At 62.8% G+C, this 48,343-nt stretch carries 42 protein-coding genes, 3 tRNA genes and 6 pseudogenes; 39 read left to right on the forward strand and 12 right to left on the reverse strand.

Going from position 1 to position 48,343, the window contains the following annotated elements:
- Window positions 1–178: 178 nt before the first annotated feature.
- Both K225_RS0115845 and K225_RS0115850 read right to left on the reverse strand, forming a co-directional pair.
- The gene (locus tag K225_RS0115845) at window positions 179–1,405 is read right to left on the reverse strand and encodes an IS256 family transposase (protein ID WP_026437319.1); all 1,227 of its coding nucleotides are present in this window, start codon (window positions 1,403–1,405) and stop codon (window positions 179–181) included.
- Between the two features lie 234 nt (window positions 1,406–1,639).
- Complete coding sequence (locus K225_RS0115850) at window positions 1,640–2,371, reverse strand: GntR family transcriptional regulator (RefSeq protein WP_026437320.1); 732 nt, start codon at window positions 2,369–2,371, stop codon at window positions 1,640–1,642.
- 125 nt (window positions 2,372–2,496) lie between these two features.
- Here K225_RS0115850 and pcaB point away from each other — a divergent pair, with 125 nt between their 5' ends.
- Genes pcaB through K225_RS0115865 form a run of 3 tightly spaced genes read left to right on the forward strand, consistent with a single transcriptional unit; the run spans window position 2,497 to window position 6,395 of the window.
- The gene (gene pcaB, locus K225_RS0115855; protein ID WP_026437321.1) at window positions 2,497–3,867 is read left to right on the forward strand and encodes a 3-carboxy-cis,cis-muconate cycloisomerase; all 1,371 of its coding nucleotides are present in this window, start codon (window positions 2,497–2,499) and stop codon (window positions 3,865–3,867) included.
- A gap of 38 nt (window positions 3,868–3,905) precedes the next feature.
- On the forward strand, window positions 3,906–4,883 hold the full coding sequence (locus tag K225_RS0115860) for a tripartite tricarboxylate transporter substrate binding protein (protein ID WP_026437322.1): 978 nt from the start codon (window positions 3,906–3,908) through the stop codon (window positions 4,881–4,883).
- A gap of 6 nt (window positions 4,884–4,889) precedes the next feature.
- A complete protein-coding gene (locus K225_RS0115865; protein ID WP_026437323.1) occupies window positions 4,890–6,395 on the forward strand; it encodes a fumarate hydratase in 1,506 nt (501 codons plus the stop codon).
- A 108-nt stretch (window positions 6,396–6,503) separates the two neighbouring features.
- On the opposite strand, the pseudogene K225_RS22820 reads toward K225_RS0115865, so the two are convergent.
- Window positions 6,504–6,716: pseudogene (locus K225_RS22820) on the reverse strand (transposase); the annotation flags it as partial.
- Here K225_RS22820 and K225_RS0115870 point away from each other — a divergent pair.
- Window positions 6,649–7,041 (forward strand): hypothetical protein, encoded by a 393-nt coding sequence (locus tag K225_RS0115870; RefSeq protein WP_155885292.1) that lies wholly within the window; start codon window positions 6,649–6,651, stop codon window positions 7,039–7,041. The pseudogene K225_RS22820 and the gene K225_RS0115870 sit on opposite strands and share 68 nt — an antisense overlap.
- A gap of 105 nt (window positions 7,042–7,146) precedes the next feature.
- Here the strand turns inward: K225_RS0115870 and K225_RS0115875 are convergent, their stop codons facing one another.
- On the reverse strand, window positions 7,147–8,070 hold the full coding sequence (locus tag K225_RS0115875) for a LysR family transcriptional regulator (protein WP_026437325.1): 924 nt from the start codon (window positions 8,068–8,070) through the stop codon (window positions 7,147–7,149).
- A gap of 124 nt (window positions 8,071–8,194) precedes the next feature.
- Between K225_RS0115875 and K225_RS0115880 the strand changes: the two genes are divergently transcribed.
- Genes K225_RS0115880 through leuD form a run of 4 tightly spaced genes read left to right on the forward strand, consistent with a single transcriptional unit; the run spans window position 8,195 to window position 12,227 of the window.
- Window positions 8,195–9,181: a tripartite tricarboxylate transporter substrate binding protein gene (locus K225_RS0115880; protein ID WP_034713035.1), complete on the forward strand. Its 987-nt coding sequence runs from the start codon at window positions 8,195–8,197 to the stop codon at window positions 9,179–9,181.
- Between the two features lie 36 nt (window positions 9,182–9,217).
- A complete protein-coding gene (locus K225_RS0115885; protein ID WP_026437327.1) occupies window positions 9,218–10,123 on the forward strand; it encodes an alpha/beta fold hydrolase in 906 nt (301 codons plus the stop codon).
- Window positions 10,120–11,553 (forward strand): 3-isopropylmalate dehydratase large subunit, encoded by a 1,434-nt coding sequence (gene leuC, locus K225_RS0115890; protein WP_026437328.1) that lies wholly within the window; start codon window positions 10,120–10,122, stop codon window positions 11,551–11,553. Before K225_RS0115885 ends, leuC begins: the two co-directional genes overlap by 4 nt.
- Window positions 11,550–12,227 (forward strand): 3-isopropylmalate dehydratase small subunit, encoded by a 678-nt coding sequence (gene leuD, locus K225_RS0115895; protein ID WP_026437329.1) that lies wholly within the window; start codon window positions 11,550–11,552, stop codon window positions 12,225–12,227. The genes leuC and leuD overlap by 4 nt, the downstream gene beginning before the upstream one ends.
- Before the next feature lie 4 nt (window positions 12,228–12,231).
- Here leuD and K225_RS22825 read toward each other — a convergent pair.
- The 3 genes and pseudogenes from K225_RS22825 to K225_RS0115910 form a co-directional block, all read right to left on the reverse strand.
- Window positions 12,232–12,369: pseudogene (locus K225_RS22825) on the reverse strand (IS630 family transposase); the annotation flags it as partial.
- Window positions 12,370–12,531: 162 nt separating this feature from the next.
- Window positions 12,532–13,242, reverse strand: coding sequence for a PepSY-associated TM helix domain-containing protein (locus K225_RS0115905; protein WP_081679715.1), 711 nt, complete (start codon window positions 13,240–13,242; stop codon window positions 12,532–12,534).
- Between the two features lie 4 nt (window positions 13,243–13,246).
- A complete protein-coding gene (locus tag K225_RS0115910) occupies window positions 13,247–15,364 on the reverse strand; it encodes a TonB-dependent siderophore receptor (protein ID WP_026437331.1) in 2,118 nt (705 codons plus the stop codon).
- Between the two features lie 648 nt (window positions 15,365–16,012).
- Here K225_RS0115910 and K225_RS0115915 point away from each other — a divergent pair.
- On the forward strand, window positions 16,013–16,852 hold the full coding sequence (locus K225_RS0115915) for a class I SAM-dependent methyltransferase (RefSeq protein WP_238323251.1): 840 nt from the start codon (window positions 16,013–16,015) through the stop codon (window positions 16,850–16,852).
- 111 nt (window positions 16,853–16,963) lie between these two features.
- Here K225_RS0115915 and K225_RS22830 read toward each other — a convergent pair whose 3' ends face one another.
- Complete coding sequence (locus tag K225_RS22830; RefSeq protein ID WP_369794870.1) at window positions 16,964–17,212, reverse strand: ATP-binding protein; 249 nt, start codon at window positions 17,210–17,212, stop codon at window positions 16,964–16,966.
- A 73-nt stretch (window positions 17,213–17,285) separates the two neighbouring features.
- Window positions 17,286–17,498: pseudogene (locus K225_RS22835) on the reverse strand (hypothetical protein); the annotation flags it as partial.
- A gap of 531 nt (window positions 17,499–18,029) precedes the next feature.
- On the opposite strand from K225_RS22835, the gene K225_RS0115930 reads away from it, so the two are divergent.
- The 10 genes and pseudogenes from K225_RS0115930 to K225_RS21010 form a co-directional block, all read left to right on the forward strand.
- The gene (locus K225_RS0115930; protein WP_369794871.1) at window positions 18,030–19,172 is read left to right on the forward strand and encodes a branched-chain amino acid ABC transporter substrate-binding protein; all 1,143 of its coding nucleotides are present in this window, start codon (window positions 18,030–18,032) and stop codon (window positions 19,170–19,172) included.
- Window positions 19,173–19,223: 51 nt separating this feature from the next.
- Window positions 19,224–20,153, forward strand: a complete 930-nt coding sequence (locus tag K225_RS0115935; protein ID WP_026437334.1) for a branched-chain amino acid ABC transporter permease — start codon at window positions 19,224–19,226, stop codon at window positions 20,151–20,153.
- A gap of 31 nt (window positions 20,154–20,184) precedes the next feature.
- Window positions 20,185–21,315, forward strand: coding sequence for a branched-chain amino acid ABC transporter permease (locus K225_RS0115940; RefSeq protein WP_034713043.1), 1,131 nt, complete (start codon window positions 20,185–20,187; stop codon window positions 21,313–21,315).
- Entirely contained in the window at window positions 21,312–22,100 is a 789-nt protein-coding gene (locus K225_RS0115945) for an ABC transporter ATP-binding protein (RefSeq protein ID WP_026437336.1), read from the forward strand. Before K225_RS0115940 ends, K225_RS0115945 begins: the two co-directional genes overlap by 4 nt.
- Window positions 22,097–22,804, forward strand: coding sequence for an ABC transporter ATP-binding protein (locus K225_RS0115950; RefSeq protein WP_026437337.1), 708 nt, complete (start codon window positions 22,097–22,099; stop codon window positions 22,802–22,804). The genes K225_RS0115945 and K225_RS0115950 overlap by 4 nt, the downstream gene beginning before the upstream one ends.
- Before the next feature lie 15 nt (window positions 22,805–22,819).
- Window positions 22,820–24,100, forward strand: a complete 1,281-nt coding sequence (locus tag K225_RS0115955) for an amidase (RefSeq protein ID WP_026437338.1) — start codon at window positions 22,820–22,822, stop codon at window positions 24,098–24,100.
- An 18-nt stretch (window positions 24,101–24,118) separates the two neighbouring features.
- Window positions 24,119–25,405, forward strand: coding sequence for a M20 family metallo-hydrolase (locus K225_RS0115960; protein WP_026437339.1), 1,287 nt, complete (start codon window positions 24,119–24,121; stop codon window positions 25,403–25,405).
- 84 nt (window positions 25,406–25,489) lie between these two features.
- The gene (locus tag K225_RS0115965) at window positions 25,490–26,023 is read left to right on the forward strand and encodes a helix-turn-helix domain-containing protein (RefSeq protein ID WP_051249018.1); all 534 of its coding nucleotides are present in this window, start codon (window positions 25,490–25,492) and stop codon (window positions 26,021–26,023) included.
- Between the two features lie 267 nt (window positions 26,024–26,290).
- Window positions 26,291–26,509 (forward strand): annotated as a pseudogene (locus K225_RS0115970) (IS110 family transposase); the annotation flags it as partial.
- Window positions 26,510–26,535: 26 nt separating this feature from the next.
- Window positions 26,536–26,991, forward strand: a pseudogene (locus K225_RS21010) (transposase); the annotation flags it as partial.
- 124 nt (window positions 26,992–27,115) lie between these two features.
- Here K225_RS21010 and K225_RS0115980 read toward each other — a convergent pair.
- Entirely contained in the window at window positions 27,116–27,910 is a 795-nt protein-coding gene (locus K225_RS0115980) for an IclR family transcriptional regulator (RefSeq protein WP_026437342.1), read from the reverse strand.
- A gap of 143 nt (window positions 27,911–28,053) precedes the next feature.
- Window positions 28,054–30,165, reverse strand: coding sequence for an acetate--CoA ligase family protein (locus K225_RS0115985; protein WP_026437343.1), 2,112 nt, complete (start codon window positions 30,163–30,165; stop codon window positions 28,054–28,056).
- 146 nt (window positions 30,166–30,311) lie between these two features.
- Here K225_RS0115985 and K225_RS0115990 point away from each other — a divergent pair, with 146 nt between their 5' ends.
- From K225_RS0115990 to K225_RS0116065, 16 genes are all read left to right on the forward strand, one after another.
- On the forward strand, window positions 30,312–31,460 hold the full coding sequence (locus K225_RS0115990; protein ID WP_034713047.1) for an acyl-CoA dehydrogenase family protein: 1,149 nt from the start codon (window positions 30,312–30,314) through the stop codon (window positions 31,458–31,460).
- 10 nt (window positions 31,461–31,470) lie between these two features.
- Window positions 31,471–32,622, forward strand: a complete 1,152-nt coding sequence (locus tag K225_RS0115995) for a thiolase family protein (RefSeq protein ID WP_026437345.1) — start codon at window positions 31,471–31,473, stop codon at window positions 32,620–32,622.
- Window position 32,623: 1 nt separating this feature from the next.
- Window positions 32,624–33,043: a Zn-ribbon domain-containing OB-fold protein gene (locus tag K225_RS0116000; protein ID WP_026437346.1), complete on the forward strand. Its 420-nt coding sequence runs from the start codon at window positions 32,624–32,626 to the stop codon at window positions 33,041–33,043.
- Window positions 33,040–33,447: a hypothetical protein gene (locus K225_RS0116005; RefSeq protein WP_026437347.1), complete on the forward strand. Its 408-nt coding sequence runs from the start codon at window positions 33,040–33,042 to the stop codon at window positions 33,445–33,447. The genes K225_RS0116000 and K225_RS0116005 overlap by 4 nt, the downstream gene beginning before the upstream one ends.
- A gap of 14 nt (window positions 33,448–33,461) precedes the next feature.
- Window positions 33,462–33,842, forward strand: a complete 381-nt coding sequence (locus K225_RS21015; RefSeq protein ID WP_034713050.1) for a MaoC family dehydratase — start codon at window positions 33,462–33,464, stop codon at window positions 33,840–33,842.
- A gap of 54 nt (window positions 33,843–33,896) precedes the next feature.
- On the forward strand, window positions 33,897–34,910 hold the full coding sequence (locus K225_RS0116015) for a thiamine pyrophosphate-dependent dehydrogenase E1 component subunit alpha (RefSeq protein ID WP_026437348.1): 1,014 nt from the start codon (window positions 33,897–33,899) through the stop codon (window positions 34,908–34,910).
- Complete coding sequence (locus tag K225_RS0116020) at window positions 34,894–35,874, forward strand: alpha-ketoacid dehydrogenase subunit beta (protein ID WP_026437349.1); 981 nt, start codon at window positions 34,894–34,896, stop codon at window positions 35,872–35,874. Before K225_RS0116015 ends, K225_RS0116020 begins: the two co-directional genes overlap by 17 nt.
- Before the next feature lie 37 nt (window positions 35,875–35,911).
- A complete protein-coding gene (locus K225_RS0116025; protein ID WP_026437350.1) occupies window positions 35,912–36,703 on the forward strand; it encodes an enoyl-CoA hydratase/isomerase family protein in 792 nt (263 codons plus the stop codon).
- A gap of 3 nt (window positions 36,704–36,706) precedes the next feature.
- Window positions 36,707–37,945, forward strand: coding sequence for a dihydrolipoamide acetyltransferase family protein (locus tag K225_RS0116030; RefSeq protein ID WP_026437351.1), 1,239 nt, complete (start codon window positions 36,707–36,709; stop codon window positions 37,943–37,945).
- Window positions 37,946–37,955: 10 nt separating this feature from the next.
- A complete protein-coding gene (gene lpdA / locus K225_RS0116035; protein ID WP_026437352.1) occupies window positions 37,956–39,359 on the forward strand; it encodes a dihydrolipoyl dehydrogenase in 1,404 nt (467 codons plus the stop codon).
- A gap of 75 nt (window positions 39,360–39,434) precedes the next feature.
- Complete coding sequence (locus K225_RS0116040; protein ID WP_026437353.1) at window positions 39,435–40,409, forward strand: tripartite tricarboxylate transporter substrate binding protein; 975 nt, start codon at window positions 39,435–39,437, stop codon at window positions 40,407–40,409.
- 51 nt (window positions 40,410–40,460) lie between these two features.
- Window positions 40,461–41,633, forward strand: a complete 1,173-nt coding sequence (locus K225_RS0116045; protein ID WP_026437354.1) for an acyl-CoA dehydrogenase family protein — start codon at window positions 40,461–40,463, stop codon at window positions 41,631–41,633.
- A 79-nt stretch (window positions 41,634–41,712) separates the two neighbouring features.
- A complete protein-coding gene (locus K225_RS0116050) occupies window positions 41,713–43,230 on the forward strand; it encodes an AMP-binding protein (protein ID WP_026437355.1) in 1,518 nt (505 codons plus the stop codon).
- Window positions 43,227–44,000, forward strand: a complete 774-nt coding sequence (locus K225_RS0116055) for an SDR family NAD(P)-dependent oxidoreductase (protein ID WP_026437356.1) — start codon at window positions 43,227–43,229, stop codon at window positions 43,998–44,000. The genes K225_RS0116050 and K225_RS0116055 overlap by 4 nt, the downstream gene beginning before the upstream one ends.
- Window positions 44,001–44,174: 174 nt before the next feature.
- A complete protein-coding gene (locus tag K225_RS0116060; protein ID WP_081679716.1) occupies window positions 44,175–45,158 on the forward strand; it encodes a tripartite tricarboxylate transporter substrate binding protein in 984 nt (327 codons plus the stop codon).
- 93 nt (window positions 45,159–45,251) lie between these two features.
- Window positions 45,252–46,445, forward strand: a complete 1,194-nt coding sequence (locus tag K225_RS0116065) for an acetyl-CoA C-acyltransferase (protein WP_026437358.1) — start codon at window positions 45,252–45,254, stop codon at window positions 46,443–46,445.
- Window positions 46,446–46,529: 84 nt separating this feature from the next.
- Here K225_RS0116065 and K225_RS21020 read toward each other — a convergent pair.
- Window positions 46,530–46,694: pseudogene (locus K225_RS21020) on the reverse strand (IS481 family transposase); the annotation flags it as partial.
- Window positions 46,695–47,291: 597 nt separating this feature from the next.
- On the opposite strand from K225_RS21020, the gene K225_RS0116075 reads away from it, so the two are divergent.
- The 4 genes from K225_RS0116075 to K225_RS0116090 form a co-directional block, all read left to right on the forward strand.
- Window positions 47,292–47,377: transfer RNA gene (locus tag K225_RS0116075), tRNA-Tyr, on the forward strand.
- 69 nt (window positions 47,378–47,446) lie between these two features.
- Window positions 47,447–47,520, forward strand: a tRNA-Gly gene (locus K225_RS0116080).
- 64 nt (window positions 47,521–47,584) lie between these two features.
- Window positions 47,585–47,659 (forward strand) — tRNA-Thr (locus K225_RS0116085).
- Window positions 47,660–47,732: 73 nt separating this feature from the next.
- A partial coding sequence (locus K225_RS0116090) for a GTP-binding protein (protein WP_026435015.1) occupies window positions 47,733–48,343 on the forward strand: 611 nt, incomplete at its 3' end.

Below are 48,343 nucleotides of genomic sequence, written 5' to 3' on the forward strand. Positions count from 1 at the left end.
GATGGGATGCAAGGCGCGGTGCGCAGTGGATAGCCCGGCTATCCACAAGCGCCGCAACGCCGCAGACCGCCCGCAAAGACCGCTGCCCCAAGGGTTGGAGCGAAATCGGGCGATTGGCTGGCATGGGCACCAGCCCATGCGGGGGCGTGTCCGAATTTTTGTGTAAACGGTTCGGACTTCAGTTGACGGAGATGCGGTCTGCGAACTGAATGGTAAATCGCGTCAGCGCAGCCTTCCAATCGCGGATGGGCATGGTCCACTTCTGGCTGATGTTGCGCAGGGCCAGATAGAGCAACTTGGTCAGCGCCTCGTCACTGGGGAACGAACCCCGATTCTTGGTCAGCTTCCTCAGGCTCATGTTCACCGACTCGATGGCGTTGGTCGTGTAGATGACCTTGCGGATTTCCGGCGGGTAGTCAAAGAACGGGATGAGCCGGCTCCAGTTGCGGCGCCAGGACTTGCCGATGGGTAGGCACTCGGCATCCCAGCGGTCCTCAAATTCACCGAGCATCAACTCGGCCTCCTCGGCGGTGGCGGCCGTGTAGATGCGGCGCAGGTCGGCAGCCACCTCCTTGCAACGCTTCCACGAGACGTAGTTCAGGCTGTGGCGCACCATGTGAACAATGCACAGCTGCACCACGGCCCTGGGGAACACCGCCTCAATCGCGTCGGGAAAACCTTTAAGCCCATCGACGCAGGCGATGAAGATGTCCTGCACACCGCGGTTGCGCAGCTCCGTGACCACCTGCAGCCAGAACTTGGCGCCTTCGGTCTGGGCCAGCCACAGGCCCAGCACCTCCTTGTCGCCCGTCATGGTGATGCCGATGGCCAGGTACACCGCCTTGACGCGCACCGCACCCTCGCGCACCTTCACATGGATGCAGTCCAGGTAGACGATGGGGTAAATCGGCTCCAGCGGTCCGGCCTGCCAGGCCTTGACCTCATCGGCCACTGCATCGGCCACCGAGGAAATCAGACTGGGTGAGACCTCGGCGCCGGACATCTCTTCGAGGTGTGCCTGTATCTCGCGCACCGTCATGTCACGGGCGTACAGCGAAATGATTTTGTCGTCGAACCCCGACCAACGGGTCTGGTGCTTGGGGATGAGTTGCGGCTCGAAGCTGCCGTGGCGATCGCGTGGCACCTCAATGGGCAATTTGCCGAAATCGCCCTTGAGGGTCTTCTTGCTCCTGCCGTTGCGGGTGTTGCCAGTGGGATTGGCCACCGCTTCGTTGCGTTCGTGGCCCAGGTGCTCGGTCAGTTCGGCGTCCCAGGCTCGCTCCACCAACAACTTGATCAACTGCTTGAGAAGACCGTTCTCGCCAATCAGGTCTTCAGGCTTCTTGTAATCGGCCAGAAGCTTCGCCAGCAGTTCTTGCAGTACGTCGTGTTTCTTGGTGCTCATTGTGCTTACGGACTGGCCGGCTTGCGCCGGCGGTGGATTGTCCGTCTACACAAAATTCTGCACACCCTCTCGGCCTTTAGTACGACTGCTTCACCCTCGTAACCCGGCCCCTGACAGCCGGCTGCGTGGTCCACCAGCGAACGAACGCCTGGTCACAAAGCCGAACTGGTAGCCCCAAGCCTGAGCCGACTTTGTCCCTTTAGACTGGGACGGCTGGTCTTGATCAAGCGGGGCTTACTCCCTGGAGCGGTTCATCTCCATCGAAAAGGTAAAGCGGCTGGCCGGATGAACGGATCTTGATATCTCCAGCAATTCACCACCAGTGTCGAAGTAGCGGCGCGTGATCTTTAGGGCAGGAGATCCAGCTTCTGCCTGCAACTCCCCCGCCAAGTGCGCCGGCATCAGGATGGCATCGACACCCTGCTTGATGCGCGCAATGACACGCCCGTAGCGGGCTTCGATCAACGAACTGATCAAGATTTCGGGCGATTTGCGCACCAACTTGGCGACATCCGAAAACGCCGCATCAACGTAAACGTCAGTCCAGCAAATAGGCCTGGCCTTGGGGGTGTCGTCCATGCGCAGGCTGGAGATATGCAGCCACCGTGTTCCCCCTTCGCAGCCTAGCTCTTTGGCCAAAGCCAAATCAGCGACCATCTGCTCGGTCGAGCGAATTACACGCACATGGCGCGCTCCGAACTGGGCCAATTCGTCGACCGTGGCAATGGACTGGGTAAAGCCGGCAGCAGGTCGCAATGCCTCCACCCGCGTCCCCACATTCTTGCGCCGCGAAATCAGCCCCAGCTCCTGTAACTCATCCAGGGCCTTGCGGACCGCGTAGCGGCTCAGACCATGTTCCTCGCACAAATCGAACTCGGTAGGTAAAAGTGTGCCGAGTGGGTACTTGCCGGCGGCAATGGCCTCGGCCAGTTGACGAGAAAGGTCGGTATGGGTGGTCTTGGTCATTCGGGGGGGCAGGGCGTGAACACCAGGGTAATCCCTGATTTTCATTTGTTCGAACATATCTACACTTGATTCATTCGAACATATTGATATGTTCGCATTTTGTCAACATATTCCGGATCCTTCTGATGTCACTCGCCCCTGCATCCAGCACTGTTCTCGACTCCATCCTGTTCCGCGACGCCTTCGGCACACCTGCCATGCGCGAAGTGTTCTCAGATGGTCGCCTCATTGCGCGCTACATCGAGGTAGAGGTGGCACTGGCCCGTGCAGAAGCACGGTGCGGTGTGATTCCCGCCGATGCTGCCGAAGTCATCGCCCGCGAATCGCGTCTGGATCGTATCGACTTCGAGCACATGCGCCACGAGACCGACATCGTGGGCTATCCCATCCTGCCGCTGGTGCATCAGTTGGTGGAAATGTGTGGCGAGGCAGGACGCTATGTGCACTGGGGTGCCACCACCCAGGACATCATGGATACCGCCAATGTCCTGCAAGTGCGTGATGCCCTGGACATCGTGGAAGCAGATATCCGCGCACTGCGTGGCATCCTTGCCGATCTGGCGAAAAAACACCGCGACACACCCATGGCGGGCCGCACCCATCTGCAGCAAGCGCTGCCCGTGACGTTCGGGTACAAGGTTGCGATCTGGCTGGCCATGTTTGACCGCCACCAGCAGCGTTTATCCCAGTTGCGCGAGCGCGTGCTTTGCGTAGAGTTTGCCGGCGCCGCCGGTACCTTGGCCTCGCTGGGCGACAAGGGTCTCGAAGTTCAGAAGGCGCTGGCCGAAGAACTGGGGCTGGCCGTGCCTGTCACCACCTGGCACGTGGCGCGTGATGGTTTCGCTGAGGCTGTGAACCTGCTGGCGTTGGTGACCGGCTCGCTGGGCAAGATTGCGCTGGACATCATGATCATGGCCTCGACCGAGTTCGCCGAGGTCTACGAGCCCTTCGTGAAGGGCCGGGGCGCCAGCAGCACCATGCCGCAAAAGCGCAACCCTATTTCCAGCGAGCTGATGCTGGCGGCTGCCAAGGGCGTGCGCCAACACGCAGGCCTGATGGTCGACGCGATGATCCAGGACTTCGAGCGCGCCACTGGCCCCTGGCATGCCGAGTGGATCGCCATTCCCGAGAGCTTCATCCTCACCGCCGGCGCGCTGCACCAGGCCAAGTTCGCTCTGGGCGGGCTGATCGTCGACACCGACCAAATGCGGCGCAACCTCGGAATCAGCCGCGGCCTGATCGTGGCCGAGGCCGTGATGATGGGTCTGGCCCCCGCCATTGGCCGCCAGCAGGCGCATGACGTCGTCTACGACGCTTGCCGCACCGTCAATGAAAAGGGCGGCTCGCTCGCCGAAGCACTGGCGGCCCTGCCAGCCGTCACCGCGCACTTCAACCGCGCCGCCCTCGACCGCCTCACCGACCCGGCCAACTACCTGGGCCTGTCCCCGCAGATGGTCGACCGCGCCCTGGCGGCCTCCGCGGCCTTGCCCCGTTGAATCCTCTTCCCCCCCCCGACCATTACCGGAGACACACCATGAAACTCACCAGGATTCTGAGCGTAACTGCCCTTGCATTGGCCACACAGCTGGCACAGGCCCAAGCCTGGCCCACCAAAAGCATGACCTGGATCGTTCCGTTTGCAGCTGGTGGCCCCACGGATGCCATGGCACGTGACATTGCCGATAAAGTGGGCAAACAAATCGGACAACCGGTCATCATCGAAAACGCCGCTGGTGCGGGAGGCACTATCGGCGCAGCCAAGGCGGCCAAGGCTTCGCCCGACGGCTACACCTTCCTGGTGGGCCATATGGGCTACATGGGAGCAGGTCCAGCCCTGTACAAGAAGCTGGCCTATGACCCGGTCAAGGATTTCGAGACCGTATTCCGCTTTCCCGACACCCCGCTGGTATTACTGGTCGGCAAGAACTCGCCCCACAAGACCGCAGGAGAATTGATTGCCGCTGCCAAGGCGAAGCCGGGTGTGGTGAACTTCGGCAACGCCGGCGTGGGCTCGACCTCGCATCTGATCGCTGCGCTGTTTGCGGCTAAAGCTGGCATCGACGTAACGCAGGTGGCCTACAAAGGTGCCGCGCCTGCCATCAACGATCTGATCGGCGGCCAGGTGGACGCCATGTTCGATCAGAGCAATACCGCGCTGCCCCAAGTGCAAGGTAATCGTTTGAACGCCATCGGACTCACCTCGCTCACGCCGATGCCGCAGCAGTACCCAGGCGTTGCGCCCCTCGCTGAAAAAACCCTTGCTGGCTTCGAAGCGGCCACTTGGTACGGCCTCTATGCTCCCAAGGGCACACCCAAGGACGTTGTGCAGAAGATGCACCAGGCATACATCAAGGCGCTGGCCGATAAGTCCTGGACCACCCGCATGGCAGGCCAAGGCATCCACCTGCTGCCAGAAGCGCAGTACGCTCCCGATGCCTTCGCCAAGCACACCGCCGCTGAAGTGGAGCGCTGGCGCAAAGTCGTTACCGACGCCAAGATTCAACTCGATTGACCTTTTATGACCCGCATTGCGCAGGAAGACCTTGAGGGCAGCCTGGCTGACGCCTTTCAATATGTCAGCCACCACCACCCGCCGGATTTCGTGCGTGCCTTGCGGCGCGCGTTCGATGCGGAGACCCATCCCCCCGCACGCGCCGCCATCGAGCAGTTGCTGGTGAACAGCCGGCTGGCGGCCTTGGGCCGCCGGCCTTTGTGTCAGGACACCGGTGTGGGCCAGGTGTTCCTGCGTATCGGCTGCGGCGTGCAGTTCTTCCGGCGTGACGGCCAGGCACCGCACAGCCTTCAGGCCGTAGCCGACGAGGGCGTACGCCGCGCCTATCGGGACCCGCACAACCCCCTGCGCGCCACCATGGTGGCGGATCCATTGGGCAAGCGCGCAAATACCCGCGACAACACGCCCGCCGTGGTGCATTGTGAGCTGGTCGAGGGCGATGCCCTGGAGGTGCTGGTGGTGGCCAAGGGGGGCGGCGGCGATGTCAAGGCGCGCTTTGCCACCCTCAATCCGAGCGACAGCGTGGCCGACTGGGTGATTTCTCAGCTGCCTGGAATGGGTGCCGGCTGGTGCCCGCCAGGAACCCTGGGTATAGGCATCGGTGGAACGCCAGAGCAAGCCATGCTGCTGGCAAAGCTCTCGCTGTTTGACCCTATCGACATGGATCTGCTGCAGGCTCAAGGTGCCACTTGTGCCGAAGAAGCCCTGCGCCTGCAATTGTTCGAGCGGGTCAACGCGTTGGGCATCGGAGCTCAGGGCCTGGGCGGCACTGCGGCGGTGCTTGATGTGAAGGTGCGCACCGCGCCTTGCCACGCCGCCACCATTCCGGTCGCTCTGATCCCCAATTGTGCGGCCACGCGCTATGCGCGCTTCACACTAGATGGGAGCGGCCCGGCGCGTATCGGCGAGTCCGACCCCGCAGTATGGGACGGCATTGCCGACCGTTTTGATGTTCCCGACGCGTTGCGCGTCCACCTCGACCAGCTAACCTCTGCCGAAGTGGCGCAATGGCGCATTGGCCAAACGCTGCTGCTCTCGGGCAAGGTGCTCACTGCGCGCGATGCAGCGCACAAGCGCCTGGTCGACCTGCTCGATCGGGGCGAGCCGTTGCCGGTGGATCTGCGAGGCCGCGTCGTCTACTACGTAGGGCCTGTCGACGCCATCGAAGGAGAGGCTGTCGGTCCAGCGGGGCCGACCACAGCCACACGCATGGACCGCTTTGTCGAACCGCTCATGGCGTGCGCGGGCCTGGTGGCGATGATTGGTAAGGCCGAACGTGGGCCGGAGGCTATTGAGTCGATTCGTCGTCACCAGGGCGCTTACCTTTGCGCCACGGGCGGCGCGGCCTACCTGATGTCCCGCGCCATCAAAGCGGCACGGGTGCTGGCCTTCGAGGACTTGGGCATGGAGGCGATCCACGAGTTCGAGTTGGCCGACTTCCCGGTGACGGTGGCGGTGGATAGCCGCGGCAGGACGATTCATGCGTTCGCCCAGCCTCCGGGCTCGAACTGATACCGCTTGCCAAAGCCCAGGACCCCGAGAACCAACGGCGTGGTGGAGAGGTTCTCCACGCCTGGAGATGCCCAACTGCTGCGTCGTCCCGCCGGTGCCCGCGTGACGAGGGACCAACCCTACCCATGGGGCGGACTGCCGAGCGGATTTGAATGCGCAGAAGTCCCCGACTGCCGCCACCAGCGCAGAGGCTGTCAGGTCTCCGATGCCAGGAATCTGCTGGATGGCCCGCATCTGTCGGTCCTTTAGGATCATGGCCACCAGCCGCTGGCCAATGTGGTCGATGTCCTCTGGCAAGCCATCGATGCGTCTGAGCCGCATCCTGGATGCAGCAGACCAGATCGGCAGGCAGGTGGCCCTTCTCCTGGGCCTCGGCGATTTCAGCCTGGATCGTCTTGAGCGATTGGTTGTGCCCTATGGGCATGGCAATGCAGAACTCGGCGAGGATGCCTCGCAGGGCATGGGTTGGCATGATGCGCATCTTCATCATCTAACGGCGCATGCCGTGCAGAGCCAGACAGGCTTGCTGGCGCTCCGATTTCACGGGGACCGGCAAGATGTGCGGCGGTTGCACCGCCACCCAGATTGCCTGTGCATCCATCGCATCGGTCTTGTCACGCAGCAAGAAGGCTTTGCCCTTGCATGAGCAGACGGGCGGTCATCTTTGCGTAATTGGAGAGGCTCGAGCGGAAAAGCACGGGCTCGTCCATGGACGACCGCAAGGATGTCAATCTGCCTGATCCGTGAACGGTCAGCGGTCTGGGAAAATTTCCGTCCGCATCGGAATCCCCTGAGCAAACCAGTCCCGCAAGAATTCCGCCAGCGCGCGTGTCTTGGCGGACAGGTCACTCTTGGTCGGGTAAACCAGCGTCACATCGGCGGCTGGCAATGCCCAGCCGGACAGCACACGCCGCAGCTGGCCCGAAGCCAGGTAGGGTGCAACATCCCATTCAGAGCGCATGAGCACGCCATGGCCGTCCAGGGCCCAGGTGGTGGCGGCACCGCCGTCATTGGTGCTGAGCATGCCGCGCACCTTCACCGTTTCTTGCCGTTCTCCCTGGAGCAGGTGCCAGGTGCCGTAGGTTTCATCGCTTTCGCGGATCACGATGCACTGGTGTGCCAGCAGGTCGGCAGGTTGGGCGGGTTCCCCCGCTCCTGCCAGGTAAGCAGGTGACGCGCACAGCACGCGCTGGTTAGCCAGAAGCCTGCGCGCTGTGAGGCGCGAGTCTGGCAGCTCCCCGAAGCGCACGGCTGCATCCAGCCCTTGCTCCACCAGATTCACCGGACGGTCGGTGAGGTGCAGTTGAACCTCCACTTCGGGGTAGGCCCGTGCAAAACCCGACAGGGCCGGAGCAATGTGCACGCGGCCAAAGCCCAGCGTGGCGGCCAGCTTGATGAGACCTCGCGGGGAACTGCGTGCGCCCGCTACTGTGCGCTCCAGTGCCTCCAGGTCGCTCAGGATGCGGGCGCCGTCCAGCAAATAGGTTTCGCCTTCTGGTGTCAAGCTGATGCGGCGGGTTGTTCGGTGCAGCAGCCGCACGCCCAGCCGATGTTCCAGTTGAGCCAATCGCCGACTCACGGCCGGAGGGGTAATGCCCATTTGCTGAGCGGCAGCAGCCAGGCTGCCCTCCTTCATCAGCAGCGCAAAAAAGCGCAGGTCTGTGAAACTGTTCATCGGTGGGGTTATTCGTTACTTTGATTTATGAATAAAGTAATTTTGAATGACTTTATGTTGTTTTCAATCACCCATAAGATGCGCCTCAGGCAGTGCCCAACAATCCTCTGCAGGAGACAACCCCATGAACCGAATCCACGTCTGGCCCTCACTGACCCGTCGCACGGCGGTCGCAGCGGCGTTTGCGCTGCTTTCTACCGCGGCCTTGGCGCAGGCCTACCCCACCAAGGCCATCAAGCTGGTGGTGCCCTATGCGCCCGGCGGCAGTGCCGACATTGCCGCACGGCTGGTAAGCGATGAATGGGCCAAGGCGCTGGGAGGTTCGATCTTTATTGAGAACAAGGGGGGCGCCGGTGGCAACATCGGGGTGGACATGGTGGCGAAGGCGGCCCCCGATGGCTACACCATCGGCTTACAAACCGTATCGCTGGCCATCAACCCCGCGCTCACGGCCAAGATGCCGTACGACACCCTCAAAGATCTGACCCCCATTGGTCTGGTGGCCAGCTCGCAGCATGTCCTGGTGGTCAACAATAGCCTGCCAGCAAAGAACATCCAGGAACTGGTGGCGCTGCTCAAGGCGCAACCGGGCAAGTATTCCTATGGCTCGGCCGGGGCGGGTAGCACCTTTCATATGTCTGCCGAGCTGTTCAAGGCGGTGGCGGGCGTGCCCATCGTGCACATTCCCTACCGGGGCGGCGGCCCGGCGATGATCGACACCATATCGGGCCAGGTGGCGCTGAGTTTTCCGGTGCTGTCGGCGGCACAGCCGCATGTACAGGCCGGCAAATTGCGCGCCCTGGGGGTGACGGGCCCCAAGCGCTCGGGCCTGATGCCCGATGTGCCCACCATTGCCGAGGCGGGCCTGCCCAATTATTCGTTTGAAACCTGGTTCATCGTGTTCGCCCCGGCGGGCACGCCCCAACCCGTCGTCGACAAGCTCAACACCGCACTGAACCAGGCGCTCGGCACCGTGGCGCTGAAAGAGCGCATGGCCAAGGACGGTTTTGACCCGATGCCCTCCACCCCGGAGCAAGCCCGCGCCAGACTGGAAAAGGAAATGCCTCTGTGGGCCAAGCTCATCAAGGAGCGCGGTATCACCAGCGAATGATGCGCCTCACTGGCCGACCGAACCACGTTAGCTCCGATGACCGACACCCCCTTGTTCCCCGGCTTTGCCCGGCAGCGCATCCCCACGCCCGACGGCCAGCAAATCCAGACGCTGGTGGGCGGCAATGGTCCCCCCTTGCTGCTGCTGCATGGGCACCCCCAGACTTCGGCCATCTGGCACAAGGTGGCGCCTGCGCTGGCACGGCAATTCACGCTGGTGCTGGCGGATCTGCGGGGCTATGGCGAATCGGCCAAGCCTGTGGGAGACGCGGATCACGCCAACTACAGCAAGCGCACCATGGCCGCCGACATGCTGGCTGTGATGCAGCACCTGGGCCACTCCCGCTTTGCGGTGCTGGCGCATGACCGGGGTGCGCGCGTGGCGCACCGGCTGGCGGCAGACCACCCCGGCGCCGTGCGCCGCATGGTGCTGCTGGACATTGCTCCCACCTTGGCCATGTACGAGCAGACCAGCGACGCCTTTGCCCGCGCCTACTGGCACTGGTTCTTCCTGATCCAGCCGGCCCCTCTGCCTGAGCGGTTGATAGAGGCCGACCCGGCAGCCTATATCCGCGATGTGATGGGTCGCCGCAGCGCGGGCCTGGCACCGTTCGATGTACGGGCACTGGCCGAGTACACCCGCTGCCTGGCGCTGCCGGGAACCGCCCACGGTATCTGCGAAGACTACCGCGCTGCTGCAGGCATTGACCTCGTGCATGACCGCGCCGACCGCGACGCGGGACACCGGCTTGGCATGCCGCTGCTGGCGCTGTGGGGCGAGCAGGGCGTGGTGCACCGGTGCTTCAAACCGCTGACCGAGTGGCAACGCGTGGCGGCCCACGTGCGTGGCCATGCCTTGCCCTGCGGGCACTACATCGCCGAAGAGGCGCCTGAAGCCCTGCTGGCAGCCGCCTTGCCTTTCTTGTTGGAAACCGACGCATGACCCACCCCTCCCTACCCGGCCAAACCCTCTACCAGAAGCTGGTGGCCTCGCACACCGTGGCGGCGCTGGACGAGCAGAACGTGCTGCTGTTCTGCGACCTGCACCTGATGAACGAATACACCAGCCCCCAGGCCTTTGCAGGCCTGCACGAGGCTGGGCGCGGCGTGCGCGTGCCGGGCCAGAACGTTGCCGTGGTGAGCCATATCATTCCCACCCACCCAGTGCGCCACCGCATCATCCAGGACCCACCGTCGGCCCTGCAGGCCAGCAACCTCAAGGCCAACTGTGATCGGCACCACATCCCGCTGTTTGACACCAACGACCCACTGCAGGGCATCGAGCATGTGGTCGCGCCCGAACATGGCATGGTGCGCCCGGGCATGGTCATCATCTGCGGCGACAGCCACACCACCACCTATGGCGCACTGGGGACCCTGGGCTTTGGCATTGGCACCTCCGAGGTCGAGCATGTACTGGCCACGCAGACCCTGGTCTATCGCATGGCCAAGGACATGCGCATCCGTGTGGATGGCCGTCTGCCGCCGGGCACCACGGCCAAGGACCTGATCCTCATGGTCATCAGCCGCATTGGCGCCCAGGGCGCGCGCGGCTATGCCGTGGAGTTTTGCGGCAGCGCCATCAGCGCCCTGTCCGTGGAGGCGCGGTTCACGCTGTGCAACATGGCCGTGGAGGCGGGTGCCCGCGGTGCATTGATTGCGCCAGATGACAAGGCCGTGGACTACGTGCTGGCCCGCGCCCCCGACATTGCCGGCGATCTGCGCGACCGCGCACTGGCGCAGTGGGCCGCCTTGCACAGTGACGCCAATGCCGTGTTTGAGGTGGAGCACCGATTGGATGCGAGTGAGGTAGCCCCCTTTGTCACCTGGGGCACCAGCCCCGACCAGGCCATGGCCATCAACGCCACCGTGCCACGGCCTGCCAGCATGCTGGATGCCGTGCAGCGCAGCAGCGCAGAGCAAGCATTGCGCTACACCGCGCTCGGCGCGGGGCAGGCCCTGCAGGGGGTGCCCGTGCAGCATGTATTCATCGGCTCGTGCACCAACGCGCGCATCGAAGACCTGCGCGAAGTGGTGAAAGTGGTGGGCACACGCCATGTGGCGCCAGGCGTGCGCGCCATGGTCGTGCCCGGCTCGGGTGCCGTGAAGGCCCAGGCCGAGGCTGAGGGCATTGCTGGCATCCTGCAGGCTGCGGGCTTTGAATGGCGCCAACCCGGCTGTTCCATGTGCCTGGCCATGAACGACGATGTGCTGGCACCAGGCCAGCGCTGTGCCTCCACCACCAATCGCAACTTCGAGGGCCGCCAGGGCAGAGGGGCCATCACCCACCTCATGAGTCCGGCCATGGCCGCGGCCGCGGCCGTTACCGGCTATATCACCGATGTGCGCACCCTGGAGACATTTCACGCATGACTGCTCGCACCGCAACCCCCACCGACAACACGGTGCTGCACGGCCACGCCGCCGTGCTGGCCACGCCCAACCTGGACACCGACCAGATCATGCCCAAGCAGTTTCTGCGCGGCATTGACAAGTCGGGCCTGGCCCCCGGCTTGCTGTACGACCTGCGCTTCGATAACGCAGGCCAGCCGCGCCCGGACTTCGTGCTCAACCAGCCCGCCTACGCGGCGGTGGATGTGCTGATTGCGGGCTCTAATTACGGTTGTGGTTCCAGCCGCGAGCATGCGGTGTGGGGCATGCAGCAATACGGCTTCAAGGCCGTGGTGGCATCGAGTTTTGGCGAAATCTTCTACTCCAATGCTTTGAACAACCGGCTGCTGCTGGCCATGGTGCCGGAGGCGGATGTGCAGGCCTTCATGCACGAAGCCGCACAACAGTCAGGTCCGTTGGCGCTGGAGATCGACGTGCAGCAGCGCCTGGTGCGCAGCGCGCAGCATCAGGCGAGCTTCACGCTTTCAGATCGGCATCAGCGCATGTTCTTGCAGGGACTGGACGTCATTGGCGCGTCGCTGTCTTATGCCGAGCAGATCAATGCTTTTGCCGCCAGGCACTGGGCGGCACAACCCTGGCTCAAAGACGTGGCGCAGGTGACGCGGGAGCGGCTGTCGGCCCTGACTCAGCGCTAGCCTTGCGGATGTGTCCAGTCTTGCACATCCCATCGTTGTCCATTTCCAGATGCGCGTCCAGATCGCTGAGTACATTGGCCTCGACGGTGGGCAGGAACTGCAGGAACTCGCTGCTGCGATGGCGCCGATGCCTCTCACCGATATCATTTGCGCGGGTCGAGGTCGAGCCACGCGATGAATGCCATGCCGGGCATTCTGCTCGGTCTGTTTTGAGCGCATCCGTCGCCAAGCCCTAGCGCCGCCTGCGTCAGGAAATCGGATGGGGGCGGATGGGTTGTCCGCGATTCAGGCATGCCATGCAGCTTCAGGCAGATACCCCTAAAAGCAGCAACAGTCCAAAGCTAGTGCCCGCAAGGCCCAGTGCAAGCAACCGGCTGCCGTGCAGCTTGGTCCACAACAGCACACCCGTCAGCGACAGTACGATTAAGGCACCGGCCAGCGTATCGGTCAGCAGGATCCAGGGCACCGAAGCGCCCGTGGCCATATGCAACCGATTCAACCGTGCCAACAGATTCGGGTCCATGCGCTTGACCGACACCGAGTTGTTGCCCACCCAGTACTCGGCGTTCACCGTGGCCCGGGGCGTAGCGAAGGCAATCACCCAATGTTCAGGCTGTACCGCCCCAGGCCAGGGGGTAGGCCCGGCCGGCGCCACTTTTTTCTGATGCGGTGGCTTGGCAATACCCAGCTCATGCTGCAGGTGAAGAACCAGTGCATCAATGTTGTCGGGCTTCCGGTCAAGACTGAGCTGCCATTGCGTGTTGGCATAGGCCGGGCCAGGAATTTTCATCGTGGCCCGGTGGTTAAGCAGCAGGCCAGTGGTGCCGAACAGCAAGCCCAGGACGCCGCCCCACATTCCCAGCCAGGCATGCGTGCGCCGCAGCCACTTGAGCACGGCGGGCCGATGCCAGCGCGCCGGCATGAACAGGTGACCACCCCCGCGGGGCTTTGCGGGATGCGGCCTCGCCGTGGCCTCCAGGTCCTGGCGTGAAGCGATGTCAATGGCTTGCTGCATGGCCTCAGAACCGGTAGCGTGCAACAACCTGTGCCGAGCGCGGGGCACCCGGCAGGTTCAGGTTGGGCGAACTGCCATGGCCCGCCACGATATAGCGGCGATCGAACAGGTTGTTGAGCTTGAGCTGCATATCCCAGGAGCCCATGCGGTAGTAGGCCATGGCGTCCACCGTGGTGTAGCCAGGCAAGGTGACCGTGTTGCCGGGGTTGGCGAACCGGGCGCCGGCATAGTTCAGGCCGCCACCCAGACCGAAGCCGTGGCCCAGCGCCTTGGTGACCCAGAGGTTGGCGCTGTGCCGGGGGGTCAGCGTAGGCCTTTTGCCCTGCACGGGCTGGCCGGCGTCAACGGCGGGCGAGGCGGTCATCTCGCCATCCAGGAAGGCATAACCGGCCCAGAGCTGCCAAGTGGGGGCAAGCTCGCCAGCAAAGGTCAATTCAAGCCCATTGGTACGCTGCACACCCAGGGGCACCAGGGTGTTGGTCACCGGATCGGTGCTCTTGATATTGGTGCGCTCCAGCTTGAACAGCGACGCCGTCAATGAGGATTTTCCGTCCGGCAGATCCCATTTGACCCCCACCTCCTGGTTGGTCGTTTCCTCGGGGGCGATCTGCGCATTGTTCGCCGCCAGGGAGAAGGCCTCGCCCGATGGCTGGAAAGACTTGCTCCACGAGGCGTAGTACGACCAGGTGGTCGAAGGCTGGTAGACCAGGCCGATGCGGGGACTCCATGAGGTGTCGGTCCTGCCCAGATTCGATTTACCAGGCATGCGTTCGTAGGTTTCCTGCTCGAAGCGGTCGTAGCGCAAGCCGGCAAGGGCCTTCCATTGCGCGCTGAGCTCCACCAGGTCCTGGGCGTAGAACGCCAGGGTCTTGAACGTGCCGAGGTTGTTCGCACCCGGCGTCTGGGATGTGCTGCGTGGCAGTGTCGGCAGCGCTGGGTTGAACAAGGCGAAGTTACGGATCCTGCCGTTGGCGTCGGTCACTGGCGCCGAGAAGTTCACCACGTCCTTGTTCTGCTGTCCCAGTTCAACGCCGTACAACACCTGGTGCTTCATGCCGAGGAGTTGCGTCTTCTGCGCCAGTTCGGTCTGGTTGAACCAGCCGTGCTCATCGCGGTAAACGTTGCCATGGTTGAGCGTGAACGTGAGATCCCGCGCGTTGACACTGCGCGTCAGCGTGTTGTTGCGATCCAGCGAGTAGGTGTAGTAGCGGAAGGCATTGCGCAGCGACAGGCTGTCGTTGAAGCGGTGATTGAGCGTGAGGCCGACCGAATCGACCTTGGAGGTGCTCACGTCCACATCCCGCGCATTGGCGGCGCCATAGTAGGCGCCCGCTCGAACATCGACGGGCCGGCCGTTCAAGGCCGGGATGCCGAAGTCCGTGATGCGGCTGTCCTTCAGATGGTCCATCTGCAGCAGCACGCTGGTGTCCGCACTGGCCTTGAACAGCAACGAGGCTGCCAGCGCCTCCCGATCCAGGAATTGCGGGTCGCGGAAGCTATCGGTGCGTTCCAGCGCACCGGTGATGCGGAAAGCAAAGCGACTGTCCTGCGGCGCGCGCGCCAGGTCGAACTCGCCGCGACGCTGATTCCAGCTGCCCAACGTCACTCCCACTTCGCTCAGGTTGATGCCCGGCTTTTTGGTAATGCGGTTGATCAGGCCGCCCGAAGAGCCCCGGCCGTAGAGCACGGACGCGGGCCCCTTGAGCACCTCGACCTGCTCGATGTTGGACAGATCCCGGAAGTACAGTGCATCGTCACGCAGGCCATCCACGAACTGGTCGGCAATGGCAGAGAACCCGCGGATCGTGACCTGATCGCGCTGGCCGTCGCCATGGGACAGGCCCACACCAGGCACGACCTTGAGCGCATCCTGCATGGACTGCGCGGCCTGGTCCCGCAGCAGGCTCTGGGGCACCACGTTCACCGTCTGCGGAATGTCGCGCAACGGCGCTTCGATCTTTGTCGCGCTGGTGGCTGTCGGTGGGTTGTAAGCGGGGTCCAATTCGCGATCGCTGCGAATCTGAACCTCCTTCAATGTAGGCTCAGGCGCTTGTTGCGCCACTGCCCCGCCGGAAAACGCCTGTGCCAGTGCCGCTACCAGCGGCAAATACCTGAATGTCATGGATGCCTTGTCGAATAAAGCTTGTTTGGTTCGGCATGGCGGATATCGACCAGGTACATATCCCGGCGTCAAATGGCTACTACCTGTCTTGCGCTGTGGAAGCGTGCGCATTGTAAATGCAAATCAATCTCGTTTTACACAATCTTTACATTCAAGAAATGCCTTGTTCGCAAGGGTGCAATGATGTGCGGGCAACTGGTGTAGCGACCATCCACTGCTGTCCCTGATGCACCGGCCGGACACCTGTAAGCGGCCATCCGTGAACGGCTCAACTGGGCCGGGAGTGTGCGTTCGATAGGCGTTCCCCATAGAAGACGTGCGGTTTGAGCGGCAAATCGGCTGGGCGCTGCTTCCGGTGAAGTGCATGAAATGGGGCAGGCCATGAACGGACCGCCACCAGAAAACGCTTTTGGCGGCGCCCATCATGGGCAACAGCGCTGACAGGGGTGGTCGAAGGTGCGGACTGCAGTGCCACTGCGGGTGTCTGCTTTTGAATGGAAGGCAAGCGGACACCGCGCGCAGCGAGCAAGGGCCGGCGATGAGTTGCGAGCGATCGCCGTAGCCGCGCGATGGGAAGAGGTGCTTTCTTGCCCCGCAGCGGCGGTCGTGCTAGAAAGATGGAACCATGGCAGCACAACGAAGGGGAGAATGATGGCAACCCCGATGCAAGTCAGCGAATCCGTCCAGGCCCACTACACCCGTTCCGGTCTGGGCGGTCTCATCCTCGATGCGCTCGCAAGGGCAGGCAAAGACTTGAACCGGCTCACGCCGGAAGACTTGGCGCCCATCGATGAATTCCACATTCGCGGTCGGACCGCAACGCTCGAACTTGCTCGGGCGGCGAAGGTCGATGCCACGAAACGCGTGCTCGATGTCGGCAGTGGCGTTGGCGGGACGTCCCGTTGTCTTGCTCGGGAATTCGGCTGCCGCGTCACCGGCATCGACCTGACAGAGGAGTACTGCAGCGCAGCTGCAATGCTTTCCGAACGCACTGGCCTGGGCAAACTCGTCGACTATCGCCACGGCGATGCAACGAGTTTGCCCTTTCCGGATGCTTCGTTTGACATCGTGTGGACAGAGCATGCTGCGATGAATATTCCGGACAAGCCGCAGCTCTACAAGGAGATGTATCGCGTCCTCAAACCCGGCGGCACGCTCGCGATCTACGACGTTCTTGCCGGGCCATCCGGCCCCGTGCTCTTTCCGACGCCTTGGGCACGCACCCCTGAAGCGAGCTTTCTCGCGACGCCGGACGAACTGCGCAGCCTTCTCGAAGCTGCCGGGTTCGCGATCGAGGCTTGGTTGGACACCACCGATACCGCACGGGCATGGTTCACAGCGCTGGCCGAAAAGATTCGTAAAGAGGGCGTCGCACCGCTCGGCTTTCATGTGCTCCTCGGGCCGGATTTCCCGGCCATGGCCCAGAACCAGCGGCGCAATCTCGAGGAGGCGCGGATTGTCTTGGCGCAAATCGTTGCCAGGCGGTGAGGGCAGCTGACTTCGGCGTGCTGCAGACGCCCGACGGAGGGCGCGGCTGAAGCCGAACGTTGAGCGTCGGCTTCCAGGCGACGATCGGTGGCGATGAACACCAGCAGAGGGTCATCGATGCGCCGCATTTGCACGTTGTTGATTTTCGCGCAAACCCGACCCACAGGGGGTGCGCTCGTACAACTTGGACCGCAAGTGGAACGGCAAGGCTCCTCCTGGCGCACTGAATGGCTGATAGCCCAGCGCGTCCAGGATCACCAGGTCCACATAGGCGAGCCAGTGTGCAATCTGTCCGGACTGGCGTTGGGCCTTCTCTTGCTCCAGTGCATGCACTAACTCCACCGTGGAGAAGAATCGCACGCGGCGGTGCTGGCGCTCGATAGCCCGCACTGCCCAGGGCTGTGGCAACGTGGGTCTTGCCCGTGCCCGGTCCTCCCACGAGAACCACGTGGTTGGCATCCTTCAGCAACTCGCACCAGAGCTTCATTGACCTCACTGTGGCGGAAGCCAAAGCCCGCCAGGTCTCGGTACGCGGGAGCCTGGCCACCTTGAACTGGTAGGCCGCTGAGCGCAGGTCCTGCGCGAAGACAACAACTTGCACGGGTATTGGCGTCGGCGATGTCCATGGAACACCTGAGCAATCCACTGCGCTGGCAGCGCCTTGTCCACCGCCGCCATCACGCTCGCCGCGCAGGTGTGCTCGAAACGCTCAACAACCGCTTGCCAGATTTTTAACTCCCGTTTTTCCCGGGTGGGAGATTGCGGGTTATTCCTCTCAAAGACGTTGGAAGGGGGGAGAACTCGATGATCGCTTCGTGCGTGATCCGATGTTCGCAGTTCTTGCTGAACACGGTGGCACCATCCCAGGGAAACTTTACGCACCGCCATGAAACATGGCTCATCGTCGCGGCCAGTCCTCTTTGGCGCTCTGAGAGCCTGTGCCTCGTCAACGGAACGCGTTTCCCTCTGTTTTCCCCGTGCAACCCCGCTGCGAAACGCAGGGTTTGCGAGCATTCATCGTTGCAGCCTCCACTGGCATGATGCTTGCTCATCAAAATTCAAGTTACTTGAATCACATGCACAAAACATGTAAATGAGATCAATTGACTTGAATGAAATTCTGTAACTACTTCGAAGGGGAAAGGTGCAAATGAAACATTCCGTCATTGCGGCCGCTATGCTGTCCGCCTCCGCCAGCATGATCTTGGTCAGCGCTCCCGTCGCCGCCAAGGATGTCGTCAAGATCGCATTCGTGGGCCCCCTTACGGGCGGCGTATCTGCCATCGGATTGGGTGGTCGCAACTCTGCCGATCTTGCGGTCCAGCTCCGCAACGCCGACCCCAAATCGAAATACACCTACCAGTTGGTGACCCAGGACGATGAGTGCCGCCCCAACGTCGGTGTGCAGGTTGCAACCAAGGTAGCGGCGGATCGCCACATCGTTGCGGGCGTGACGCATTTTTGCTCCGCCGTGGCGATGGGCACGGTGGGTGTCTACAACCGTTTCGGCATGCCAGCCGTGGTTTGGGGCGCCGTGCTGCCTGAAATCACCTACGCCAACGACTTCAAGGAAGTCCACCGTGTCAACGGCACGATGATCAACCAGAGCGAAGTCGCTGCGAAGTTCGTCACCAACCTCGGCTACAAGAAGTGGGCCGTGATCCACGACACGACTGACTACGGCAAGGGCCACAACAAGTATTTCAGCGAATTCCTGAAGAAAAACGGCGGCACCGTGATTAGCACCTTTGGCGTCACGGCGGACCAGCAGGACTTCACAACGGAGCTCACCAAAATCCGCGAAATGAAGCCAGACGTCATCTACTTCGGTGGCCTCACTCCCCTGGGCGTCCGCATCCGCACGCAAATGGACAAACTGGGCATCAAGGCACAGTTCCAAGGTACCTCGGGCGTCATGTCCGATGCCTATGTTCAGGGTGTTGGCGCAGAGCTTGCAGAAGGCTCGCTGTCTTTCCTGGAAGGGGCACCTCTGGAAAAGCTGCCGGGGGGCAAGTTCTTTTCCGAGAAGTACCAACAGCAAAAGTACAGCGAGCCACCGGAGGCCTATGGTCCGTTCGCCTTCGCTGCAGCCAACCTGATCATGGACGCAGTAGAAAAGGTAGGCCCAGACCGCAAGAAGGTCCGTGACGTGCTGAACGCCACCAAGGATGTCGACACCATCATCGGCAAGGTGACCTTCGACGACCACCGTCAGAACGTTGTGCCACTCGTGACCAAGTACGTGGTGGACAACGGCAAATGGGTTGTCTGGGAAGACAGCGCATATGCCACCGGCAAGAAGAAATTGGCGGGTCTGTAAAGAGGCTGCTGCGGACAGCCTTGGCTGTCCGCAGCATGACAGGGGAACACAATGAGCGAGTTGGGGCAATACATATTCAACGGCCTGATGCTTGGCATGATCTATGCCATGGTCGCCGTTGGCTTTACGCTGTTCTTCGGCGTATTGGACGTGATCAAGTTTTCACACGGCGATGTGCTTATGGTCGGTGCTTTCGCTGGTCTGGCCGCCTCCATCGGCATGACCATGCTAGACATCAGCTCGCCATGGCTCCAGCTGGTTGCCGTGGTCGGTTGTGCCATCTTCGTGACTGGCGTGCTCGGCGCCGGTATCGCCAAGTTTTTGATCTTGCCGCTGCGCAAAGCGCCACCACTGAATACGTTGCTCGCCACGCTGATGCTGGGCACTGTCATCCGTGAAGCCGTACGCCTTTTTTATCCGGATGGATCCAATCCCAAGCCGTTTCCACGTCTGCTGCCGTCGGATGTCATCGAATCGGGCAATTTCGCCCTGCGGGTGGATAACCTGATTCTTCTGGTGACCGGAGCCGCCGTGATCGTCGGCGTGCATCTGCTCATCACACGTTCCCGTCTGGGTATGGCCATTCGTGCCGTTGCGCAGGATGGTGAAACCGCTCGCCTCATGGGCATCAACTTCGAAGCGGTGGTGCTGCTCACCTTTGCGCTGGGCTCCGCCATGGCCGCACTGGCTGGCGTGATGAACGGCCTTTATTACAACGAAATCAACTTCAACGTCGGATTGCTGCTGGGTGTAATCGGTTTTGCCGCGGCCATTCTGGGTGGCCTGGGCAACATCTATGGCGCCATCATCGGCGGTTTCCTGTTCGCGGCATTGCAGGTGCTCGGTAGTGCGGCGCTCCCCGCGCTGATCCCCGACATCCCGAGCGCATACAAGGACGTCTTCGCTTTTGCGGTGGTCATCATTCTGATGGCCTGGAAACCAACCGGCCTTATCGCCGAAAAATCCAGCGAGCGGGTTTAACACCATGACCAGATCAACACGCAACGCGGCCATGGTGCTGGCCTTCACCAGCATCGCACTGACTCTCTACATGTGGCTGTTTCTGCATGCCGAAACACAGATCGGTATCGCCATACTGCTCGCCGTGGCGGCGATCGCTGTGGTCATTGCACGAAAGACAGGGATCACCGGACAGATTGAAGCCGCAGGCTCCAGCCGTCCTGGACTGGCCCAAATCTGGGCGGTGGGCTCCACCCTCGCCCTGATCGCGCTGTTCTATGACCAGCATTTCGTGCTGCTCATGATCTGCGCAGTGCTGCTCTACACAACGGCTGGCCTCGGCCTCACGCTGCAGTTCGGATTCTCGGGGGTGGCCAATTTTGCGGGCGCGGCATTCTTCGGCATCGGTGCCTATGCCACTGCTGTTCTGGCCACGCACACGGGTATCCCGCATCTGCTGATTGTGGTGATCTCCGGCCTGATTGCGGCAGTCATCGGCTCGGTGCTGATTACCCCCGTGTTACGCACCCGCGGGCACTATGCGGCGTTGGTGACCATCGCCTTTGGCATCCTTTTCAAGACCTTCATCGAAGTGAACGACGTGCTGGGTGGGCCTCAGGGCTTGCAGGTTCCGAGCATGAGGTTGTTCGGCCACTCTCTCAATGAGTCCTTCTCGATCTTCGGTCATGAGGCATCGTTCTATGTGAGCTATGCCGTGCTGAGCCTGGTGGTGTGCAGCGGAATCTTCCTGATCGTCAAGGCGCTGGAGCGCTCATGGATCGGTCTGAGCATGGACGTGGTGCGCACCGACGAGACGGCGGCGGCCACGTTCGGTCTGCACATTGCGCGCTGGAAGGTCATCGCTTTCATGATGGGCAACTTCTTCGCTGGCATTGCCGGCAGTGTGTACGGCATGCTCACGGGCTTTGTTGCGCCGAACAACTTCACCTTTTCCGACTCGCTGCTCATGCTGTCGATCGTGATTCTGGGTGGACTGGGAAATGCCGTGGGTCTGATTCCGGCGGCCGTGATTGTGCTGGTGCTGCCTGAAAAACTGCAGTTCATCCAGGAATACCGCTTCCTGTTCTATGCAGCGCTGGTGATCGTCATTCTCCTGTTCCGCCCCGACGGGCTGCTGCCGCGCAAGACACGCCTGTTCTTCAGCCAGGAGACCTCACGATGAGCCCAAAGAAAACACTGGTCGAAGTCAAGGATCTGACGATGCGTTTCGGTGGCCTCACGGCACTCGATAACCTCAATATGTCGATTTTTGAAGGGGAAGTGCTGGGCCTGCTCGGTCCCAACGGTTCGGGTAAGACCACGTTCTTCAACGTGCTGACCGGACTGTACAAAGCCAGCAGCGGTAGCGCGCTCTACAGGGGTGAAAACGTCCTTGGAAAGACACCGCAGGAGATTTACCGCAGCGGCGTGGCCCGCACATTCCAGCGTTCACGCCTGTCGCTGCCCCTCACGGTGTTTGACAACATCGTCATCGGTGACTACCAGCACATGCACCACGGACTGATCTTCAATCTGTTCCGCCGCAAGGCGTTCCGTGCAGAGTATGACGCCTACGTGCAGAAGGTCCGCGACCTGCTCGAAATTTTCAGCCCGCCGTTGGTGGAGCGAATGTTTGAGCCGGTGGAAACCTTCACCATGATCGACCGCCGCCGCATTGAAGTGTGCCGTGCCTTGTTGAGTCAACCGCGCCTGCTGCTGCTTGACGAGCCATCGGCTGGCATGACGCACGATGAAACACATGCGCTGATGAGCGACATCCTCGATGTACGCAGGAAGCTCAACAACCTGACCGTGGTGCTGATCGAGCATGAGATGAATGTGATCGAACGCATCACCGACCGCTGCGTCGTTTTTAACTACGGCAAAAAAATCGCCGAGGGAACCTACGCGCAGATCACATCCGATCCGAACGTGCAGACTGCCTATCTGGGAGAGGAAACCGTATGAGCGCGCTGACAGTAAAAGGCTTGACCACGGGCTATGACAAGGTGAACGTGCTGCACGACGTGTCCATCGAGGTCGCGCCCGGCAAGATCACCTGCATTCTGGGCGCCAACGGCGCCGGCAAAAGCACCCTGATTCGCGCCATTCTGGGTCTGACCCCACCGCGCCAGGGTCAGATCCTGTGGAACGGTCGTGACCTGGCAGGAGAAAAGACACACAAGATCGTGGCGGGCGGCATCTCATGCATCCCCGAAGGTCGCAAGGTCTTCCCGCGCATGACGGTGGCTGAAAACCTCGCTCTCGGTGCATTCTTGGAAAAGAACCGTGCCCTGGTGCGCGAGCGTCTGGAGAAGGTCTACACCATTTTCCCGCGCCTCAAGGAACGTGCAATCCAGCTGGCGGGTACGATGTCCGGCGGCGAGCAGGCCATGGTTTCCATCGGTCGTGGACTGATGGCCGAACCCCAGTTGCTGGTGATCGATGAACCTTCTCTGGGACTATCACCACTGTACGTGAAAGAAAACTTCAACGTCATCAAGCAAATCAACGCCATGGGCATGACGGTACTGCTGGTGGAGCAGAACGCACGGCAGACGCTGGCCATCGCGCACTATGGCTATGTGCTGTCGCAAGGCCGGGTGATGGCCGAAGGCACTGCCCAAGCGCTGGCTGCCAACGACGAAGTGAGAGCGGCCTACTTCGGCTGAACCCTGGAGCACGCAATGAGCGACTGTCTTCGCTGGTCCGCACGCGAACTCGTCACCCGCCTTGCCCGCCGTGAAATACCGGTACTGGCCGCTGTTGAAGCGTTCATAGAGCGCATCGACGCCATAGAGCCTGGCATCCGGGCGTGGCAGCACTTTGACCCCGCACAGGTGCGGGCACAGGCCCGCGCATTGGATTCAGGAACGGCAAGCGGTTCCCTTCACGGCCTGCCTGTCGGGGTGAAAGACCTGATGGATACGAGCGATATGCCCACCACTTATGGCTCACCCATCTATGCGGGACATCGCCCTGCTGTGGATGCGGGGTGTGTGGCCGCTTCCCGGAGCGCGGGGGCCATCGTCATGGGCAAGACCGTCACGACGGAATTTGCCACGTTCCAACCTGGCCCCACGCGCAATCCTCGCAGTACGGTGTCCGCCCTCCGAACCCCAGGCGGGTCGTCAAGCGGATCCGCAGCCGCCGTTGCGGCGGGCATGGTGCCTGTAGCGTTTGGCACACAGACGGCAGGTTCGATCGTCCGCCCTGCTGCCTATTGCGGGGTCGTGGGCTACAAGCCCACGCACGGCACCCTGCCACTGGCTGGCATCAAACCACTTTCCCCCAGTCTGGACACGGTGGGCACCCTAGCGCGCACCGTGGACGACGCCGCGTTTTTCGTAGGAATACTGGCGCGCCTGCCGCTGGATCCCCAGCCAACGGCCAGCCTGCGTATAGGCCTGTGTCAAACGCCGTATTGGGATCGGGCGAGTGAAGACACGCGTCAGGCCATGGCAACGGCGAGCCGCCTATTCGAGCGCAATGGCGCGCGCCTGGGCGACATCGCCTTGCCCTCATATTTCGCACCGCTGAACGACGCGCAAATCGATATCATGGGCTACGAGGCTGCTGCAGCCTTCGCGCCCGAATTGCGTACGGCAGCAGACCGTTTCAGCCCGGCTTTCGCGGCCGTACTGGCCAACGGCCGGGGCATTGACGGAAACCGCTTCTTTGCAGCGCTCGCCCAGGCCCGGCGGGCGCGCAATGCACTGGATGCCATGTTCGAGCCGTTCGATGTCATCCTTGCGCCCAGCACCGAGGGCACGGCGCCCGCCGGGTTGCAAGCGACGGGAGACCCGGTGTTCAACCGTATGTGGTCCCTGCTGGGAAATCCATGCGTTCATGTCCCGGTCGGTACCGGCCGGGACGGGATGCCGATCGGCGTCACGCTGGTAGGACGGACCTTCCACGATGCCCAAGTTCTCGCTGCCGCGCATGCGCTGGAACGCAGCTTGGCATAAAAATTTCAGGTAACCATAGTGAACCAGCAACTCTCTTCGTCAGCCGCAGCGCTGGCCCAAGACTCTATCAACAACGAGCGCTTGCAAGCATTCATCGCTTCGTTGGCGACCTTTGGTGGCCGCGCGGACGGTGGCGTTTCGCGTGAGACGCTCACTGGCATTGATCTGGCCTCGCGCCGCTACTTGATTGACCAGGCCCGCGACCTGGGGTGCGAAGTCATGGTTGACGACTGTGCCAACCTGTTTTTCCGCCGGCCTGGTCAGCGCAATGATCTGCCTGCCGTGTTGACTGGAAGTCACGGGGATACCCAACCCGTAGGCGGCAAACTGGATGGCGCGTATGGCGTGGTGGCAGGTTTTGAAGTCATCGCCGCGCTCAACGACGCAGGCATCACCACCCTGCGACCCATCGAGGTCGTAGCCTGGACCAACGAAGAAGGCAGTCGCTTCGGTCCCGGCGCCATGGGCTCCAGCGCCTTCGTCAATCCTTCGAGCTTGGATGGTTATCTGGATGCCGTGGATCAGAACAAGGTACGGTTTTCCGAGGCATTGCAGGCTGCGTTGGATTCCACGCCCGACGTTCCGCGCTGCGCGATGCAACGCCCAATGTCTGCTTGCGTCGAACTCCACATTGAACAAGGCCCTGTGCTGGAACGGGCAGGCATTCCTCTGGGCGTGGTGACGGGCATCCAGGCGGTACGCTGGTTCAGCGTCACATGCCATGGGTCAATGGCCCATGCTGGGACCACCCCCATGGATGAGCGCCGCGATGCCATGGCTGCCGCCGTGGCGTTGGCACAGAAGCTCTACGACTTTGCTGCCGCGGAGGCAGCTAACCAATTGCGCCTGACGCTGGGCCGCTGGCAGGTCGTCCCCAATTCCGTCAACACGATTCCAGGCCGTGTCGATTTCACCGTCGACATGCGCTGCCTGACCGACAGCGTGCTCGACCGTTTCGAAGCGTTCCTGCGTGGCCTGGCCGCCGAGTCGAATGATGCGGTGTCTCTTGAGCGATTCTTCCAACGTGCGCCGACCCATTTTCCACGCCCCATTCTGGACCTCATCCAGACGGCGGCCGAACGTGCGTGCACGCAGGCAGGTCTGCCCGCACCGATGTCCATCACCTCGGGTGCATTCCATGATGCGATGTATCTTGCCGACCATTGCCCCACGGCGATGATCTTTGTTCCTAGCATCAAGGGCATCAGTCACAACGCGGCCGAAGCCACTGACCCGCGTGATCTGCTCCTGGGCGTGCAGGCACTCGCCTACACTGTGACCGCTCTGGCAAATCAAGAACCATAACCACAACCGGATGGAGACCCTGTGACGATCAGCACCGATCCCGTGCAACCCGTCCCATCGAAAGGCCGCCCCAGCCCCACCAGCATGTTGGGTACACGACTGCGACATGCACGGTTGGTGGCCGGCTACACGCTGATGGAACTCGCGCGCAAAGCCGAATGCTCCGAGAGCCTGATTTCCAAGATTGAGCGTGGCTTTGCCACTCCATCGCTGGCGATGCTGCACCGGCTGGCAGTGGCGCTGGACACCAATATCGCAGCGCTGACCTCAGAGGGGACACCCAACGCCGGTCCGATATTTCGGGTCGGTGCACGCCCTGTGATTCGCACTGGGGGTATAGCACTCGAACGGTTGGTGTTGCCCCAACGGGGTGGCTTATTGCAGGCCAACATCCACATCATGGAGCCCGGTCAAAGCAGTGACGGACAGATCGAGCACATGGGCGAAGAAATGGGTTACGTACTGGAAGGATCGGTGGAGTTGCAACTCGCCGATGAGCGTTTTGTTGTGCATGCGGGAGACGTGTTCACATTTTCCAGCCAGGTTCCGCACGGTTATTCCAATGTGGGCACTGGCTTGGCGCGTATCTTGTGGGTGAATTCACCAGCGACATTTTGAAGACGCAGTGGCGCATCACATCCACCAGGCCCGCGCGATCACGATTTCTACGCAAACCTCAGGCGATGTTGCAAAAGTCCCCGCTGCACCTGCCACCTGGGTAAATTACAGGGCCTGAAACAGCAGGCCCTCGCCACGGCAGCCGACATGCAGCCGGGTGTTAACCATCCCGCAAATACACGCGGCGCAATGAATGCCTCAGGAACATGGCGGCACTGGTGTCCCGGGCTGGGCGATGAAATGGCGCCGCACGATCCCAAGGCCCGCAAGCGTGGCGATACCTGCCTGCGAACGCTGCTGATCCATGGTGCACGGCCAGCGATTCTGGCTGCCCAACGCAAGACCATGAGGGAAGGCAGCTGGCTGGGGAAATTGCTGCAGCGACGAAAGCCGAACGTCGCTGAGGTGGCGCTTGCCAACCAAAACGCTCGCGTCGTATGGGCCTTGCTTGCGAAAGATCGCATGTATCGCAGCGAACCGTCGTGAACTGAAAGCTTGGCAAACCGGGGGGGGGCGTCCATGCATGGTATTTCGGTATGAAGCTGCACATTGGTGTGGATAGCCAAACCGTGCTGACCCACAGTGCGGTAGTCACGGCGGCCAACGTACATGACAAACACCCGCTGCCTGATTTGCTGCACGGCAACGAACGGCGCATCTATGGCGACTCGGCCTATACCCGCCAGAAAGCACTGATAGCGAGCAAGGCACCCAGGGCGAATGGTTTTACCAACCAGCGCACGCACCGTGCCAGCGAGGTGGACGAAGTTCAGCGGGCCAAGAACCGCAACAAGCCACGGGTACGTGCCCGGGTCGAGCATGTTCTTGCGGTGGTCAAGCGCCCGTGGGGGCTTGCCAAGGTGCGCTACCGCGGGCGACAGAAGAACGCCACGCGCGCATTCACGGCCCTGGCTTTGGCCAGTATCTACCTGTGCCGAGGGCGCCTGCAGGGGCAGATGCGCCCGTAAGGGCGGAAATCGGGTCTCAAGGCCTCGCGAACGGCCCGAATCGGCTGCTCGAGAGGCCTCAAAGTTCAAAAACAGCATCTCCAGGTTTGCGTGAAAAATTTCGATGGCGCTGTTCAGTGCAGCCTTAATTTCCCCAAAGCTTTTGAACGACCCCTCCAGAGACGGCAAGGGTTGCCTCGCGACAGCGTTCACGCAGGTCTTCGCAAAGCGCCTGCAGGGAGTTTTGTGAAAACTGTGTGCTGAAACCGACCGCGCTTACCGCCATCAGGGGGCGGCGCTGGCTATCTAGGATGGGCGACGAAACAGTGATCACGCCCCTGACATAGTTGCCATGGTCAACGGCATAGCCATGCTGGCGGACCTGCTCCACCTCGCTCATATAGGTTTCGAAGCTGGGGCCATCCTCCCAGCGCAGCTCGCTGACCTTGCGCCGTATTTCCAGGGTGCTCAGGCCGGAATGCGCGGCCATGCAGCGGCCTAGGGCGGCGATGTACATCGGCAGGCGTTGGCCGATGCTCATGTGGACACGCAACGCGGAGTTACTTTCCGCCAGATCGACGAGCACCACGCGGTCATCACGCGCGACCTGCCACAAGGTCGTGGTGATGTTGTGGCGGCTGGCAAGCTCCTGCAGGTGCGGGCGCATCATGCGCGCATAAGAGGCCTTCTCCAGGGTCCCCTTCGCCAACTCCACCAGCCCCAGGCCCATGCTGTAGGTTTTGGTGGACTCGTCGAATGTCACCAGCCGCTCATGGACCAGGGTCTTGAGCAGATTGAAGCAGGTGCTGGCATTGAGATCCAGATCCTTGGCAATGCGCGTAACTCCCACGGGGTTGGGAGACTTGGCGAGGTAACGAAGAACCTTGAGGCCAGAACTCAGAGCCCCCACCAATTTTTCGGGGAGAGGTGCATCAGTCATGTAAGGGGACATCCGATAAAAAAGCGGCCCCATGCGCTGGTACATGGGTTGGGAGGTTCTCAACGGCCGACTTGGGACTGCGGGAAGAAGCGGCAAATATTATCAATGCGGCGATGAGGCTTCTCGTGGTTGTGCTCGGGTGTTCAATCCATCGCCAAAGGCGTGATCAGGGCGTCCAGTGCCCACACCTGGCTGCCCTGGATGACCAGCGGGTTGATTTCCAGCTCACGCAGCGGTTGCTGCAAAAACCACTCGCTCAGATCCGCAATGCGGCGTGCCACTGCGGGTATGTCGGCTCCGGGCTTGCCGCGAAAGCCCTGCAGCAGCCTGAAGCAGCGCAGGCGGCCGAGCATTTGTGCAATGTCGTCGGCGTTGGCGGGCAACAGCAGGTTGACCACGTCGGGGTCCAGCTCGGCTTCGATGCCGCCGCGCGCCAGGGTCAGTACCGGACCGAAGCGCGGGTCGCGGCGCAGGCCCAGCAGCAGCTCATGGTCGAAGGGCAGCATCTGCTCCACCAGGATGCCCTGCACCGGGATGCCGAGCCCGGTGCCCACCTTCTGCAGGCGTGCCATGGCTTCCTGCAGCGATGGATCGTTCTGGATGCGCAGCACCACGCCGCCTGCATCGCTTTTGTGCAGCAGTTGGTCCGACTGCAGCTTGGCGACGACCGGGTAGGGCAGGCCGGCGGGGAGTGCAGCGCCGGCCTGCAGCAGCCAGCCCGCGGGGATTTGCACGCTGTGCTGGCGGGCGAGCAACTGCTTGCCATCCCATTCGGACAGTGTCCGCAGCGATTGGCCGCTGTCGGCCACCGGGGCCGCTGCCAGGGCCTCTGGGCGCTGGATGATCTGCGCGCGGGTGCGCTGCATCTGCAGGCAGCGGGCCACGGCTTGCATGGCCTGGGGGATGTCGAGGAACACCGGAATGCCGGCCGCTTCCAGGGCGTGGATGCTGCTGTCCATGGCGCCGACCCAGACCACGATGATGGGGCAGTGCACGTGGGCGCGCGCCTGAGACAACGCCTGTACAAAGGCGTCCGCGATGCTGTGCATCATGCCGATGAACAGCACGATGGCGTGGGTCTCGGTGTCGGTGGCCAGCGCCTGCATGGCGCGGCCGATCATCGGCGTGTCCTGCAGCACGTTGCCGGTGATGTCCAGCGGATTGCTGGGGTGCACAAAGCTTGGGAGCACCGGCACCAGCGCCTGCGCCACCTCGGGCTTGAGCGCGGGCAGCTGCAGGCCCAGGGGCTCGCTGGCGTCGGCGATCAATACCCCGGCGCCGCCCGATACGGTCATCACCGCCAGGCGTGGTCCCACGGGCGCGGCGTCGTGCAGCAGCAAGCGGGCTGCATCCATCATTTCGGTGAGGCTGCGCACGCGCAGCGCACCGTGCTGCTGCAGGCACGCTTCATACAGGGCATCGTTGCCGGCCAGCGCGCCGGTGTGGGAGGCCGCTGCAGCGGCTCCGGCGCTGGAGCTGCCGGCCTTGATGGCAATCACGGGCTTGCCGGCGCGGGCGGCCCGGTCCAGCGCCGCACGGAAGGCGCCGATGCGGCGGATGTCCTCGATATACAGGCCAATCACCCGGGTATCGGGGTCAGCGACCAGGAAGTCAATGGCTTCGGCCGCGTCCACGTCGCATTCATTGCCCGTGGTCACCCACTGGCTGAAGCCGACGCCGCTGCGCAGCACGATGTCCATCCAGTAGGCGCCCAGTGCGCCGCTTTGGCTGACGAACGAAAAGCCCCCTGGCTGCAGCGCATGGCGTTCCAGCGCCGTGGTGAAGGTGGCCAGCAGGCCGGAGCGGCAGTTGGCGATGCCCAGGCAGTTGGGGCCGACGATGGCAACGTTGTGCGCTTTGGCCAACGCGGTGAGACGCCCTTGCAAGGCGCGTCCGGCTTCGTCCAGCTCGGCAAAGCCGGACGAAAACACCACGAAGGCCTTCACGCCGGCGGCAATGCCTTCGCAGATGGCGCCCTCCACATGCGCGGCGGCCGTGCCGATGATGGCCAGATCCACGGGCTGGCCGATGGCTGCAATGCTGGGATAGCAGCGCAGGCCCTGCACCTCTTCGCGGCCGGGATTCACCGGGTAGATGGCCCCGGTGTAGCCACGGGCGTGCATGTAGGCGATGGGGCGGCCGGAGATCTTTGCGGGGTCGGCACTGGCGCCGATGACCGCCACGCTGCGCGCGTTGAGCAGGGCCTCCAGGCGATGCGAGCGACCGACGGAAACATTTTGGTTGGCATGAAACATTGCGTTTTAAATTCTATATAAAGAATAAAAATGTTTTTTGAGAATTAAATAATGAATTGTTCTGCGCTTATCTAAGGGAAAACACCTAGATTTTTGTTAACTTGATCGAATTACATTCTCTATTAAGAAGTTTTTTATCGAAGCGTATGAGCCTGAATTTCTCTTTTTCACCCGAACACGAAGCCGTGCGCGACACGGTGCGTCGCCTGTGCCGTGAAGAACTTGCTGCGCTGGTGGAGGAGGCGGAAGAAAACGAGCACTTCCCCAAGCATGTGTTCAAGCGCTGGGGCGAGCTGGGTTTGCTGGGGGTGCGCTATCCCGCAGCAGACGGTGGCAGCGACATGGACAAGGTCAGCGACTGCATCGTGCGCGAAGAGCTCAGCTATATGAGCCAGGCCTTCGCCACCAGCTGGTCGGCACAGACCCATCTGTCCATCTGGCCCATCTGGAAGATTGGCACCGCAGGCCAGAAGGAGCGTTTTTTCAAGCCGGCGCTGGCGGGCGACAAGATCGCCGGCTTTGCGCTTTCCGAGCCCGATGGCGGCTCCAATATTCGCGCCATGAAGACCAAGGCTGAGAAGGTGGAGGGCGGCTGGCGGCTCAGCGGCAGCAAGCTCTACATCACCAATGCGCCGATCGCCGACTTCCTGATGGTGGCGGCACGCACCTCGCCCGAACTCAAGCCCGATGCCATCAGCCTGTTCATCGTCGAACTGCCGCACAGGGGTTTCGACATCCACAAGCTCAAGAAAGAGGGTATCCGTGGCTCCGAGACCGCGCTGATCCACATCGAAGACGCCTTTGTGCCCGACGACTGCCTGCTGGGCGAGCAGACCGGCACCTACCCGCTGCTGCTGGAATGCCTGAGCGAGAACCGCGTGGGCGTGGCCGCCAACGCCCTGGGCATGGCCCGCGCCGCCTTCGATGCCGCCAAGGCATTTGCCGACGACCGCATCGTGGCGGGCAAGCGCATCGGCGACTACCAGGCCGTGGCCCACAAGCTGGCCGACATGGCGGCCGACATTGAAGCGGCCAAGTGGCTGGTGTACTACGGCGCCTGGCTGGTGGATCAGAACCGCCTGGACGCAGCCACTGCCGCCAAGGTCAAGCTGATCGCCACCGAAACGGCGCTGAAGGTCAGCGAACAGGCCATCCGCATCCATGGCGGCGCCGGCATCATGCGCGAGTACCCCGTGGGCCGCATCCACCGCGATGCCTTCGTCTATGTGATCGGCGAGGGCACCAGCGACATCCAGCGCAACATCATCGCGCGCGACCTGGGCTTCAAGCCCTGAGGTGGCAGCGATGACCATGAATGCATTCATCACGGGCGCCTACGACACGGCCGTCGGCGAGCTGCCCGGCAGCAGTTGCATGGCCCTGCATGCCGAAGCGGCGATGGGCGCGGTGGCCGACGCCGGCCTCCAGCTTTCCGACATCGACGGCGTGCTGTGCGCCTATTCGTTCACCGAGCCGCACCTGATGCTGGCCTCGGTGTTCTGTGAATACCTGGGCATCCATCCCGGTACCTGCCTGGCGATCCAGGCCGGCGGTGCCAGCGCCTGCATCATGATCATGCAGGCTGCGGCCCTGGTGGCCAGCGGCCAGTGCGAGCATGTGCTGGTGGTCACCGGCGACAACCGCCTGACCGGCATGTCGCGCGACGGTGCCGTGGCGGCATTGTCCGAGGTCGGCCATCCCCAGTTCGAGCGGCCGTTCGGCATTAGCGTGCCGGCTTCCTACGCCCTGGTGGCCAAGCACTACATGCACCAGTATGGCGTGACGTCCGAGCAACTCGCGGCGATCGCCGTGGAGCACCGCCGCCATGCGGGTCGCCACCCCAAGGCCCACAAGCGCGATCCCATCACCGTGGATCAGGTGCTGAGCTCCAAGATGATCGCCGACCCGCTGCACATGCTGGACTGCTGCCTGATCTCCGATGGCGGCGCGGCCCTGGTGGTCAGCAGCCGCGCCGCGGCCCGCGACACCAAGGGCCAGGCCATCGAGATTCTCGGCGCCGGCCAGGGGCACACCCATGAGCACATCGTGGCCGCGCCCAGCCTGGTGGACTTCGGCTGCAAGACCTCCTCGGCCATGGCCTTCGCCCGCGCCGGTGTGACGCCGGGCGATATCGACGTGGCGCAGATCTATGACTCCTTCACCATCACGCTGGCGGTGGAACTGGAATCCATAGGCTTCTTCGAGCGCGGCCAGGCCGGTGTCGCGGCCGCGGCCGGCGAACTGGGCCTGGGCGGCAAGCTGCCTTGCAACACGCACGGGGGGCTGATGTCGTACGCGCACTCCGGCGCGGCCGGCGGCATGTTCCATGCCGTAGAGGCGGTGCACCAGCTGCGCGGCAGCGCCGATGCCCGCCAGGTGCAGAACGCGAAGCTGGCCTTCGTACACGGTGACGGCGGCATTCTGTCCGCGCACTGTTCCTTGGTCCTGGGAGCCTGAGATGACGACAGCCGCTTACCCCTTGCCCCGTCCCAATGCTTACACCCGGCCCTACTGGGAGGGTGCCGCCGCCGGCGAACTGCGCTACCAACGCTGTGCCGATTGTGGCCATGTGCAGCTTATTCCGCGCAGCCTGTGCGAGCAATGCCATGGCAGTCGGCTCGATTGGCAAGTCTCGCAACGCACCGGCACCGTGCTGACATTCACCACCGTGTACCGGGCGCCCTTGCCGGCCTTCAAGGACATGGTGCCCTACGTGATCGCCATCGTGGACATGGACGTGGGCTTCCGCGTCATGGCCAACGCCCTGCCACAAGGCCGTGAGGACCTGGAGATCGGCGCGCGCGTGCGCATCGGATTCCAGGAGGTGCATGGCATGGTTCTCCCCGTGGTCGAAGCGGTTCAGGAGGTGTCTGCATGAAGGTCGATCCGATCCTCTTTGACGACTTCCAACCCGGCGTGCCGATGGGCGAATACGAGGAAGTCTATGACGCGCAGCAGGCTGGGCGCTGGCAGTCCATCTTTGGCTCCAGCGCGCTGGAAGGCGCCAATGCCGCGCCCGAGGCCGCTAGCATGGCCGTGGTGGCCATGATGCGTGCCTACCTGCATGTGGTGGCACCGCGGCCTCCCGGCAACGTACATGCCAGGCAGCAGTTGCAGATGCACGCCTTGCCACGCCTGGGCGAATCCATGCGCATTGCCGTGGCCTGCGAGGGCAAGGAGATCCGGCGTGAACGCCGTTATGTGGACCTGGGTGTGCGGGCCACCGGGGATGGCGGCCGCGCATTGTTCGAGGGCCGCATTTCGCTCATCTGGGCTGCATAAGCAAGGAGTCCACCATGCAATCCCCCATTACTTTGCACAGTACCAGCCTCGCGGTCACGCAGGCCACGATTGCCGCGTATGCCGAGCTGACGGATGATTTCAATCCCATCCACCTGGATGCGGAATTCGCTGCCAGAACCCCCATGGGGCGCCCCATTGCCCATGGAACCATGTCGCTGTGCCTGCTGTGGCAATGCCTGGGCAGCAGCTTTCCGGCGCAGGCGCTGGAGACGATGCAGCTGGACATCCGCTTCGTGAAGCCCGTGTACATCGGCGACCAGCTCACCGCCGGTGGCGAGGCAGTGAGCGGTGTTGCGGGGCAATGGAATGTCTGGGTGCGTGGCCAGGACGGAACGGACCGGATCGTGGGCCTGGCTTCCACCCCCTCTTGCTGATTCCAGGCAAGGGCTGCTCTCACAGTCGATCCGCATGCCACCTCACCCGAGCCTATGGAGAGAAATCCCGTGAAATCCCGCAAACAAGACACAGGGACGGTCGAAGGGTTGACCGCGCTCTACCGCACCATGAGCCTGATACGCCAGGTGGAGACCGCGCTGACCCGCCTGTTTGCCAACAGTGAAGTGCCAGGCTTCATCCACCTGAGCATTGGCCAGGAGGCCGTGGCCGCCGGCATCGCCAGCGCCCTGCTGCCCCAGGACTCCCTGGCCACCACCCACCGCGGCCATGGCCATGTGCTGGCACGCGGCATGGACGTGACGGGCTTCATGAAGGAAATCATGGGCCGCGAAGGTGGCCTGTGCAAGGGGCGCGGCGGCTCCATGCATGTGGCGGACCTGAGCCTGGGCATCCTGGGGGCCAACGGCATCGTCGGTGCCGGTATCCCGATTGCCCTGGGCAGCGCCATGGCGCACCAGGCGCGCAAGACCGGCGGCGTGGCCGTGGCCTTCTTTGGCGATGGCGCCATGGCCGAGGGCGTGCTGCACGAGACGCTGAACATGGCCGCCCTGTGGAAATGCCCGCTGCTGCTGGTCTGCGAGAACAACGGCTGGTCCGAGTTCTCGCCCACGTCGCGCCAGTTTGCGGCGCAGCTGGAGAAGCTAGCCGCCGCCTTTGGCGTCAGCTACGCCAAGGCGGACGGCAACAACGTGCTGGCCGTGGCCGATGCCGCTGCGCAGGCCACCGCCCAGCTGCGTGCGGGCAACGGCCCCTTCGTGCTGGAGTGCATGACCACCCGCGTGCGTGGCCACTTCGAGGGCGATGCGCAAAAGTACCGCGATGCCGGCGAGCTGGAGTCCGTGCATGGGCACGACCCACTGACCGCCGCGCGTGCCCAGTTGCATGCCGAGGGCGTGGACACCGCCGCCATCGACCAGGCCATTGCGGCCGAGGTGGAGGCGGCCGTGGAAGCGGCACGCGCTGATGCGCTGCCGAGCTTGGAGCGCGCCATTCAGGACGTTTACACCCAGACCGCGCAGGAGGCCGCGCATGAGCAGCACCACTGAAATGCGTTACGTGAACGCTGTCACGCAGGCCCTGCGCGACAGCATGGAGCAGGACCCCAGCGTCGTGGTGCTGGGCGAGGACGTGGCGAATGCCGGCGGGTCGTTCAAGGCCACGCGCGGCCTGCTCGATGCCTTCGGCGCCCAGCGTGTGATCGACACGCCGATTTCCGAATCGTCCATCACCTCGGCGGCCGTGGGCATGGCCCTGACCGGCCTCAAGCCTGTGGTCGAGATCATGTTCATGGACTTCATCACCCTGTCCATGGATGCCCTGGTCAACCAGGCGGCCAAGGCCCGCTACATGTTCGGCGGCCAGGGCTCGGTGCCCATGGTGCTGCGCACGCCCCACGGCGGTGGCCTGTCGGCCGGCCCCCAGCACTCGCAGTGCCTGGAGGCCTGGCTGGCCCATATTCCGGGCCTGAAGGTGGTATGTCCCTCCAATCCGCAGGACGCCTACAGCCTGCTGCGTGCGGCCATTGCCGATCCGGACCCGGTGATGTTCATCGAGCACAAGGCCATGTATGCCACCAAGGGCCCGGTGGACACCACGCAAGCCGACCGCATCGGCACCGCCCGCATTGCTCGCGCGGGCCGCGACGTGACGCTGGTGACCTATGGCGCCACGGTTTCGGTGTGCCTGCAGGCGGCCGATGAACTGGCCAAGCAAGGGGTGGAGGCGGAGGTGGTGGATTTGCGCTCCCTCCAGCCCTGGGACAAGGCCACGGTGCTGGCGTCGCTGTCGCGCACCCACCGCGCCGTGGTGGTGCACGAGGCCGTGCAGTCCTTCGGCGTGGGCGCGGAGATCGTGGCCACCATCGCCGACGAAGGCTTTGACGAGCTGGACGCCCCCGTGCTGCGCGTGGCCGCGCCCTTCATGCCCGCCCCGTTCGCCAGCTCGCTGGAGAAGGGCTACGTGGTCACCGTGGAGCGTGTGATCGACGCCGTGCGCAAGACGCTGGCCTGAGCGAGCCGCCTGAAACAACGACTGAAGGAGATTCCAAATGTCCGAAGAACTGAACCCCATCCTGTGCGAACGCCAGGGCGCCGTGGGTGTGCTGACCATCAACCGGCCGAAAACCCTCAATGCCCTGAACACGCCCACGCTGCTGGCGCTGGAGGCCGCGCTGACAGATCTGGAGCGCGATGACAGCGTGCGCGTGATCGTCATCACCGGCGCCGGCGACAAGGCCTTTGTGGCCGGCGGCGATATTGCCGACCTGAAAAGCCGCCAGGGCCTGCAGCACTATGAGGAGTTCGCGGAGGTGATCCACCGCGTGTTCCGCCGCTTCGAAATTTCCGACAAGCCCACCATCGGCGCCATCAACGGCTGGGCGCTGGGGGGCGGCACCGAGCTGCTGCTGACGCTGGACATCCGCCTGGTGGCCGAAGAGGCCAAGCTGGGCCTGCCCGAGATCAACCTGGGCCTGTTCCCGGGCGCCGGCGGCTCGCAGCGCATCATCCGCCAAGTGCCGCTGTGCCGCGCCAAGGAGCTGATGTTCACCGGCAACCAGATCACGGCCGCCGAGGCCGTTGACCTTGGCCTGTGCAACCGCACCGTGCCTCGCGAGACGCTGCTGGACGAGGCCATGGCCCTGGCCCAGCAGATTGCGCAGAAGTCGCCGCTGACGCTCAAGCTGCTCAAGCGTGCCCTGCGCGATGGCGCGGAAATGCCGCTGGGCGCGGCGCTGGCGCACGAGCAGGCCATCATCGGCCTGGTACTCGACAGCCAGGACGCCCACGAAGGCTGCAGCGCCTTCCTGGAAAAGCGCAAGGCGCAATTCACCGGAAGGTAAGCCATGCGCCGTGAACTCCTGGTGCCCAAGCTCGGACTGACCATGTCCGAGGGGGTCTTGGTCGAATGGATGGTTCAGCCCGGTGAGGCCTTCAAGGCGGACCAGGGCCTGTTCGTGATCGAGTCGGAAAAGGCTGCCAACGAGATCGGTGCCGAAGCCGACGGCGTGCTGCTGGAAGTCACCGCCCAGGCGGGCGAGAACCTGCCCTGCGGCACGGTGATCGGCTACTGGGACGATGGCCTGGTCGGCGAGGGTGTGCCGGCCCCCAGCGTGCCGCCTGTCCCAACGCATGCTGCTGCCGCCGCTGGCGCGCTCCCCTTGGTTGCCGCCCTGGTGGCCACGGTGCCGAGCGGCCAGCGCATCCCCGTCACCCCGCTGGCGCGCCGCCTGGCAGCCCAGCAGGGCGTGGACCTGGGCGATGTCGCCGGTTCCGGCCCCCGAGGCCGCATCCGTGCCAGGGATGTGCTTGCAAAAGTGGAGCGATTGGCGCTTGCGGAACAAGGGGGGGAGGCCAATAGCGCTCAACATTCACCGTCGGCAGTGGTAGCGCCTGCCCATGGTGCGCTGCGCGCCCCCAGCAACCTGGAGCGCACCGTGGCCCAGCGCCTGACGGCGGCCAAGCAGCAGGTGCCGCACTTTTACCTGGCGGTGGAGGCCGAGATGAGCGCCGTGATGGCCTTGCGTGGGCAGATCAATGCGGCCCAGACCCGCCAGCGCCTGACACTCAACCATTTCGTGCTGGCTGCCGTGGGCCAGGCCCTGGAGGCCATGCCCGAGGTGAACCGTGTGTGGACGGACGAGGGCATCCTGAGCCTGGACGGATCCGACGTGGGCATGGCGGTGAACACCGACAAGGGCCTGCTGGTGCCGGTGCTGCGCGGCGTGGGCCGGCAGCCGCTGGGCGCACTGGCCCAGCAGGCGGGCGAGCTGATCGGCCGGGCGCAGGCGGGCCGACTGGGCAGCGCCGACATGCAGGGCGGTGCCATCACCGTGTCGAACGCCGGCATGCACGACGTGACGTACATGACGTCCATCATCAACCCCGGCCAGTCGATGATTCTTGGCGTGGGCAGCATCCGCGAGCTGTTCCGCCCCGACCAGAACGGCCAGCCCGTCATCCGACGTGAGATGGGTATGGTGCTTTCAGCCGACCACCGCGTGCTCGATGGTGTCAGCGGCTTGAAATTCCTCAAGCTCGTGGTGCAGGCCTTGCAACAGCCCATGGGCTTGCTGGTGGCGTGAGGTGGGTGTGATGGTTCAACCAGCACAGCACTTCGATGTGGTCGTCATCGGCGGTGGCCCCGGCGGCTACGTGGCTGCGCTGCGTGCCGCGCAGCTCAAGCTGCGCACCGCGCTGGTGGAGCGCGAAAGCCTGGGGGGCATCTGCCTGAACTGGGGCTGCATTCCCACCAAGGCGTTGCTGCACTCGGCCGACACCCTGCGCCGCATCCGCCATGCGGGTGCGCAGGGCATCACGGTGTCCGAGCCGCAGGTGGACTTTGGCAAGGTCGTGGCGCGCTCGCGCCAGGTCTCGCAGCGCCTCAACCGTGGCGTGGCGCATCTGCTCAAAAAAGCCGGTGTGACCGTCTTCATGGGCACGGCCGCCTTGCAGCCCGGCAAGCAGGTGCGGGTGACGGATGGCGAGGGCCAGCAGCAAATGCTGCAGGCGAAGAATGTGCTCATCGCCACCGGGGCGCGGGCGCGCGAACTTCCCATGCTGCCGTTTGACGGCGAGCGCGTCTGGGGCTACCGCGATGCCCTGTCGGCCAGGGCATTGCCCAAGTCATTGGTGGTGATTGGTGCCGGCGCCATCGGCATGGAGTTCGCGAGCTTTTACGCCACGCTGGGCACGCAGGTGACGGTGCTGGAGGCGGCCACCCGCGTGCTGCCCGCCAGCGATGAGGAAGTGAGCGCCTTCGCCCAGCAGGCGATGGCCGGGGGCGGCATTCAGTTCCTGACCGCCGCCAGGCTGGTGGCTGGCCGGGTGCAGGCCGATGGCGTGCAGCTGACGGTGGAGCAGGGAGGTGCGAGCCGGCAACTGCAGGCCGAGCGGGTGCTGGTGGCGGTGGGGCTGGTGGGCAATTCCGAAGGCCTGGGACTGGAACATACGCGTGTGGTCGTGGAGCAGGGCCTGATCCAGGCGGCCGATTGGGGCGTGACCGCCGAGCCCGGCATCTACGCCATCGGCGACATCACGGGCGCGCCCATGCTGGCCCACAAGGCCAGCCACGAGGGGGTTGCGGCCGTGGAGCATATCGCCGGCCTGCGCTCGGGAGCGCAGCACCACGCGCCAATTCCTTCATGCGTCTACAGCTACCCGCAAAGCGCCGCAGTGGGCCTGACCGAGGCACAGGCGCGGCAGTCGGGCGCCCCGGTGCGCGTGGGCAAGTTCCCACTGGAGGGCAATGGCAAGGCCATCGCCATCGACGAGGCCGCAGGCTTCATCAAGACGGTGTTCAACGAAGCCACGGGCGAATTGCTGGGCGCCCATCTGGTGGGCCCGGAGGCGACCGAGCTGGTGCACGGCTACACGCTGGCAGCGACCCTGGAGGCAACCGAGGCGGAGCTGATGGAAACCATCTTCCCGCACCCCACCCTGAGCGAGGCGATGCATGAGGCCGTGCTGGCGGCCTATGGGCGGGCGCTGCATATCTGAAAGTTTTGATTTCTAGCGGGCACAACATGGGGGCGCAGACCACCCGGTGGCCAATTTCAATCCAAGGAGACAAGCATGACTTTTTTGCGTAAAACACTCACCCTGGCCGCTGCGGCCGTGGCCGTTCTGGGGACTTCGGCGCAGGCACAGCCCATCGCGGAAGGCAAGCAAATGCGCATCATCGTGCCGTATTCGGCCGGTGGCACATCGGACATCCTGGGCCGCAAGCTGGCGCAGCAGCTGGGCGAGCGGCTGGGGCGCCAGGTGATCGTGGACAACAAGGCCGGTGCGGGAGGCTCCATCGGTACCGAAGCGACGGTGCGCGCAGATGCCGATGGCACCACCATCCTGCTGCACAGCGGCGCCATTGCCACCGAGCCCGCCATCAAGTCCAAGCTGCCCTACGACGTGACCAAGGATCTGGCTGCCGTCACGACCGTGGTCCGGGGGCCGTTTGCGCTGGTGGTGAGCAATGAGTTGCCGGTGAAGAGCGTGGGCGATCTGATGGCCTATGCCAAGGCCAACCCTGGCAAGGTGAATTTCGGCACGCCTGGTGTGGGCACTTCCGTGCATTTCGCGTCGGAGTATTTCAAGACCATGGCCAAGCTGCCATTGACCCATGTGCCCTACAAGGGCGCAAGCGCTGCACTCACGGCGTTGATGGGCAACGAGGTGCAAATGGTCATTGACCCGCTGGCAACGGCCAAGAAATATGCCGAGGCCGGCAAGATGCGCGCGCTGGCCGTGACCACGGCGCAGCGCACCAGCCTGTGGCCGCAGATGCCCACCGTGGCCGAAGGGGGCGTGCCTGGCTTTGACACCGCGGTCTGGTACGGCATGTACGTGCCCGCCAAAACGCCGGCACCGATTGTGGAAAGGCTCAACAAAGAGATGGTCGCCATTCTGAAATCCGACGAAATGCGCAAATGGCTGAGCAACGAGGGTCTGGAGCCCGTGGCCGATACGCCCGCGCAATCCCAGGCTTTCCTGCGCGACGACATCGAGCGCTGGAAGGCCCTGGCGAAGTCCGCCGGCATCCAGCCCGAGTAATTCCCAGCGCGGCGCGCCGCCGCATCTTCCTACCTTCACGAGAGCGACACCATGGACTTCCGACTCAATGACGAACAGCGCATGATGATCGAGACCGCGCGCCAGATTGGCGAGGGTTTCGGCCTGGAGTACTGGCGCAAGCACGATGCCGAGAAAGCCTTTCCGAAGGCGTATTGGAAGGCGGTGTGCGATGCAGGCCTGGCGGGCGTGGCGCTGCCCGAGGCGCATGGCGGCAGCGGCCTGGGCATGATGGAAATGACACTCATCGTCGAGGCGCTGTCGGCCACGGGCGGTGGCTCCACCGTGGGGCAGCTGTTCATGGTCAACCCCATCTTCGGTGGTGTTTCCATATCGCGCTTCGGCAACGACAAGATGAAGAAGGAGTTGCTGCCAAAGGTCATCAGCGGTGAGATGAACTTTTGCATGGCGCTGACCGAGCCGGACGCCGGCACCAACACCCTGGAGATCAAGACCTTCGCCGCCGCCGATGGTGACGGCTGGCGCCTCAACGGACGCAAGATCTGGATCACGGGCGTGGAGTCGGCCGACAAGATGCTGGTGATCGCCCGCACCAAGAAGCTGCAGGATGCCGAGTCGCGCACCGACGGCCTGACCATGTTCATGATCGACGTGAAGCGCGAGGGGCTGAGCCACACACCCATCGACAAGCTGGGCACCTGCACCCTGGATTCGAGCAGCGTGTTTTTCGACAACGTGCGCGTGGAGCCCGATGAGCTGATCGGCACGCTGCACAAGGGCTGGCGTGAACTGCTGGACGTGCTGAACACCGAGCGCATGGTGACCACCGCCGGCCTGGTGGGCACGGGCGAGCTGGCCATCAAGCTGGCCGTGGACTACGCCAACGACCGCAAGGTGTTCGGCGGCCGCCCCATCAGTGCCTACCAGGGCCTGCAGTTCCCGTTGGCGCAGTGCCATGTGGAGGTGGAATCGGCGCGCCTGCTCAACTACAAGGCCGCGACCAATTTCGACATGGGGCTGCCTTACAGCAACGAGGCCAATGCGGCCAAGCTGATTGCCGCCCAGGCGGTGGCCCGTGCCACCGAGCGCGCCATGCAGACCATGGGGGGCATGGGCTATGCCAAGGAATTCCATGTGGAGCGCCTGTGGCGCGACTGCCGCCTGTTCCGCTTCGCGCCCGTGTCGGAAGAGATGCTGCTGAACTACGTGGCCAACCACGAATTGAAGATGCCCAAGGGCTACTGAAACACAAGCCAAAAAAGTACGGAGAAGCTGCGCGGCGCCATGGGGCGGTGCGCGGTGGCGGTGAACAAGGAGTTTCCTGATGGTCTCAGTCTCAGCCAGCGTGGCCTGGTGGGCCCGCACGCAACCCGAGCGTCTGGCACTCGTGTACGGCGAGCAGCGATTGACATACGCGGATCTGCAGCAGCGCGTGGATCATGCCGCCGCCATGCTGCAAGCACAAGGCATCGTCGCGGGCGATGTGGTCGCCCTGCTGATGAAGAACAGTGCCGCCTTTCTGGAGTTGTCACTGGCCATCTCCCATGTGGGCGCCGTGCTGTTGCCGGTGAATTACCGGCTGGGCGCGGAAGAGGTGGGGTACATCGCAGACCATGCCGGCGTGAAGTTTCTCTTTGCCGACGATGAATTGCAGGCGGGTGTGCCCGATGGCCTGGCAACGCTGCTGGTGGATGCCGCAGCGCAGCGTGACAGCCGATTGCTGTATCGGCAGTCTGTGCAGCATGTGCCCCTGACCCACACGGCGACCCCGGACACCTTGTATCGCCTGATGTACACCAGCGGCACGACCGACCGTCCCAAAGGCGTGATGCACACCTACGGCAACATGGCCTGGAAGTGCATGGATCACATCACGGCGCTCGGTATGGGGCGCGACGACCGCTTGCTGGTGGTTGGCCCGCTCTACCATGTGGGCGCCCATGATCTGCCGGGGGTGGCGCTGTGGCTGCTGGGGGGCGCGCTGGTGCTTGAGCGCGATTTCGATGCCGAGCGGGCCTTGGCATTGATCGAGCGCGAGCAAATCACAGGTACCTGGATGGCTCCGGTGATGCTCAACCGTTGCCTTGCCAGCCCGGCCCGGTCGGTACATGCGCTCGACAGCCTCAAGTGGGTGGTCGGCGGTGGAGAGCGCACGCCGGAAGAGCGCATCCGCGAGTTCACCAGCGTGTTCCGCCGGGCGCGGTATATCGATGCCTATGGCCTGACGGAGTCCTGCTCGGGCGACACCCTGATGGAGGCCGGGCGCGAGATCGAGAAGATCGGCTCCACCGGACGCGCCCTGGCGCATGTCGAACTGGCCATCATGGACAGCGATGGCCAGCCATTGCCGGCAGGCACCGAAGGTGAGGTCTGCCTGCGCGGCCCCAAGGTCACGCGAGGCTATTGGCGCGACGAGGCCAAGACCCGCGCGAGCTTCTGGGGTGACTGGTTCCGCACCGGCGACATCGGGTACCTGGACACGGAAGGCTTCCTGTATCTCACCGACCGCAAGAAGGACATGATCATCAGCGGTGGAGAAAACATCGCCTCGTCCGAGGTGGAGCGCGTGCTGCACCAGTTGCCGCAGGTCGCAGAGGCTGCGGTGATCGGCGTGCCTGATGAGCGATGGGGTGAATGCGTCACGGCCGTGGTGGTGCTCCGCCCTGGAACGGGCCTCACGCTGGAGGAGCTGCGCAGCTACTGCTCGGGCCGGCTGGGAGGATTCAAGACACCCAAGCAACTGGAGTTGCGGGAAGCGCTGCCTCGCAACCCCTCGGGCAAGGTGCTCAAACGGACGCTGCGTGAGGAGCTGGCAGGTTTGGCTGGCAAGGAGCGTTCATGACCATCGATCTTGCTGGAAAAACGGCGCTTGTCACGGGTGGGGCCAGCGGCATCGGGCTGGCTTGTGCGCGGCAGTTGGTCGCATGCGGGGCGAAGGTGGTGATTGCCGACAAGAACCTGGAAGCAGCACAGCGGGTCGCAGCCGAACTGGATGCCCTTTCAGTGGCGATGGATGTCGGCGAGGAGTCATCTGTGGATGGGGCCGCGGCCGACATCGAGGGGCGGCTGGGTTTCGTCGATGTGCTGGTGAACTGCGCTGGTGTTCTGCAGCGTACGCTGCCACCGGGGGAGTTGACACTCAAGGAGTGGGACTTCGTCGCGCGGATCGATCTGCGCGGGACCTATCTGTGCTGTGCACGTTTCGGAGCGCGCATGGCGCAGCGAGGTCAGGGCGCGATTGTGAACATCGCTTCTGTTGCCGGCATGCGCTCGGGGCCGCTGCATTCCTACGCGCCGTCCAAAGCTGGCGTCATCAATCTGACGGAATGCTTGGCAGGCGAATGGGGCCCCAAGGGCGTTCGCGTCAATTGCGTGTCCCCCGGATTCACGCAAACGCCAGCACTCGATAAAGGCTTTGCGACCCGTGCCTTGGAGGTTCGGGCATTGTCCAGTCATTCGGCGCTGGGGCGTTTGGTCCATGCCGACGAGATCGCACATGCTGTGACTTTCCTCGCGTCGAACTGGGCCTCAGCGATCACCGGAATCAATCTCCCAGTAGATGCCGGCCACCTGGTGGCTGGGTCGTGGGGATGTTATGGAGGACTGCGCTGAGATGCGGAAAACCGCATTCAGTTTGGCAAGAAGAGCCGCCATGCTCCAGGGATGAGGAATTCTTGGCACATGAGATACCTCTTCCCAGAGCCATGATTCAACCCGGTCAGTAATCGAACCCTTTCCATCGGTTTCGTTGCTGAAATCTCGATGAAGAATTAACAGGAGACAAGCATGAATCAATCCGTGTTGCGCAACCGTCGGAACAGCCTCTCATTTTTGGCCGGGGCGGCGATGGTGTTGTCGTGTGGGGCTACCTGGGCCAACGAATGGCCCACCAAGCCTCTCAAGGTGTTTGTGCCATACGCGGCAGGGGGGCCGGTGGACACTGTCACCCGCATGTTGATGGAAACGGTTTCCAAGTCGCTTGGCCAGCCCGTCCTGGTTGAGAACAAGCCGGGCGCCAATACCACGGTATCCACGACTGCGCTGGCACGTGCTACGCCAGACGGTTATACCTTCGGGGTCGTGCCGGCTGCGTATACAACCAACCGGGTGCTGGTGAAGAATCTGCCGTACAAGCCTACGGATTTCGCGACCGTCAGTCATATGGTCAACATTCCATTGTTCCTGTACACCAGTGCTGCGACGCCTGTCAGCAATGTGGCTGAATTCGTGGCATGGGCCCATAAAAAACAACCCAGCTATGCCTCCACCGGGCCGGGATCCACCGGCCATTTGCTGGGGGAGATGTTTTCCTTGTCCGCCAATCTCAAGGGCGTGCATGTTGGATACAACGGTAGCGCAAAGGCCATGCCTGATTTGATGGCTGGTCTGGTGGACTATTTTTTTGATCCTGCCAGCGGCGGTATGCCCCAGGTGAAGGCCGGCAAGCTGAAGGTGCTGGCAGTGAGCTTGCCCAAGCGGTGTGAGTGTGCTCCGGATGTGCCCACCATGGCCGAGGCAGGCTTCCCCGATATCGTCCAAAGCTCCTGGATCGGCTTGATGGCGCCAGCGGGCACACCGAAAGAAGCGGTCGATCGCATCTCGAAGGAGATCGCCAACGCCGTGAGAGGCCAGGAGTTGTCCGCACGTCTCCAGAGCATGGGTTTTGGCCCGGTAGGAAGCACACCGGCGCAATTCCAATCGCTCATTGAAAGTGAAATCTCCGTTTATGGGGCGATTTCTCGTAAAGCCAACATCAGTCTCGACAACTGAAGCCTCCCAGGCTGTTTCGGTCGGCCTTCCTGAGAACTTGGCCCTCGCCCTGTACTTTTGCAATTACCCCATCGCAACGGAAATCGATCAACTATGCGTGAAGCCGTCATCGTTTCTTACGCCCGCACGCCCCTCACCAAGGCGTTGCGTGGCGAATTCAACACCATGTCAGGCCCGGAACTTGGCGCGCTTTCCATCGTGGCAGCCGTCGAGCGCGCTGGCGTCGACGGGGCCAGCGTCGATGACGTGATTCTGGGCTGTGCCAACCCCTACGGGCGCACCGGGAAAAACGTCGCGCATCTCGCTGCGCACCGCGCAGGTCTACCCGTGACGGTCAGTGGAGCGACCATTAACCGCTTCTGCTCCTCTGGCCTGCAGTCGATTGCCATGTTGGCTGGGCGTATTGCTCTGGACGGCGTGGAGGTGGCGATCGCCGGTGGAGTGGAGAGCGTGACGGGCACTCGCAGCATGGCCCGCAGTCCTGCCGAAGACGCCAAAGACTTGGATGCTTGGCTGTTGGCGCACAAGCCGTCCGTGTATCTGCCCATGATCGAAACGGCCGACATCGTGGCCCGCCGCTATGGCATCACCCGCGACGAGCAGGACGTTTTTTCGCAGCGCAGCCAGCAGCGCATCGCCAAGGCGCAGGCAGAAGGCCTGTTCTCCTCGGAGATCATCCGTGTGACAACAGAAATGGAAGTCGTGGACAAAGTGACGGGTGCGACCTCGCGCCAAGCCGTGGAAGTTACGCAGGACACTTGCAACCGTCCGGAGACCACGCTCGAGAGCCTGTTGGCGCTCAAGCCTGTGCGTGGCGAGGGGCAATACGTGACCGCCGGCAATGCGTCCCAGTTGTCGGATGGCTCCGCTGCCGTCGTGATGATGGAAGCCAAGCAAGCCGAGCGCCGGGGCCTTCGGGCCATGGGCGCTTTCCGTGGCTTTGCCGTGGCGGGGTGCGAACCCGATGAGATGGGTATTGGCCCCGTGTTCGCCATTCCTAAACTGCTCAAGCGCTTTGGATTGAACGTGGACGATATCGATCTATGGGAAATCAACGAAGCCTTCGCCTCGCAGGTGCTGTATTGCCAGAAGCGGCTGGGTATTCCCCTCGAGCGCCTGAATGTCAATGGTGGAGCCATCGCCATCGGTCACCCCTTCGGTGTTAGCGGCACCCGCATGGCGGGTCATCTGTTGCTGGAAGGCCAGCGCCGCAAGGCGAAATGGGGAGTGGTCTCCATGTGTGTCGGTGGTGGCATGGGTGCAGCCGGTCTGTTCGAAATTTTTTGAGGCAGCATGACCATGTCCGAGGCAGCGGAAAGGGGCGATGCTTTGCGTCAGCGTATTCGATGGTTTGCACTTCATCACCACTATTCAGCTGCCGTATCCTGGCCGATCATATGGCCGCTTGTGGAGCAGATGCGGTTGAGTCTGGTGCCGGTCTTTCATGGCCTGCATCGGCGTTTTGCTTTGGAGCGCTGACTGCGGCAGTTGGTGGTTGTACAAGGCCACATGGCGCAGCAAGGCCTGCTCCATGCCCACCGTCTTGGGGAACACCCGCTTTGATGGCATCGGGGAAGCCCTTGAGTCCATTGAAGCAGGCGCGAAGTTTTCCCGCACAGCCGCTCACCATTTCCTGCTGAGTGCACTGCCGGTCATTGTTCCTCCAGCGGGGTGATGTTCTTGTTCACCGCGCGTATGTCGGTTGAACCCTTCCGCTCCACCATGGCACCGGGTGGATAGAGGTGCACCTGGAGGCTTCGGATGCTTGGAGTCAATGAGGCTGCTGAGGGAGTTGTAGGCGTGCTTGTCAACATGCGGCCTCTCGATTTCCCTGGGCGGAGATCCGTGCAGGAACAAGACGCTAGCGGCCGAGAGTCAACAGCTCAGGGGGCATGTCGGGCAGTTTTTGCAAGCCAAGCGCGACAATTTGAGTCAATTGGGCGTAGATCCGCGGCTAGAATGTCCCTCTTGGGTGCGCTGGATACCTTTGTAATCAACGGGTTGCATCGGTTTTCGAGTGTTGAAGTGGAAAAATTGCAGCTGATGCGCAGCAATTTTCTGCTTTCAGACCCTTCAGGTGTTTGTGAGGTGTCTCGTAGAGGCTGAAATCAGTGCTATAATTCGAAATTCTTCGGAGGGGTGCCCGAGTGGCTAAAGGGGGCAGACTGTAAATCTGTTGGCTTACGCCTACACTGGTTCGAATCCAGTCCCCTCCACCAGTTTTTGGATGATATGTCGGTGATGCCTGGCAAGTGCTGGGCGGCGCAGATGCGGTGAAGGCTGCTGATGCGGGAGTAGTTCAATGGTAGAACCCTAGCCTTCCAAGCTAATGACGCGGGTTCGATTCCCGTCTCCCGCTCCATTGTCTGTTGGCTGGTTTGTAGAGTTTGAAAAAGTCTTTGGTGCTGCTTCGGTGGTTCCAAATGGCCCATGTGGCTCAGTGGTAGAGCACTCCCTTGGTAAGGGAGAGGTCGCGGGTCCGATTCCCGCCATGGGCACCAATTCTGGTGCGTCCGAATTCGGTTGCGCCGAAATCCTGTTTTGTTGGCATAGATTTTTTTCGGAGTCGGAAAAATGGCAAAAGGCAAATTCGAGCGCACCAAGCCCCACGTCAACGTGGGCACGATCGGTCACGTGGACCATGGCAAGACGACGCTGACGGCGGCCATCGCCACGGTGCTGTCGGCCAAGTTTGGCGGCGAAGCCAAGGCCTACGACCAGATCGACGCGGCACCTGAAGAAAAGGCCCGCGGCATCACGATCAACACCGCCCACGTGGAATACGAGACGGCCAACCGCCACTATGCCCACGTGGACTGCCCCGGCCACGCCGACTACGTGAAGAACATGATCACCGGCGCAGCCCAGATGGACGGCGCCATTTTGGTGTGCTCGGCCGCTGACGGCCCCATGCCCCAGACCCGCGAACACATCCTGCTGGCCCGCCAGGTGGGCGTGCCCTACATCATCGTGTTCCTGAACAAGTGCGACATGGTGGACGACGAAGAGCTGCTCGAACTCGTCGAAATGGAAGTGCGCGAACTCCTCGACAAGTACAACTTCCCTGGCGACGACACCCCGATCATCCGCGGTTCCGCCAAGCTCGCCCTGGAAGGCGACAAGGGCAAGCTGGGTGAAGAAGCCATCATGAAGCTGGCCGAAGCCCTGGACACCTACATCCCCAC

This window comes from Acidovorax sp. JHL-9, assembly GCF_000426205.1.
Classification (GTDB): domain Bacteria; phylum Pseudomonadota; class Gammaproteobacteria; order Burkholderiales; family Burkholderiaceae_C; genus Acidovorax; species Acidovorax soli.

Bases quoted from the DNA above. Each gene is read 5' to 3' on its own strand.
- K225_RS0115845 (WP_026437319.1), bottom strand. From the start codon at position 1,405: ATGAGCACCAAGAAACACGACGTACTGCAAGAACTGCTGGCGAAGCTT.
- K225_RS0115850 (WP_026437320.1), bottom strand. From the start codon at position 2,371: ATGACCAAGACCACCCATACCGACCTTTCTCGTCAACTGGCCGAGGCC.
- pcaB (WP_026437321.1), top strand. From the start codon at position 2,497: ATGTCACTCGCCCCTGCATCCAGCACTGTTCTCGACTCCATCCTGTTC.
- K225_RS0115860 (WP_026437322.1), top strand. From the start codon at position 3,906: ATGAAACTCACCAGGATTCTGAGCGTAACTGCCCTTGCATTGGCCACA.
- K225_RS0115865 (WP_026437323.1), top strand. From the start codon at position 4,890: ATGACCCGCATTGCGCAGGAAGACCTTGAGGGCAGCCTGGCTGACGCC.
- K225_RS0115870 (WP_155885292.1), top strand. From the start codon at position 6,649: ATGGCCACCAGCCGCTGGCCAATGTGGTCGATGTCCTCTGGCAAGCCA.
- K225_RS0115875 (WP_026437325.1), bottom strand. From the start codon at position 8,070: ATGAACAGTTTCACAGACCTGCGCTTTTTTGCGCTGCTGATGAAGGAG.
- K225_RS0115880 (WP_034713035.1), top strand. From the start codon at position 8,195: ATGAACCGAATCCACGTCTGGCCCTCACTGACCCGTCGCACGGCGGTC.
- K225_RS0115885 (WP_026437327.1), top strand. From the start codon at position 9,218: ATGACCGACACCCCCTTGTTCCCCGGCTTTGCCCGGCAGCGCATCCCC.
- leuC (WP_026437328.1), top strand. From the start codon at position 10,120: ATGACCCACCCCTCCCTACCCGGCCAAACCCTCTACCAGAAGCTGGTG.
- leuD (WP_026437329.1), top strand. From the start codon at position 11,550: ATGACTGCTCGCACCGCAACCCCCACCGACAACACGGTGCTGCACGGC.
- K225_RS0115905 (WP_081679715.1), bottom strand. From the start codon at position 13,242: ATGCAGCAAGCCATTGACATCGCTTCACGCCAGGACCTGGAGGCCACG.
- K225_RS0115910 (WP_026437331.1), bottom strand. From the start codon at position 15,364: ATGACATTCAGGTATTTGCCGCTGGTAGCGGCACTGGCACAGGCGTTT.
- K225_RS0115915 (WP_238323251.1), top strand. From the start codon at position 16,013: ATGATGGCAACCCCGATGCAAGTCAGCGAATCCGTCCAGGCCCACTAC.
- K225_RS0115930 (WP_369794871.1), top strand. From the start codon at position 18,030: ATGCTGTCCGCCTCCGCCAGCATGATCTTGGTCAGCGCTCCCGTCGCC.
- K225_RS0115935 (WP_026437334.1), top strand. From the start codon at position 19,224: ATGAGCGAGTTGGGGCAATACATATTCAACGGCCTGATGCTTGGCATG.
- K225_RS0115940 (WP_034713043.1), top strand. From the start codon at position 20,185: ATGGTGCTGGCCTTCACCAGCATCGCACTGACTCTCTACATGTGGCTG.
- K225_RS0115945 (WP_026437336.1), top strand. From the start codon at position 21,312: ATGAGCCCAAAGAAAACACTGGTCGAAGTCAAGGATCTGACGATGCGT.
- K225_RS0115950 (WP_026437337.1), top strand. From the start codon at position 22,097: ATGAGCGCGCTGACAGTAAAAGGCTTGACCACGGGCTATGACAAGGTG.
- K225_RS0115955 (WP_026437338.1), top strand. From the start codon at position 22,820: ATGAGCGACTGTCTTCGCTGGTCCGCACGCGAACTCGTCACCCGCCTT.
- K225_RS0115965 (WP_051249018.1), top strand. From the start codon at position 25,490: ATGTTGGGTACACGACTGCGACATGCACGGTTGGTGGCCGGCTACACG.
- K225_RS0115980 (WP_026437342.1), bottom strand. From the start codon at position 27,910: ATGACTGATGCACCTCTCCCCGAAAAATTGGTGGGGGCTCTGAGTTCT.
- K225_RS0115985 (WP_026437343.1), bottom strand. From the start codon at position 30,165: ATGTTTCATGCCAACCAAAATGTTTCCGTCGGTCGCTCGCATCGCCTG.
- K225_RS0115990 (WP_034713047.1), top strand. From the start codon at position 30,312: ATGAGCCTGAATTTCTCTTTTTCACCCGAACACGAAGCCGTGCGCGAC.
- K225_RS0115995 (WP_026437345.1), top strand. From the start codon at position 31,471: ATGACCATGAATGCATTCATCACGGGCGCCTACGACACGGCCGTCGGC.
- K225_RS0116000 (WP_026437346.1), top strand. From the start codon at position 32,624: ATGACGACAGCCGCTTACCCCTTGCCCCGTCCCAATGCTTACACCCGG.
- K225_RS0116005 (WP_026437347.1), top strand. From the start codon at position 33,040: ATGAAGGTCGATCCGATCCTCTTTGACGACTTCCAACCCGGCGTGCCG.
- K225_RS21015 (WP_034713050.1), top strand. From the start codon at position 33,462: ATGCAATCCCCCATTACTTTGCACAGTACCAGCCTCGCGGTCACGCAG.
- K225_RS0116015 (WP_026437348.1), top strand. From the start codon at position 33,897: ATGGAGAGAAATCCCGTGAAATCCCGCAAACAAGACACAGGGACGGTC.
- K225_RS0116020 (WP_026437349.1), top strand. From the start codon at position 34,894: ATGAGCAGCACCACTGAAATGCGTTACGTGAACGCTGTCACGCAGGCC.
- K225_RS0116025 (WP_026437350.1), top strand. From the start codon at position 35,912: ATGTCCGAAGAACTGAACCCCATCCTGTGCGAACGCCAGGGCGCCGTG.
- K225_RS0116030 (WP_026437351.1), top strand. From the start codon at position 36,707: ATGCGCCGTGAACTCCTGGTGCCCAAGCTCGGACTGACCATGTCCGAG.
- lpdA (WP_026437352.1), top strand. From the start codon at position 37,956: ATGGTTCAACCAGCACAGCACTTCGATGTGGTCGTCATCGGCGGTGGC.
- K225_RS0116040 (WP_026437353.1), top strand. From the start codon at position 39,435: ATGACTTTTTTGCGTAAAACACTCACCCTGGCCGCTGCGGCCGTGGCC.
- K225_RS0116045 (WP_026437354.1), top strand. From the start codon at position 40,461: ATGGACTTCCGACTCAATGACGAACAGCGCATGATGATCGAGACCGCG.
- K225_RS0116050 (WP_026437355.1), top strand. From the start codon at position 41,713: ATGGTCTCAGTCTCAGCCAGCGTGGCCTGGTGGGCCCGCACGCAACCC.
- K225_RS0116055 (WP_026437356.1), top strand. From the start codon at position 43,227: ATGACCATCGATCTTGCTGGAAAAACGGCGCTTGTCACGGGTGGGGCC.
- K225_RS0116060 (WP_081679716.1), top strand. From the start codon at position 44,175: ATGAATCAATCCGTGTTGCGCAACCGTCGGAACAGCCTCTCATTTTTG.
- K225_RS0116065 (WP_026437358.1), top strand. From the start codon at position 45,252: ATGCGTGAAGCCGTCATCGTTTCTTACGCCCGCACGCCCCTCACCAAG.